Genomic DNA, 54,710 nt, shown 5'->3' with positions numbered 1-54,710 from the left:
GGGACCGAGGAAGGGTCATGATCGTCATCTCCGTCAGCGTCCCGGTATCGCCGCGATCAGGTCGCGCAAGGTGGTGATGGTAGAGGCATCGGCGATGCCGTCGACGCGAGCCTGCCGGAAATGCCGCTGGAACGCGGTGACCACCGCGCGCATCCGGGCGTCGAAGCGGCCGGTCACCGGCAGGTCGTAGCCGTAGAGCGTGAACATCGCCTGCAGCGCCTCGATCGGCTGGCCGGCATCGCCCTCCGCGAAGAACCGCCCATCTCGGATCGGGGCCGGCGCGACGTGGTGGCCGAGGCCTTCGCGGGCGAGCCGATCCCACGGGAAGCGTTCGCCGGGGTCTTCCTTGCGCTCCGGCGCGATGTCGGAATGGGCGAGCACCCGGTGGGGGACGATGCCCCAGCGCGCCACGAGATCGCGGCCGAGGGCGATCACCGCGGCGATCTGGGCGTCGGGATACGGCGGCAGGCCGCCGGCATGGCCGGCATTGACGATCTCGACCCCGAGCGAACGGGAATTGACGTCGCCGATCCCCGCCCAGGTCGCGGCCCCGGCATGCCAGGCGCGCCGCCCTTCCGGCACCATCTGGACCACCCGGCCATCCTCCAGCACCACGTAATGGGCCGACACTTCGGCCACCGGGTTGGCGAGACGCTGGAGCGCCGCGGCGGCGCTGTCCATGCCGGTGTAATGCAGGATCAGCAGGTCGGGCGGCCCGCCCTTGCGCTCGCCGTGGTTGGGCGAGGGCATGACGCTGGTGGCGACGGGACTCTCGGGCGTTGGCTTCATCGACGGACCTCGGGCGAACGCGGTGACGCGCCGGCCCTCCCTAACACCACTCCGCGCGAACGGGTCAGGCGGCCTTGAACGTGCCGCCGGCCGGGGCCGTGCGCTCGGGCACGATGTGGAACGCCTTCGGCCGCTTGAACAGGAAGGCGAGGGGGGTGTGGCGGATCATCCGCTCGAAAGCGAGCGGCACGAGGATCGCCACGATCGTCACGATCAGGCTCGCCACGCCGATATCGGTGATCGCCCCGCTCTTCACGATGAGGGTGCGGGTGAGGGCCATCGGCAGGAAGAACCCGAGATAGATCACGATGGAGCGCTGGCCGCAGGCGCGCAGAGCCGCCGTCACCGGTCCACCGGCCCGGGACAAGAGGGCGCCGATGGCCACGATGGCGAGCGCGCCGGCGCCGCTAAGGATCAAGCTCAGCACCGGGATGTGCGACGGCGTCGGGATCGCGGCGATGCCGGTCGGCGTGAACACCATTACCGCCTCGATCACGGCCCAGAGGGCGAGGCCGATCAGGGCGGTGCGGGCGTGGCGCTGGACCAGTCCGGCGAAGCCGAAGATCCGCTCGGCGAAGAGGTAGCCGACGAGGAACCAGACGTAGCGGTCGCAGAACTCGTCCACCAGTTCGGCGCCGGTGTGGATCGGCAGGATCTGCAGGACCGCCGCTCCCGCCAGCAGCCAGAACGCCGGCACCCGGCGCAGAAGCTTGGTCGTCACCGAGAAGACCGCCAGCAGATAGATGAACCACAGGGTCGAATAGGGCTCGATGACGGCCTCGGCGAGGTGCGCCACGAAGGCGCCGGGTCCCGCACCGTCGACGATCTGCCCGTATTTGGAGGCCGACTGGATCAGAACCCAGAGGACGTAGAAGTAGACGAAGTGCACCACGCGCCGGTCGGCGAACAGGCGCCAGTCCCGATCGATCACCCGGCCGAGGAACAGGCCGGACAGCAGGAAGAAGTCCGGGATGCGGAACGGCCGCGCGAAGGTGACGACGGTGTGGAGGAAGCCCTCCCCCTCCATGGCGATGCCGGTCCCGAGGGTGGAGTGCATCATGACCACGAGGATGATGCAGAGGCCCTTGGCGACGTCGACCCAGGCCAGCCGCACCGCGTCCTCAGGGCTTCCCACTGCGATCTTCGCCGTCTGCGCTCCCGCCGCCATCGTCCTGAAGCTCCCGCTCGACCCTGTGCGATCACTCTCGGGGCGGAGAGGTAAAAACGCCAATACGGCCGCGTACCTCTTCGGGATCATGCCGAATAGGGGGTAAACGCCGCTGTGCTGTGGCCGGTACGGGGCGGTGCGCCGGTAACGCCGCCTGCGCGCCGTGTCGTCATGCCCGTCCGGTCGCCAGGGCCTTGAGATCGTAGCCCGGATCGGCAGCCTCCTCCGGGCGCAGGGGCAGCCCCAGCGCGAGGATACGGCGGGAGGCCATGTGGTCGCCCGGCCTGTCCACGGTCTCGACGCCGCTAAGGTGTCCGTCGCGAAAGCGGAAGACCGAGAGCCCGGATTCCGTGGGCCGGACCACCCGCGCATCGTCCGGCACCGTCAGGCCGGCGATCTGAAGCTTGTGCCGGCCCTGGTCGCTCCAGAACCATGGGACCGCGTCGTAGGCCGCCGGATGCCCCATCAGCCGCGCGGCGAGGCAACGGGCCTGATCCACCGCGTTCTGCACCGATTCGATGCGGGTGGGTGCGCCGCCGGCAAAGCGGCTCGGCACCCGCGCGGCATCGCCGAGCGCCGAGATCGCCGGATCGTCGGTGCGCAGGAACGCGTCGGTAAGAATCCCGTCCCCGACCGCGAGGCCGGCCTCGGCCGCCAAGTCCTGGTTCGGCACCACGCCGATGCCGACGAGGACGAGATCGGCGGCGAGGCGGGTGCCGTCGCCGAGCCAGACCGCCCCTGCGCGCCCCGCCCCGTTCTCGATGGCCGAAACGCCGCTGCCGAAGACGAAGCGCACGCCGGCTTGGCGATGGGCCTCGGAGAAGAAGGCCGCGACCTCGGGTGAGACCGCGCGCGCCATCGGCCGGTCGGCCGCCTCGATCACCGTGACGTCGCGGCCCGCCGCCGCGCAGATGCCGGCGAATTCGAGCCCGATGAAGCCCGCGCCGACGATGGCCACGCGGCTGGCCGTGCCGAGCGCGGCCTTGAGCGCGTCCGCGTCGGCGAGCGAGCGGAGCTGGTAGACCCCGGGCAGGTCCGCCCCCGGCACCGGCAGCGCCCGGTTGCGCGCGCCGGTGGCGAGAACGAGGTGGTCGTAGGCCAGGGTTTCGCCGCCGGCGAGATGGAGGCGCTTCGCCGCCCGGTCGATGGCCGTGGCGCGCGACGAGGTCCGGTGGACGAGACGATGCTCGGCGAGATAGCTCGCCGGGCGGAGGGCGAGGCCCGCCGCATCGGTCTTGCCGGTCAGGTACGCCTTCGACAGGGGCGGGCGCTGATAGGGCAGTTCCGCCTCGTCACCGACGAGGGTGATGGCCTGCGAAAATCCCGCCTCGCGCAACGACGCCGCGACCTGGAACCCCGCCTGCCCGGCACCGACGATGACGATTCCGGCACTTTCGCCCGCCGGGCTGACAGTCTCGATAGTACCGCCCTGCGGGCTCACGCCGTGGGAAACACCGCCTGTCGGGCTCATGCCTCGAACTCCGCCGTGACCGGCGACACGCAAGGGGCCAGGGCGGATTGGGGCAGCCAGCGGCCGCCATCCTTGACAACGTAGTCCCAGAACGCCGCCGCTGCCGGCCCGAGCACCTTGTCGGCCCGGCGCACCGCGTACCAGTCGCGCCGGATCGGCAGGCCCTGGACGTCGAGCAGGACGAGGCGGGCGCTTGCGAGTTCGGCCGCCACGGTGTGGGCCGAGATGAGCGCGATGCCGAGGCCCGCCATCACCGCCTGCTTGATGGTTTCGTTCGAGCCGGCATCGATCCCGAGCCGGGCCCGCTTGATCATGATGCCGTTCATGAATTCCTCGAACACCGTGCGGGTGCCCGAGCCCTCCTCGCGCACCAGGAAGGATTCCTGGGCGAGATCCGCCCGCGTCAGGCCGCTGCGCCCGGCGAAGGGGTGGCTGGGGGCTGCGATGAGCACGATCGGATGCGGCCCGAACAGCTCGGCCTCGATGGCGAAATCGCGCGGGGGCCGGCCCATGATGGCGAAATCGATCTCGTAGTTGCGCAAGGTCTCGACCATGTGGCTCCGGTTGCCCACCGCGAGGTTGATCTCCACCGCCGGATGCCCCGCGAGGAAGCCCGAAATGATTCCGGGGGCGAAGTACTTGGCCGTGGAGACCACGCCCATCGCCACCCGGCCGCCGCTGCCGCCCTTGAGGATTTCGAGGCGATCGGCGCAGGTCTCCAGCACGGTGTTGATGCTGTCGATCGCCCACAGCATTTCGCGTCCCGCATCCGTGGGTTTCAGGCCGGTGGGGGTCCGGTCGAACAACAGCAGCCCGGCCTCCTCCTCCAACTGGCGGATGCGGGCATAGAGGGCCGCCGAGGTGACGTTGAGCTCCTGGGCCGCGCGCGTCATGGTGCCCAGGCGGGCGACGGCGGCGACGGCCTGGAGTTGCTTCAAGGAGAGGTTGCGCATCCGGCTTTTTTAGTTTTTTTGGAAGTGCCCGCAAGTTTTTTCAGAATTCTTTTGCCGGGATGCCGGCGCGCCTCGGGACACTGGCCCAACGGGGCCGTATCGTGCCAATGAGCCTGAAGGTTTGCGGCACGCAGAATTCCGGGGTGTCGCCCGGTACCGGGACAGGCCGAGCCCGGTTCGGCCGGGGTTGAAGCAGAAGGACGGACATCCATGTCGAGCGCGTCTCTGGAGATCGGGTCGAGCCTCGATGCGTGCCTCGCGCAGGCGGTGGCCGCCGACGGTACGCTGGCGGACGTCGCCAAGGTGATCGCGGCCTGCGCCGCCGCCGCCATCGCGGTGAGCGAGGTGATCGGGCGCGGGGCCCTGGCCGGCGATCTCGCGGCGCAGGGCGAGCAGAACAGCGACGGCGACGTCCAGAAATTCCTCGACGTGCTGGCGCACGAGCGCTTCACCGAGGCCCTGCGCGGCGCTCCCGTCGCCGAGGTGGCCTCGGAGGAGGCCGAGGGCGTGATGCTGCTCAATGCCGGCGCGCCGCTGGCCGTGGCGATCGATCCCCTCGACGGCTCGTCGAACATCGGCGTCAACATGGCGGTGGGCACGATCTTCGGTATCCGCCCGACCGCGTCGAGCCCGGAGAACCCGCTCGGCTCGTTCACCGGTCCGGGTACGCTCCAACTCGCCGCCGGCTTCGTCACCTATGGCCCGGCGACCTCCTTCGTCCTGACGCTGGGGGACGGCACCCAGATCTACACCCTCGACCGGGAGCAGCGCAGCTTCCGCCTCACCCATCCGCGTATCGAGGTGGTCGCGGCGGCCAAGGAATACGCCATCAACGCCTCGAACGCCCGCCACTGGGACACCCCCGTGAAGGCGTTCATCGAGGATTGCCTACGCGGCGCGGAAGGTCCTTTGGACAAGGACTTCAACATGCGCTGGCTCGGCTCGCTGGTGGCCGATGCCCAGCGCGTGCTCCTGCGCGGCGGCGTGTTCCTGTATCCGGGCGACAACCGCAAGGGCTACGCCCAAGGTCGCTTGCGCCTGCTCTACGAGGCCGCCCCCATCGCCATGCTGATGGAGCAGGCGGGAGCCGGCGCCATCGACGGCGAACGCCGCATTCTCGATATCGGTGCCACCGGCATTCACGAGCGCGTGCCGCTGATCTTCGGCTCGATGGACGACGTGGCCTGCGTCGCCAAGTATTATGGCGGCCGCAACGCCGCCGCCGGCCGTTCGCCGCTGTTCGGCCAGCGCGGCCTGATGCGCGGCTAGAGCCTCGCCCCGGAAAGCCGACGCCGCCTCTCGAGACGAGGCGGCGTCGAAACAGGACATGAGAGCCTCGGGCCGGATACCGTATCCGGCAGGACGCTCTCGGGAAAAGCGGACTGGAGCCGGTCGGTCACAGCACATGTCGGCGCGTCATCCCATCATCTCGGTCACCGGCTCCTCGGGCGCCGGGACGACCTCCGTCCGCAACACCTTCGAGCAGATCTTTCGCCGGGAGGATGTGAGCGCGGTCTATATCGAGGGCGACGCCTTTCACGCGCTCGATCGCATCGCCATGCGCAAGGCGATGGCGGCCGAGCCGACTCTGAGCCACTTCGCGCCGCGCGCCAACCTGCTCACCGAGCTGGAGGAGGTGTTCCGCACCTATGGCGAGTCGGGCGGCGGGCGGACCCGGCACTACGTCCACGACGCCGCCGAGGCCGAGCGCTTCGGCACCCGGCCGGGCACCTTCACCCCGTGGGAGGATTTTCCGCCCGGGTCCGACCTGCTGTTCTACGAGGGCCTGCACGGCTGCGTCGTCGACGACAGCGTCGACATGGCCCGCTACGCCGATCTCAAGATCGGCGTCGTGCCGGTGATCAACCTCGAATGGATCCAGAAGCTGCACCGGGACCGCTCGTATCGTGGCTATTCCACCGAGGCCGTCACCGACGTGATCCTGCGCCGGATGCCCGACTACGTGCAGACCATCTGCCCGCAATTCACCTGGACCGACATCAACTTCCAGCGGGTGCCGACGGTGGACACCTCGAACCCGTTCATCTCGCGCTGGATTCCGACGGCGGACGAATCGATGGTGGTGATCCGGTTCAAGGACCCCAAGGGCATCGACTTCTCCTACCTGATCTCGATGATCCAGGGCTCGTTCATGAGCCGGGCCAATTCCATCGTGATCCCCGGCGGCAAGCTCGATCTCGCAATGCAGCTCATCCTGACGCCGATCATCATGCAACTCGTCGAACGCAAGCGCCGGATGGCGTGAGCGCCGGGCCATCGCCGCGACCGCTTCCCTCAAGGACTTCACCATGACCGGCCCGATCATCTCGCCCTCGATCCTCTCGGCGGATTTCGCGGCGTTGGGCGAAGAGGTCCGCGCCGTCTCCGAGGCGGGGGCCGACTGGATCCATCTCGACGTGATGGACGGGCATTTCGTGCCCAACATCACCTTCGGCCCCGCCGTGGTGAAGGCGCTGCGGCCGCACACCGCCAAGCACTTCGACGTCCACCTGATGATCGCGCCGGCCGATGCATATCTGGCCGCCTTCGCCGAGGCCGGCGCCGACACGATCTCGGTCCATGTCGAGGCCGGGCCGCACATCCATCGCTCGCTCCAGACCATCCGCTCCCTCGGCAAGCGGGCCGGCATCGCGCTCAACCCCGGCACGCCGGCCAGCGCCATCGAGCCGCTGCTCGACATGGTCGACCTCGTGCTGGTGATGACGGTGAATCCGGGCTTCGGCGGGCAGAGCTTCATCCCCTCGACCCTCGAGACCATCGCCCGCATCGCCACTCTGACGAAGGGCCGGGGCATCGACATCGAGGTCGATGGCGGCATCACCACCGAGACGGTGGGGCTCGCGGCCCGCGCCGGCGCCAACGCCTTCGTGGCCGGCAACGCCGTGTTCAAGGGCGGTCCGGCCGGCTACGCCGAGCGCATCGCGGCGATCCGGCAAGGCGCGATCCAACACGGGGCGATGGGGTCCGGAGCCGGCGGCGCGGTGTCATGCTGAAGGCGCTGATCTTCGACGTCGACGGGACGCTGGCCGAGACCGAGGACCTGCACCGGCAGGCCTTCAACGGGGCCTTCGCCGATCTCGGCCTGCCGTGGATCTGGACCCCGGCCTTCTACTCGGACCTGCTGCGCGTGATGGGCGGCAAGGAGCGCCTCGCCCATTACATCGAGACCTTCCACGCCGAGGAGGCCGCCGCCCTGCGCCCCCGCATGGTGGAGATCCACGACCGCAAGACCCGGCTCTACGGCGAACTCGTGGAGAGCGGCAGACTCAGCCTGCGTCCCGGCATCGGCCGCCTCATCGCCGAGGCGCGTGCGGCGGGGCTCACGCTCGCGGTGGCCACCACCACGAGCCGGCCCAATGTCGACCGGTTGATCGCGGTGAACTTTCCCAAGGGCGACGCGCCCTTCGACGTGATCGCGTCGGGCGACGAGGCCGCGCGGAAGAAGCCGGCGCCGGACGTGTTCGACCTCGCCCTGGCGCGCCTCGGGGTTGCCCCGTCCGAGGCCATCGCATTCGAGGATTCCGTGGCCGGCATCCGCTCGGCGCTCGATGCCGGGCTGCCGGTGCTCGCCACCCGCAGCCTCTACACCGAGAGTCACCGGCTGGAGGGCGCGTTCTCGGCGGTGTCCGATCTCGGCGAGCCGGGCGCCCCGCACGGGCACCTGTCGGGCCATGTCTGGCCCGGCGGTGTCGTCACCCTGGCGGCCCTGCGCGACTGGCACACCACAGCGACCCGCGGCCAGACCTAACGGCGCGGGCGCCGATCCGCGGCCGCCTCGCCCTCGGCGCGGGTGGAAAACAGCATCGTGCCGGCCACCGTTCCGAGAACCGCTGCGAGGCCGAGCCTGAGCCAGCGCGGACCAGCCACTGGTTCGGCGGACGACCGCCGCCGGTACGGCAGGCCCGCATGGGGAGCGATGGATCGGTCGGTCATGGGACCACTGCATCGGTTGGGAGACGGGACGTCGCGAAGGGAAACGCGGCGCGGGCCGGAACGGTCCCGCCGGGGGCCACTCTCCACCTCAGGCCCGCTCCTGTCCGTTGTCATCGCGCGCGCCGCCGGCCTATAAGCCGGCAACCCCCATCCTGCCGGCGCCGTGGACGAGCCCCCCTGGCCGCCGGCTTCTCGCGTCGCGGTCTCGTCTCAAGGTCACGCCATGGCCGGCCATTCCCAGTTCAAGAACATCATGCACCGCAAGGGCCGCGTCGACGCGGTCCGCTCGAAGCTGTTCGGCAAGCTCGCCCGCGAGATCACGGTGGCGGCCAAGCTCGGGCTGCCCGACCCGGCGATGAATGCGCGCCTGCGCGCCGCCATCATCGCGGCCCGCGCCGAGAACGTGCCCAAGGACAACATCGAGCGCGCCGTCAAGAAGGCGTCGGGCGCCGATGCCGAGAGCTACGACGAGATCCGCTACGAGGGCTACGGCCCCGGCGGCGCCGCGCTCATCGTCGAGGCGCAGACCGACAACCGCAACCGCACCGCCTCGGACGTGCGCTCGGCCTTCACCAAGGCCGGCGGGAACCTCGCCGAGACCGGGGCCGTGGCCTTCATGTTCGACCATGTCGGCATCATCGCCTTCGCGTCCGAGGTGGCGGATGCCGACACCATGCTGGAGGCCGCCATCGAGGCCGGCGCCGACGACGTCCGCTCGGATGCCGACGGCCACGAGGTCACCTGCGCCCAGGAGGCCTATGGCGAGGTTTCGAAGGCGCTGGAGGCACGCTTCGGCGATCCGCGCCGCACCGGCCTCCTCTGGAAGGCCCGCGACACCATCGAGGTCGACGATGAGACCGGCGAGAAGCTGCTGCGCCTCGTCGAGGTCATCGAGGACCAGGACGACGTCCAGAACGTCTTCGTCAACTTCGCCCTGTCGGACGCGCTGATGGAGAAGCTCTCGGGCTGAGGGCGGAGATCGGTACAGGACGGGACGGAGAACGAAGTGGCCGCAGAGGTTCAGAAATCCAGCGATCTCAGCGGGTGGACCCTGTCGGTCGCACCGATGATGGATTGGACCGATCGGTATTGCCGGGCGTTCCACCGCACCCTGTCGCGCCGCGCGCGGCTCTATACCGAGATGGTCACCACCGGGGCGGTCATCCATGGCCCGCGCGAGCGGCTGCTCGGGTTCGATGCGAGGGAGCATCCCGTGGCGGTGCAGCTCGGTGGGTCGAACCCGGCCGACCTGGCCGAGGCCGCGCGGATCGCCGAGGGCTACGGCTACGACGAGGTCAACCTCAATGTCGGCTGCCCGTCCGACCGGGTGCAGGACGGCCGCTTCGGCGCCTGCCTGATGCGTGAGCCGGCCGTGGTCGCCGACTGCGTCGCGGCGATAAAGGCGGCCGTTCGCGTGCCCGTCACGGTGAAGTGCCGCATCGGCGTCGACGACCAGGACACCGAGATCGCCCTCGATGCGCTCGCCGGAGCGGTCATCGCCGCGGGTGTCGACGGCCTCGTGGTGCATGCGCGCAAGGCCTGGCTCCAGGGCCTGTCGCCCAAGGAGAACCGCGACGTGCCACCCCTCGATTACGCGCGGGTGGCGCAGCTCAAATCCGCGCATCCCGACCTGCCCATCGCGATCAACGGCGGAATCGGCACCCTCGCGGAGGCCGAGGCCCAGCTCGCCCATGTCGACGGGGTGATGATCGGCCGGGCCGCCTACAGCGATCCGGCCCTCCTCATCGACGTCGATGCGCGGCTGTTCGGCGAGGCGGCCGCCGTTGCCGATCCGTTCGCGGCGTTGGAGGCGTTCGAGCCCGTTCTCGCGGGATTCCTGCAGGACGGCGTGCGCCTCCACGCGGTGACCCGGCACATGCTCGGTTTGTTCAACGGCCGGCCCGGCGCCCGCGCCTACCGGCGCCACCTCTCGACCTTCGCCCTCCGGGAGGAGGCCGGCGTGCACACCCTGCGCGAGGCGGTCGCCCTGGTCTCGCGCGAGATGCCGACCGTCGAGAGCCGCGCCGCCTGAAGCCTGGCTCAGCGTCCGCGTAAGGTCAGCCGGTCGCCGCGGACCTCGAAACTCGCGAGGCGGTCGAGGAAGCTCATTCCGAGCAGGTTTTCGCGCAGCGCCCCGGGCCGACTCACCAGGGCGGGCACGCGACGCTCGACGATGCTGCCGACCTGCAGCGTGTCGAGCAGGATCGGCGCGGCCAGGGTCGAGCCATTGGCGGTGGCGACCCGGACGCCGAATTCCGTCTCCGCCGGCCGGATACCGAGGGCGGCGGCGTCCTCGGCGGTGAGCACCACCGCGCTCGCTCCGGTATCGAACTGGAACCCCAGGGCGCGCCCGTTCACCGTGGCGCGCACGGCGAAATCGCCGCCGGCCCGGCGCGTGATCGCCACGGTGCCGTCGGCACCGGTGACGGCGCTGCCCGGTACGATCGCGCCCATCATGCGGGCCCCGACCTCGCGGGCCTCGTTGCGAAAGGCGTAGCCCGCGACCAAAGCCGCCCCGGAGCGTACCCCAGACCGCCAGGGCCTTCAGGTTTTCGCCGATCCGTCCGCGGAACTGGTGCCAGAACCCAGCCGCGATCAGGGCGAGCAGGCTCGCGCTCATGGCCAACTGCGCGAACTGGTCGGGCTCCAGCCCGGCGATCGGCTGGGTTCCGCCCGAGAGCAGCAGCACCGCGAGCACACCCGCCAGGAACAGGAGGGCGACGACGATCACGGCCGTGTCCGGTCCGGATAGGCGGCGCGCAGGCGGTCCTGGAGCGTGCCCATCACGGCCTGACGCAGGGATTCCGGCATCGAGCCCCACAGGGCGATCTCGTCGCGCGTGCGGCCGCAGCCCTCGCATAGGCCGGTGACGGCATCGAGGACGCAGACCTTGGTGCAGGGGCTCGACGGTTTCGGGGCAAGCAGACTCATGCGCCGGTCCATGCCAGGGCGGAACCGCTTCGATCAAGTCCGATCGATCAACCAAGTCCGATCGGCCGACGCCGTCAGGCGGGAATCGCCGCGACGAGTCCGAGCAGGGCGGCGATCTCCGCTACCTGCTGGCAGGCGCCGATCACGTCGCCGGTCTGGCCGCCGATGCTGGCACGGGCGAGCGCCGTCATCGCCAGGGCGGCAGCGGTGGCCATGCCGAGCATCAGCGCGGCCCCGCCGAATGGCAGGCCGGCGGCGACGCAGACCAGGGCGAGGAGGACGGCGAGGCCGGTGGCGACCAGCAGCGCCGGACGCTCCGGCCGGCCGACGGCGGCACCGGCGCCGCCGGGCCGGGCCGGTGCCAGCAGGACCATCGGCGCCAGGGCCGCGGTGCGCGACAGGATCGCGGCGAGGATCAGCGCCAGGGCGGCGTCCGCCCCGGTGCGGTCGAGCAGGGTGGCGAAGGCGCCGATGCGGAGCGCCAGCGACAGCACCAGGGCGACGCCGCCATAGGCGCCGATCCGGCTGTCGCGCATGATCTCCAGGCGTCGCTCGGGCGTGGTGCCGCCGCCGAACCCGTCGGCGACGTCGGCGAGGCCGTCCTCGTGTAGGGCGCCGGTGATCGCGACGCCGATGGCGATGGCGAGGGTGGCGGCCAGGAAGGGGCCGAGCCCGAGGCCCCAGGCGACGAGCAGCACCAGGGCCCCCGGCACGGCGAGAATCAGCCCAGCCAACGGCAGCATCCGCGGCACGGCGCGGAAGTCCGGCACGGCATGCGGATCGCCCTCGCCGGGCAGCGCCGGCACCGGCAGGCGCGAATAGAAGCGCAGGCAGGCCGCCAGATCGTAGGCGAGGCCCGCGCCGGGGAAGGCCGGCTCGGGATCGCGGCGCCCATCGCGCTCCATGGACAGCTCCGCCTTCACCACCATCGCCGCTCCCGTTATAGCTCCCGCAGCGAGCGGCCCGCCATCCCGGCGCGGGGCCGCCCACGGATTTCGCGCGATGACCGACACCAGCCCCAACGGAGACAGTGCCGCCGGAGCCAGCGCCGCCGGAGACCGCCCGTTCGACGACATCCGCCGCCTGATCGCGTCCCTGCCGGGACCGGACCGGGACGCCGTCGCCATGGTGGCCGAGCGCGACGCCGCCCTGACGAAACCGGCGGGTTCGCTCGGCCGCCTCGAGCACCTCGTGAGCTGGCTCGCCGCCTGGCAGGGCAAGGGCCAGCCGACGCTGGACCGGCCCCTCGTCTGCGTCTTTGCCGGCAGCCACGGGGTCACCGCCCGCGGGGTCTCGGCGTTTCCGGATGCGGTGAACCGCCAGATGCTCGACAATTTTGCCGCCGGCGGCGGGGCGATCAACCAGATCTGCGCCGCCTACGGTCTCGGCTTCAAGGTGTTCGATCTCGCCATCGACCTGCCCACCGGCGACATCTGCTCCGGTCCGGCCTTCGACGAGAAAGCGTGCGTGGCCACCATGGCCTTCGGGATGGAGGCGGTGGCCGCTGGGACCGATTGCGTCGCGCTGGGCGAGATGGGCATCGGCAACACCACCATCGCGGCGGCGCTCTATGCCGCGCTCTATGGCGGCGACCCGGCCCATTGGGTCGGGCGCGGCACGGGCGTCGATGCGGCGGGTCTCGCCCGCAAGGTCGCGGCGGTGGAGGCGGCGCTCGCCTTCCATGCCGGCCATCTCGACAATCCGCTGGAAATCCTCGCCCGGCTCGGCGGCCGCGAGATCGCCGCCATCGCCGGCGCGATCCTGGCCGCCCGCCTGCAGCGGGTGCCGGTGGTCCTCGACGGCTACGTGGCGACCGCTGCGGCCGCCATCCTCCACGCCCTCGATCCGGCGCTCCTCGACCATTGCCTGGCCGGCCACGTCTCGGCGGAAGGCGCCCATGCGGACGTGCTCGAACGCCTCGGGCTCGTGCCGCTCCTCGCCCTCGGCATGCGCCTCGGCGAGGCATCGGGGGCGGGGCTGGCGCTCGGCCTCCTCAAGGGCGCGCTCGCCTGCCACCGTGACATGGCGACTTTCGCCCAGGCCGGGGTGTCGGAACGCTCGGGCAGGTAGGTTTCTGGGCGCAACAGACTCCCTCTCCCGTTCGGGCGAGCGAGCTCGAGCGCAAGGGACCCAAGCGATCAAGCGCACGGTCCGAGAGACCCGCCTCCGCATCTCCGGCCCGCTCGCTGACAGGTTCCAAAGCGGCGACAGCCCTGTCGCGCCCCCGAATTGCGCTTTGCCCACTGCGCAGGCAACCTGCCTATGCATGTTGCAATTCCGCCGGTAATCCGTAACCTGTCCCTGGTATACCAGGGCGGCGCGCCGGAAATCAGGGCAGACGCCCTGCGCGGTCGGCGGCTTTGGCGCTGGATCGAGCGAGCGAGGGGCGCGAGGCGATGTCCGACACCGTCGGCCCGGAACGGCACGCGCGCAACCGATTCGGATTTCGGCCGTTCAGGCCGATCCTGGCCGGGGCCACCCTGCGCGAGCGGCTGATCGGGTGCCTCGGCGCGCTGGCCGGCATCACGCTCACCGGCCTGATCTGCGGCTGGTTCTTCGGTCAGGGACCGCACATCCCGCTCATCATCGCGCCGATGGGCGCCTCGGCGGTTCTGCTGTTCGCCGTGCCCGCGAGCCCGCTCGCCCAACCCTGGTCGATCATCGGCGGCAACACGATCTCGGCGTTCATGGGCGTTCTGGCTGCCCATTTCATCCCGGATCCGGTTCTGGCGATCGGGGTCGGCGTGTCGCTGGCCATCGCGGCGATGTCGCTGGCGCGCTGTCTCCATCCGCCCGGCGGCGCAGCGGCGTTGACGGCGCTCATCGGCGGCCCGTCCGTGACCTCGGCGGGCTTCCTGTTTCCGTTGTTTCCCGTCTGCGTCAACTCGGTGATCCTGGTCGCGCTCGGCATCGCGTTCCACAAGATCTCACGCCGCAGCTATCCGCATGTCGCCGTTGCGATGCCGGCCAACCCGCATGGCACCACAGATCTGCCTGCGTCGATCCGGGTCGGCTTTACGCCCGACGACGTCGACGCCGCGCTTTTGGCGCTCCATGAGACGCTGGACATCGACCGCGCCGATCTCGACCGGCTGCTGCGGCAGGTCGAACGCCACGCCCTCGTGCGGCTGCAGGGCAAGCTCACCTGCGGCGAGGTCATGTCGCGCGACGTGGTCACCATCGGGCTGGACGGCAGCGTCGCGCGGGCACGGGAGCTTCTGCTCGCGCACAACATCCGGACGCTGCCCGTGGTGGACGAAGCCGGGCGGCTTGCGGGCACGCTCGGCCTGCGCGAGCTGACGCTGCGCGGCGCGTTCGGTCTCGCGCAAGCGATGGTGGAGGCCAGCACGGCGAGGCCGGACCAACCGGTGGTCGCGTTGTCCGCTTGCCTCACCGACGGCCATACCCATGCGGTCGTGGTCACGGATGGGGACCGGCGCGTTCTCGGGATCGTCACCCAGACCGACCTGCTCGCGACACTGACCCGGCTACTCCTGGCCAAGGCGTTCGCACCGCCCGTCCCGGACGCGCCATAAGCGGCCCGGCGGTGGGATTTCGGCCCAGACAGACCCTGCGCAAGTGGGTGGAGTGCCGCTCCGGGTCATCGGCTGTCTCGGAATCGGCCCGTCCAAAGCCTCCGGCGAAAGGCATCGGCACCCGATAGGGGAGGGCGATCGTCCAGGGCGCCGTGTCGCCGCTCGGCCCGGTTGTTGCTTGACCCGTCGCTCTCCTAGCACTGCCATGTCCCTGGCACTGCCATGTCCGCAGGATCGCGCCGATGTCCGACGGGACGCTTCCCCTTCACCTGCTGCACGCCGCCCTGATGGCGTCGAGCATGATGCTGACCTGGCAGGTCTATCTGCTGCGTAAGCCGTAGCCCGCTCAGGCCGCCCGGGCGGGCCGCCCGCGCTTGTCGTAGGCTGTCGTCTCCAGGGCCTCGCCCGGCAGGTCGAGGGCCGGCAGGGTGTCCATCACGCGGCTCGCCGGGAAGGTGACGATGACCTCGGTGCCCTCGCGCGGCTTCGACTTCAGCTGGAAGTTGCCGCCGTGGAGGTCGACGAGGCCCTTGACGATGGGCAGGCCCAGGCCTGAGCCCTGCTCGGCGGTCTTGATCGCTAGCGACCCGCGCCCGAACGACGACATCACCGTGCCGAGTTCGTCCTCCGGGATGCCCGGCCCGCTATCCTTGACGCTGACATATTGCCCGCCGGACGAGGTCCAGCCGACCTTGATCGTGATCTCGCCGCCCGGCGGGGTGAACTTGACCGCGTTCGACAGCAGGTTGAGCACGATCTGGCGCAGAGCCCGCTCGTCGGCCCAGAGCCGGGGCAGGGTCTCGTCCACGAACTCGTGGAAGGTCTGGCTTTTGCTCCGCGCCCGCAGGCCGACCATGTGCCGGCACTCGTCGACGGCGTGGCCGAGCTGGATCGCCTCTTCGTTGAGCTCGTAGCGTCCCGCCTCGATCCGCGAGAGATCGAGGATCTCGTTGATGAGATTGAGGAGGTGCAGGCCGCTGTCGTGGATGTCGGCGGCGTATTCCTTGTAGGACGGCGCGATGTGGGCGCCGAACACCTCGTTCTTCATCACCTCGGAGAAGCCCAGGATGGCGTTGAGCGGGGTGCGCAATTCGTGGCTCATGGTGGCCAGGAACCGCGACTTGGCGAGGTTGGCCTCCTCCGCGCGGCGACGGGCCTCGTCGGAATTGGCCTTGGCCTGTTCGAGCTCGCCGAAGATCGCATCCTTCTCGGCCTGCGATTGCAGGGCGCCGACGGTGGAGGCGTAGACGCGCCGGGCCAGCCCCATGAAGAAGACCTGCGCGCCCACCACCATGGTCACGAGCATGATCGTGTCCATGTCGTGCGAGAACGCCAGCAGCGAGAGCGCCGCCACCATGAGCGGCAGCAGGGCGGCCAGGGCCGCCGCCGGCAGGGTCGCGGCCAGCATCGTCGCCACCGCCGCGACGATCACCAGCCCGAACAACACGAAGGTGCGCGCGCCGGCGGCGCCGACCGGGATCATCAGGGCCCAGGCGGTGCTCTGGATGATCTCGGTGGCCATGAAGGCGCGGCGCCACGCCTTCACCGACACGTCTTCGGGTGCCTGCCGCAGGAAGCGCCGGGTCAGCAGCTTCGACAGGCAGACGGAGGCGAGCAGGCACAGGCCCCAGGCCACGGCGATGGGCGGCAGCACCCACAGGGCGGCGATGCCGGCCACCGCGAGCCCGAGGAGCGCCAGCGGGATGATCGCGCCGTCGCGGTACTGGGCGTAGACGCGGATCAGCTCGTAATCGAAGGCGCGCTCGAGCCCGCTCGTCGAGGTGAGCCGCTCGCGAGCCGAGCGCATGTCCCGCGCCACCTCGCGACGCCGCGCCACCTCCTGCGAGGAGGGGCCGCGCCCGCGCTGAATCATCTCCGCAGTCAGATCGGGCATCACCGTCTTGAGGATTACGCGAAAGGGCGTCGCGGACGGCCGAGCGGACCGCGAACGTGTCGGAACACGACAGGCCGGAGAATGCCGGCGATATGTTAAGAACCGCCTGCCGGAATCGGTCGAATGCGCCGCGTTCCGCTGGCGACGTGCCCGCCTGCGCCGGGTCGGACGCTGGCGATAGGCCCTTGATTCGGCGACGAATCGGCATCCGGCCGGGTCGGAATGTGATGCGGTGATCGACGCTCACGCGGGAGTGCCAGGAGCGGCAGGGTGCGTTGGCGCACGCGTGGGACTGGCGTCGGACGATTAGCATCGTTCCAGAATGCGACCCGGGAGGCATGGGATGCTGAAACTGACCGTCGACGGCGTTGCCCACGAGGTCGATGCCGACCCCGACATGCCGCTGCTCTGGGTCCTGCGCGACCGTCTCGACCAGACCGGCACCAAGTATGGTTGCGGTATCGCCCAGTGCGGCGCCTGCACGGTCCATCTCGACGGACAGCCGGTGCGCGCCTGCCAGACCCGGATCGGCGATATCGGCACCGCCCAGATCACCACCATCGCGGGTGTCTCGGGCCGTGTGGCGGACGCGGTGCGCACCGCGTGGCGCGGCCTCGACGTGGTCCAGTGCGGCTATTGCCAGTCCGGCCAGATGATGTCGGCGATCGGGCTCCTGTCCGGCACTCCCAAGCCCACGGATGCCGACATCGACGGCGCCATGGACGGCAACGTCTGCCGCTGCGGCACCTATCAGCGCATCCGGGCGGCGATCCACGAGGCGGCCCGCACCCTCGCCTGAGCGCGCGTGCGAGCCCCGATTCCCCTTCCCGCCTCGTCACGCCTGAACTGGAGCACCCCATGCTGAAGGTCGCTCGGACCCCGGACGCCGCCCCCTCCCGCCGCGCCTTCCTGGGAGGCGCCGCAATAGCCTCGGGCGCGATCGTGATCGGGTTCACGCTGGCGCCGGCGCGCCAGGCCCGCGCCGCCGGCCCCGACCTGTCGGGCGGGGCGGCCCAACCCAATGCCTTCGTGCGCATCGCCGCCGACGACACCGTCACGGTGATGATCAAGCACCTCGACATGGGCCAGGGCAACACCACGGGGCTCGCCACCATCCTGGCCGATGAGCTCGACGCCGACTGGGCCACCGTGCGGACCGCCTTCGCCCCGGCCGATGCCGCGCTCTACAACAACCTGCTGATGGGACCGGTGCAGGGCACCGGTGGCTCCACCGCCATCGCCAATTCCTGGTATCAGCTGCGCAAGGCGGGAGCCGCCGCCCGCGCCATGCTGGTGACCGCCGCCGCCGAGCGCTGGAAGGTCCCGGCCTCCGAGATCACGGTGGCGGAGGGCGTCGTCCGCCATGCCGCCTCGAACCGGCAGGCGCGCTTCGGCGAACTCGCCGAGGCGGCGGCCGCCCTGCCGGTGCCGCAGGAGCCGCGCCTGAAGGACCCGAGCCAGTGGCGCCTGATCGGCAAGCCCGGCAAGCGGCTCGATTCCAACGCGAAGACCGACGGCAGCGCGATCTATTCGATGGACATTCGCCGGCCCGGCCAGGTCACCGCGATGGTCGCCCATGCCCCGCGCTTCGGCGGCGTGGTGAAGCGCGTCGACGACAAGGCGGCCCGCGCCGTGAAGGGCGTCCTCGACGTGGTGACGATCCCCACCGGCGTCGCGGTCATCGCCACCGACACCTGGTCGGCGATGAAGGGCCGCGAGGCCCTGAGCGTGACGTGGGACGACAGCGCCGCCGAGATGCGCTCGTCCGATGCGATCCTCGCCGAGTACCGCGAGCGGGTGAAGACGCCCGGCCTCGTGGCCTCGAAGGCCGGCGATGCCGCCGCCGCCATCGCCGGCTCGGCCAAGGTGCTGGAGGCCGAGTTCACCTTCCCGTACCTCGCCCATGCGGCGATGGAGCCCCTCAACGCTACCATCGAGCGGGCCTCGGACGGCACCTACGACGTCTTCGCCGGCTGCCAGATCCAGACCATCGAGCAGGCGGTGGTGGCTGCGACCCTGGGGGTGACCACCGACAAGGTCCGCCTGCACACGCAATGGGCCGGCGGCTCGTTCGGCCGCCGCGCGACCCCGGGTGCCGACTATTTCGCCGAGACGGCCTCCATCGTGAAGGCGACGGGCGGCAAGGCGCCGGTCCATCTGGTGTGGACCCGCGAGGACGACATGGCCGGCGGGTTCTACCGGCCGATGGTGGTCCACAAGCTTCGGGCCGGCCTCGATGCCAAGGGGGCGATCACCGGGTGGGAACACCGGATGATCGGCAAGTCGATCATGATCGGCACCGCCTTCGAGACCATGCTGGTGAAGGACGGCATCGACTCGACCTCGGTGGAGGGCGCCTCCGATACGCCGTACGCGCTGCCGGCCTACCGCTTCGAGGTCCACAACGCCCGCGAAGGCGTGCCGGTGCTGTGGTGGCGCTCGGTCGGCCACACCCACACCGCCCAGGCGATGGAGGTGTTCGTCGACGAGCTGGCCCATGCGGCCGGCGCCGATCCGGTGGCCTACCGCCTCGGCATGCTGACCGCCGCCCCGCGCCTGTCGGGTGTGCTCAAGCTCGCCGCCGAGAAGGCCGGCTGGGGCAAGGGCGCGTCGGACAAGAACCGCGGCCTCGGCGTCGCGGCGCACGAATCCTTCGGATCGTACGTCGCCATGGTGGCCGACGTGACGGCGGAGGATGCCAAGGTGAAGGTCAACCGCATCGTCGCGGCGGTGGATGTCGGTATCGCGGTGAATCCCGACATCATCCGTGCCCAGGTCGAGGGTGCGGTGGGCTTCGCCCTGTCCTCGGTCTTGCGCAACCGGATCACGCTCAAGGACGGCGTCGTGCAGGAAAAGAACTTCGACACCTACGAGCCGACCCGGATGAGCGAGATGCCGGTGGTGGAAGTCCACATCGTGGCCTCGTCGGCCGCGCCCACCGGCATCGGCGAGCCCGGCGTGCCGGTGATCGCCCCGGCGATCTCCAACGCCATCTTCGCCGCCACCGGCCAGCGCCTGCGCTCGCTGCCGCTGGATCTGAGCGGGCTGAAGGGCGCCTGACTCGGGCTGGCGCTTGGTTGGAACGCCGAGCCCCGCCCACCGCCTCATCCTGAGGCGCCGCAGCGAAGCGGAGGCCTCGAAGGAGGGCTCCAGGGATCACGGAGCGCACTGGAGGTCTCCTTCGAGGCCGCTGACGCGGCGCCTCAGGATGAGGTCACGGGTGGGACCTGTTCGATCCAGTCGAGCGGGAAACCATAGGGGAGCATCGGCCCGGGTCGCGATCGGCTCGATGCCCTTCGGTTTTAGCCGCGCAGGAACGCGATCAGGTCGCCGGTCAGCTCCGCCGCATGGGTGAACGGGATCGCGTGCGGGGCGCCTTCGTATTCGGTGAAGAGCGCATCGGGGATCGCGGCGGCGCTGGCGCGACCGGTGACGGCGATGGGCGCGGTCTGGTCGGCATCGCCGTGAATGATCAGGGTCGGTATCGTGAAATGCGCCATGTCGCGGCGGAAATCGGTGGCCCCGAAGGCGCGCACGCACTCGACACTGGCCTTGGGCGAACCGCGCAAAGCGAGGTCGCAGGTCCAGTGCATGAGTTCGGTGGAGGCCGGCGAGGAGAACACCCCGGCGCCGAAGAAGGTTTTTGCGAAATTCGCCAGGAAGTGCGGCCGGTCGGCCTTGAGGCCGTCGATCATCCCTTCGAACACGTGGGCATCGACGCCGTCGGGATGGTCCGGCGTCTTGAGCATCATCGGCGTCACCGCCGAGACGAGGACCGCCTTGGCGATCCGGTCGGACCCATGGCGCGACAGATAGCGGGCGATCTCGCCGCCGCCCATCGAGAAGCCGACCAGGGTGACACCGTGTAGGTCGAGCTGGTCGAGCACCGCCTGTAGATCGTCGGCGAAGGTGTCGTATTCGTAGCCGCTCCACGGCTGGTCCGAGCGGCCGAAGCCGCGTCGGTCGTATGCGATGGTGCGAAAGCCCGCCTCGGTCACCGCCGGCATCTGGTACTCCCACATGTCGGCATCGAGCGGCCAGCCATGGAGGAACACCACCGGGCTGCCGCTGCCCCAATCCTTGTAGAACAGCCGCGTGCCATCCCGGGTCTCGATGAAGGGCATGGGGTACTCCGGTCAGGGCGGGGAAGCAGGGTGGGGAGGGCGCGTGGTCGCGTCTCCGAGACCTTAAGGTCGCAAGCGCGCCTGCGTTCCCGCGCGACCCTCGCCACCGGCGATGGCGCGGCCTATCTGCGCCTGCATCATGCCGCTCCAGACCGATTTCGACGCCACCGCCGCAGCGGTGCGGGCCTGCCGCATCTGCCGCGATGCCCCGGCCTACGGCGCCCCCCTGCCGCAGGAGCCGCGCCCGATTATCCAGGGCCTGGCGACGGCGCGGCTGTGCGTAGCCAGTCAGGCGCCGGGCAACAAGGCCGACAAGAGCGGCATCCCGTTCATGGACCCGTCGGGAATACGCCTGCGCGACTGGCTCGGCCTGGACATGGCGGCCTTCTACGATGCGTCGCGCCTCGCCATCATCCCCATGGGCGCCTGCTTTCCCGGCTACGATGCGAAGGGCGGCGACAAGCCGCCCCGGCGTGAATGTGCCGAGCGCTGGCGGGAGGAACTGTTCGCCGGATTGCCGAAGCTCGACCTCATCCTGGTCATCGGCCAATACGCCCAGGGCTGGCATCTCGGCCGCGCCGAGGGCGGCCTCACCGGCACGGTGCGGCGCTGGCGCGCGATCCTCGAGACGCCACGGCGACCGCGGGTGCTGCCCCTACCGCATCCGTCCTGGCGCAACAGCGGCTGGCTCAAGGCGAACCCCTGGTTCGAGGCCGAATTGCTTCCCGTCCTCAAGCTCGAGGTCGCCCGGACCATGGCCCCACGTTGACAGCGGCGGCGCCCCGCGTGATCGGTTTCGGCACTGACCATGGAGATGCCGATGCCCGCCAGCCCCGACCCGCGCGACCGCCTGATCGTCGCCCTCGACGTCCACACCGTGGCCGAGGCCGAAGCGCTGGTTGACCGGATCGGCGACGCGGCGACCTTCTACAAGATCGGCTACCGGCTGGCCTATGAGGGCGGTCTCGCTCTGGTGCCGCGCCTCGCCGCCGCCGGGCTCAAGGTCTTCCTCGACCTCAAGCTGCACGATATCGGCAACACCGTGGAGGACGGTGTGCGGGCGCTCGCCGATCTCGGGCCCGCCCTGATCACGGTTCATGCCTACCCCCAGACCATGCGGGCCGCCGTGCGGGCGCGCGGCACCACGGGGCCGAAGATCCTCGCGGTGACGGTGCTCACCTCCTACGACGATGCCGATGCGGCGGAGGCCGGCTACGCCCTGCCGGTGGCCGAGCTCGTGGCCCGGCGTGCCGCCCAGGCGGCGGAGATCGGCATCGACGGAATCGTCTGCAGCGCCGCCGAGGCGGCCGGCGTGCGTCGGGCGATCGGGTCCGATCGCCTCATCGTCACGCCGGGCATCCGCCCTGCGGGAAGTGCGGCGGGCGACCAGAAGCGGGTGATGACACCGGGAGAGGCCATGGCCGCCGGCATCGACCACGTCGTGGTCGGCCGCCCGATCCTCCAGGCCGCCGATCCGCGCGCCATGGCGCAGGCTATCGTCGCCGAAATGCGCTGATCGGTCCGGTTTGCGGTGGTCTGCACTCGGTCAGATCGGAGCGTTTGCACTCACCATCTCATCCCGAAGCGTCGCGTCAGGGACTTCGAAGGCGGGCTCCAGTACGCTCCGCGATCTCTGAAGCCCTCCTTCGAGGCCTCCGCTGCGCTGCGGCGCCTCAGGATGAGGGAGAGGCTGGGAGGAGGGTGATCCCAGCCGTCACCTTGCAATAAAGGGCGATGGGGCCGAGGGCGATCCCACCCTCCACCTCATCCTGAGGCGCCGCGTCAGCGGCCTCGAAGGAGGGCTCCAGTGCTCACAGCAATCCCTGGGTCTCTCCTTCGAGGCCTCCGCTGCGCTGCGGCGCCTCAGGATGAGGGGAGGCTGGGAGGAGGGTGATCCCACCCGTCACCTTGCAGTGAAGGGCGATGGGGCCGAGGGCGATCCCACCCTCCACCTCATCCTGAGGCGCCGCGTCAGCGGCCTCGAAGGAGGTCTCCAGTACGCTCCGCGATCCCTGGATCTCTCCTTTGAGGCCATCGCCGCGCAGCGGAGCCTCAGGATACGTGGAGCGATCGGGAAGAAAGTTCACGACCGCGAGCGCAGCCCACTGATCAGAAAGTCGATCATCGCCGCCACCGGAGGTGCCCCGGCATCGGGGTAATGGCTCACCAGCGCCGGATGGCAATAGCGCAGAATCGCGGTGTGGATGCACGCCGCCGCCAGGATCGGATTGGCGACGGTGAACTCGCCGCTTTCGACGCCCTCGGTCACCATCGTGGCGAATACCGATCCGACCCGGTCGATGTGCCGACGGCAGACATCCCAACTCTCGGTGATCGCCGCTTCGATCATTTCGTGCATGCGCGGATTGGCATTGCAGCGCTCGACGCACGTCTCATGCAGCAGCGTGATCACGCTGGTGATCCGGTCCGATGCCGTCCGGCCGGGGGCGATGGCCGCCAGGGCGACGCGCTGTTCTGTCTCGTCCATCAGGCGCTTGAGCACGGCCTCGTGGATGGCTTTCTTCGACTCGAAGAAGCGGTACACGTTGGCTGGGCTCATCCGCAGAATCTTGGCGATATCGGCGACCGTCGTCTTTTGGTAGCCGACCTCCCGAAACGCCTGCTCCGCCGTCGCGAGGATGCGGCACCGGGTGGTGGGGGCGATGTCGTCGATGATGTCGCGGACTGGTGCCGCTGCGATGTTCATGGCGCGAAACTAAGCGGCCGGCATCCCGGCGTCAAAACACGATACGCGGGGCCGGGGCCAGTCTAGGAGCCGAATTGCGAGCCGAGCTGCTCCAGATATTCGGCGAGATCGACGCCGCCGATGCGCTTTCCGTAATCGAAGCGCATGCCCTGGCGGATATCGACGCTGCTTCTCTTCGTGGTCAGGGTGAAGGGCTTCACGCAGATCCACGCACCATCGCGCCGATGCTCGAAGAAGTTCAGGATTTCGTGCTTGGCCATGGATGCGTCCCCCGCCGTCTGACCAGACAACGGGCGTAGGCCTCAACGGTTCACCGCCAGTCCTCCTTTTTGCAAAGGCAATACAAGCGTGGCCGTAACGCCGGCGATACTGTGCGCTGCAAACGGTTTTTCTGCGCTGCATTGCGCGGTCTGCAGCGGGAGGCACCCGCCGGATCGAATCGGCTCTACCGCAATCTCCACCGCGAGAGACTGAGACGACGGCGTCAATGGAGGGTTCGGTGGGCGCAGCGCGCTCCCCGAACCCTCCGTCGATGCATTTGGGCCGCCGTTACGCCGCGCTCTTGAGCGCCCCGGTCTTCTCGTGGAAATCCGGGCCGTTGATGGTCTTCGTCACGTAGCCGTCGCGGATCAGGTAGTCGCCGAAGCGCTCGCCCGGTGTCTTGCCCTTGGCGTAGGCCGCGAAGAGCGGGTCGAGGAGCGTCTTGATCTCGGAGGCGTTCACGTCCTCGGCGTAGAGCTTGCCGAGGCGCGAGCCGTCGAAGGCGGCGCCGAGATAGAGGTGGTAGCGCTCGGGGCCGCGGCCGACGAAGCCGATCTCGGCGATGTAGGGCCGGGCGCAGCCATTGGGGCAGCCGGTCATCCGGATGGTGATCTCGTCGTCCTGCAGGCCATGAGAGGCGAGGCTGGCTTCGAGCTCGGTCATCAGGTCGGGCAGGTAGCGCTCGCTCTCGGCCAGAGCGAGGCCGCAGGTCGGCAGCGCGACGCAGGCCATGGAGTTGCGGCGGAGCGCGCTGGCGCCCTTGGTCATCCCGTACTGGTCGACCAGCGCCTCGATCTCGGCCCGCTTCTCGGAGGGCACGTTGGCGATGATGACGTTCTGGTTGCCGGTGAGGCGGAAATCGCCCTCGTGGATCTCGGCGATGCGGCGCAGGCCGGTGAGGAGCTGCGCGCCACCATCCGGATAATCCTTGATCCGGCCCGAGGCGACGTAGAGCGTCAGGTGGTGGCGGCCGTCATCGCCTTCGGTCCAGCCGTAGCGGTCGCCGTTGCCGGTGAAGCTGAAGGGCTTGGGGTCGGGGAAGGCGTGGCCGACGCGCGTCTCGACCTCGGCCCGGAAGGCGGCCAGGCCGTAGCGCTCGATGGTGTATTTCAGGCGCGCGTTCTTGCGGACCTTGCGGTTGCCCCAGTCGCGCTGGACCGTCATCACGGCCTCGGCGACCTTGATCGCCTCCTCGGGCTCGCAGAACAGCATCACGTCGGCGGTGCGCGGGAAGGTGTCGGTCTCGCCATGGGTCATGCCCATGCCGCCGCCCACCGTTACGTTCCAGCCGGTGACTTGGCCCGCCGCGTCCAGGATGGCGATGAAGCCGAGATCGTGCGCGAAAATGTCGACCTCGTTGGAGGGCGGCACCGCGATCACGGTCTTGAACTTCCGCGGCAGGTAGGTCCGGCCATAGACCGGCTCGATCTCGGCCGCGTCCTCGCCGCCGACCACGCGCTCGCCGTCGAGCCAGATCTCGCGCCAGGCGTTGGTCTTCGGCAGGAGCGAATCCGAGATGTCCTTGGCGAGCTCGTAGGCGACCTTGTGGGCGCCGCTCTGGGCCGGGTTGGTGGCCGCCATGACGTTGCGGTTGACGTCGCCGCAGGCGGCGATGGTGTCGAGCAGGGTCGCGTCGATGGCGGCCATCGTGCGCTTCAGGTTCGACTTGATGACGCCGTGGTACTGGAAGGTCTGGCGCGTGGTCGCGCGCAGGGCCGAGCCCGCATAGGTCGTGGCGATGTCGTCGAGCGCCAGCCATTGCTTCGGGGTGACGACGCCGCCGGCGATGCGCAGGCGGATCATGAAGCTGAAGGCCTTTTCGAGCTTCTTCTTGGTGCGCTCGGCGCGGATGTCGCGATCGTCCTGCAGGTACATCCCGTGGAACTTCACGAGCTGGCCGTCATCCTCGGAGATCGCCCCGGTGGCATGCGCCAGAAGTCCGTCGGCGAGGGTGCCGCGCAGGTAGCCGCTGGCGATCTTGATGTGCTCGTTATGGGCGAGCCCGGCGGACCGGGCGGCTTCCGCCTCGGTGATCGGGCGCTCGGCCGGCGGGGTCTCGTAGGTGCGGGGAGGGGTCTGATCGGCCATGGCGGGATTCCGGTCGTTCGAGTTTGTCTGGTGCCGTCGGTGCGTGCCCGTCTCGCCTTGCGCGAGAGGGGAGCACGCGATCCGGAGAGGTCTCCCCCTCTCCCGGTCGCTCCGCGACCACCCTCCCCCGCAGCGGGGGGAGGGGTTTTGGCTCACGTCCTAATAGACGTCTTGCTGGTAGCGGTGGGCGCGCTCCAGCGCCGCAACCGCCGCTTCAGCCTCCGCCGCGCCGAGGGATTTCACCGTGGCGTAGGCGCGCACGACGGCGTTGCGCACGTCCTTGGCCATTTTGGTCGCGTCGCCGCAGACGTAGAGGCTGGCACCGCCGTCGAGCCATTCCACCAGTTCCCTGGCGTGCTGGTCGATCCGGTCCTGCACGTAGACCTTCTCCGGCTGATCGCGCGAGAAGGCGACGTCGATCTTGGTGAGCGAGCCGTCCTCCAGAGCCTCCTGCCATTCGAGCTGGTAGAGGAAGTCGTGGGTGAACTGCCGGTCACCGAAGAACAGCCAGGAGCGGCCGGGCGCCGCGACGGCGCGGCGCTCCTGCACGAAGGCGCGGAACGGCGCGACGCCGGTGCCGGGGCCGACCATGATGATGTCGGTGGCCGGGTCCTGCGGCAGGCGGAAATGCCGGTTGGGCTTCAGCTTCACCCGGAGCTTGGCGCCGTTCTTCATCCGGTCGGCCACATGCGTCGAGGCGACGCCGGAGCGCGCCCGGCCGTGGGTGGCGTAGCGCACCGCCGCGATCACGAGATGGACCTCGTCGCCGACTTCCTTTCGCGATGACGCGATCGAATAGGCGCGCGGCGGCAGCGGGCGGGTGATGGTCCCGAGATGCTCGGCGGTGATCGCGGCCGGGAACGTCTCGATCAGGTCGATGAGATGGCGGCCTTCGATCCAGGCCTTGGCCTCGCCGCTGTCGATGAGCTTCTGCGCGTCCGCATGGCCCGTCGCCTTGGCGAAGCGCTCAACCGTGGTGGCCGACAGGGTGGTGATGTCCCGCTCGGACAGCAGCATCCGGCGCAAGGCCTCGTCGCCCGAGAGGTTCGTGGCTGTCAGGATCTCGTCCACGAGCTGGGGATCGTTCTCGGGGTAGATCTCCAAAGAATCGCCCGGCTCGTAGGCCGGCGCACCGTCCTCGAATTCGAGGGCGAGGTGGATCGTCTCCTTGTCGGAGCGCGAGGAGTTGAGGTTCACGTGGTCGACGACCTCGACCACCTTGGGCTCGCGGCTCGGCTCGACATCTTCGTCGTCCTCGACCGCGCGGGCGGCGAAATCGACGGCGACGACGTTGTCGGCGCTCGGCGGCGGGGTCAGCGCCTTCAGCGTATCCTTGATCCAGGCGGCGGCCGGTGTCTCGAAATCGAGGTCGAGGTCGGCGCGGGCCTGGGCGCGCGTGGCGCCGAGCGCCTCGAACCGCGCGTCGAGCGCCTTCCCGGTGGCGCAGAACTCCGCATAGGAGGTGTCGCCGAGCGCCAGGACACCGAACTCCACGCCGTCGAGGCGCGGGGCGCCGTCGCCCATCAGCTCGCCATAGGCCCGCATGGCGCGGGCCGGGGGCTCGCCTTCTCCCCAGGTGGCCGCAATGGCGACGATGCGCTTCTCCTGCGCCAGGCTCGCCACGTCGAGATCGAAGAAGTCCACCACCTTCGGCTTGAAGCCGTTCTTGCGGGCGAGCTTGGCCATGGTGTTGGCGAGCGTCTCGCAATTCCCCGATTCGCTCGCATAGAGGATCAGCAGCGGCTCGGCCGCCTTGGGCGGGGCCGCCGGCACCGCAGCCGTCTGGCCGCCGGCGGCGTCGAGGCCGGCGAGGAAGCCCGCGAGCCAGGCGCGCTGGACCGGCGTCGCCGGGCCGAGCACCGCGTCGAGGCTGGCGCGCTCGGACTCACCGAAGGGCGCCGTACGGGGGAGGATTGCGTGTCGTGCCATATCCGAAGCCATGTCGTGCTGAGCGGCCGGGCTGTCAACGGAGTTGTCCGTTTTACAGAACGACGTCGGGGTAGAAGGAGCTGTTTGCGGTTGCGGTGCAAAACAGAATTTTATTCTCTTCGCCTATTCCCCGGCCACCACCGAGAGCGTCGGCGTGAACCGCCCGTTCGGTGGCGCCGACGGAAGGGGCAGGGCGGTGGTCGACTTCACTTTTTCCATCGCGAAGCGCGACGTGACGTTCTTCAACGGCAACGTCGCGATGAGGTGCTTATAGAAGGTATCGTAAGCGCGCATATCGGCCACGACGACGCGCAGCATATAGTCCACGTCCCCGGCCATGCGGTAGAATTCGAGCACTTCCGGCATCGCCGAGACCGTTTCGGCGAAGCGTTCGAGCCATTCCCGGGAGTGATCGGCCGTCTCGATCGAGACGAAGACCGTCAGGCCGAGGCCAAGCTTCACCGGATCGAGCACGGCGACCCTCCGGTCGATCACCCCGTCCGCCTCCAGGCGCTGGATGCGCTTCCAGCACGGCGTCTGCGACAGCCCGACCCGCTCGCCGATGGTGGCGATCGAGAGCGTCGCATCGTTCTGCAGGAGCCCGAGGATCTTCAGGTCAATCGAATCCAAGGCGGCCTCACGGGGTTTGCGGGCGGTGGCATGGTGTGCGTGAGCGCACGGCCTGCCGGTGCTGTTGAGAAGGATCTTTCCCAGTCAGGCAACCGATCCGGGAAGCTGACCGTTGCCGGACCGCAGTGATCGCAGCACGGCAATGCCCTGTTGTGATGGCCGCCATGCCTTGACAGCGTTCGTTATAGCGAACATTTCAGGCGTCAGACAAGCAGGCATCGCGAAGTCGGTCATGACCTTTCAACTGGAACAGGCGGCACAGGATCTCAGCCGCGGCATGGCCGGGCTCGACCTGACGGGCCGCATCCGCCTGATCGAAGCCTCGATCCCCGGCCGGCTGGTCTTCACCACCAGCCTCGGCATCGAGGATCAGGCGCTCACCCATGCGCTCGCCATGGCCAAGGGGCGCACCGAGATCGTCACCCTCGATACCGGCCGGCTCTACCCCGAGACCTACGACACCTGGGCGGAGACCGAATCGGCCTATGGCATCCGGATCGGGGCCTACGCGCCCGAGCGGGAGGCCGAGGAGGACTTCGTGCGGAGCGAGGGCATCAACGGGTTTCGCCATTCGGTAGCCGCGCGGCAGGCCTGCTGCGGCTTTCGCAAGGTCGAGCCGCTCGGGCGGGCGCTCGACGGCGCCGCCGGATGGCTCACCGGCCTGCGTGCCGGGCAATCGGCCAACCGGGCCGATACGCCGCTCGCCGAAGCCGACCCGGCCCGCGGCCTGGTGAAGATCAATCCGCTCGCCGACTGGACCCGGGCCGACGTCGATCGGTTCGTGTCCGACAATTATATTCCCTACAACGTCCTGCATGATCGCGGCTTCCCCTCCATCGGTTGCGCGCCCTGCACCCGCGCCATCCGGGTGGGTGAGAGCGAGCGCGCCGGCCGCTGGTGGTGGGAGCAAGAATCCAAGAAGGAATGTGGTCTACATATCCATCGGCCGGAGGCGGACGTCGCCCCCGGTCGGGAGCCGGCCGCGTTCGAGACACCCACCCGCAACACTTCTCCGGAGATGGCCCGATGAGCGCCTCCCCCGCCGCCGCGATCGCGGCACACCGGCTCGAGCGCCTCACCCATCTGCAGCGTCTGGAGGCCGAGAGCATCCACATCATGCGGGAGACGGTCGCCGAGGCCGAGAACCCGGTGATGCTCTATTCCATCGGCAAGGATTCGTCGGTGCTTCTGCATCTGGCGCTGAAGGCGTTCGCCCCGGGGCGTCTGCCGTTCCCGCTGATGCACATCGACACGACCTGGAAGTTCAAGGAGATGATCGCGTTTCGCGATCAGCGCGCCAAGGAGCTCGGCCTCGACCTCATCGTCCACATCAACCAGGACGGTCTTGCCCGCGGCATCGGCCCGGTCACGCATGGGTCGGAAGTCCATACCGACGTGATGAAGACGCAAGGTCTGCGGCAGGCGCTCGACAAGCATAAGTTCGATGCGGCCTTCGGCGGCGCGCGTCGCGACGAGGAGGCGTCCCGCGCCAAGGAGCGCATCGTGTCGCTTCGCACCGCCCAGCATCGCTGGGACCCCAAGCGCCAGCGCGCCGAGCCCTGGCACGTCTACAACATGAAGAAGAAGCGCGGCGAATCCCTGCGGGTGTTCCCGCTCTCGAATTGGACCGAACTCGATATCTGGCTCTACATCGAGCAGGAGCAGATTCCGATCGTGCCGCTCTACTTCGCCAAGCCCCGGCCCGTGGTCGAACGCGAAGGCCAACTGATCCTGGTGGACGACGCGCGCCTGCCCCTGAATCCCGGCGAGATTCCCCAGACCCTGTCGGTGCGATTCCGGACGCTGGGCGACTATCCGCTCACCGGCGCGGTGGAGAGCGGTGCTGCGACCCTGCCCGAGATCATCGGCGAGACGCTGGCAGCCCGCACCTCGGAGCGGCAGGGCCGGGTGATCGACAAGGACGGCGCCGGCGCCATGGAGCGCAAGAAGCAGGAGGGCTATTTCTAAGATGACCATCCACCAATCGCCCGAGGCTTTCGGCTACGACACCTTCCTGGCGGCGCATCAGCGCAAGGAAGTCTTGCGCTTCATCACCTGCGGCTCCGTCGACGACGGCAAGTCGACGCTCATCGGCCGGCTACTGCACGACACCAAGCAGATCTTCGACGATCAGGTCACTGCCCTGCAGCGCGATTCGCGCAAGCACGGGACGCAAGGGGCGGAGATCGACCTCGCGCTCCTCGTCGACGGCCTCCAGGCCGAGCGCGAGCAGGGCATCACCATCGATGTCGCCTACCGGTTCTTCTCCACCGACAAGCGCTCGTTCATCGTCGCCGACACGCCCGGCCACGAGCAATACACCCGCAACATGGCGACCGGCGCCTCCACCGCCGACGTCGCCGTGATCCTGGTGGATGCCCGTCAGGGGCTGACCCGTCAGACCCGCCGCCATGCGCTCCTGGTGTCGCTGCTCGGCATCAAGCGCGTCGCGCTCGCCATCAACAAGATGGATCTGGTGGGCTGGTCGCAGACGAAGTTCGAGGCGATCACGCGCGATTTCCACGCCTTCGCCGCGCCGCTCGGCTTCGCCGAGGTCCGTGCGATCCCGCTCTCGGCCAAGAACGGCGACAACGTCGTGCTGCCCGGCGCGGCGGTGCCCTGGTACGACGGCACGCCGCTGCTTCAGTACCTCGAAGAGGTGCCGGTGCGCGTCGAGGAGCAGGCCGCTCCGTTCCGCATGGCCGTGCAATGGGTCAACCGGCCCAATTCCGAATTCCGCGGCTTTTCCGGCCTCATCGCCAGTGGCCGGGTCGCCCCCGGCGATGCCGTCGTCGTCGCTCCCTCCGGCCGCACCTCGACCATCGCCCGGATCTACACCGCCGACGGCGACCTGCCCCACGCGGTGGAGGGTCAATCGGTCACCCTGGTACTCGCCGACGAGGTCGATGCCTCGCGCGGGTCGGTGATCGCGGCGGCCGATGCGCCGATGCGGGTCACCGACACCCTCGACGCCCGCCTGTTCTGGGCCGCCGAGACCGAGCTGGCTCAGGGCACGACGCTGCTCGCCAAGATCGGCACCGTCACCGTCAACGCGGTGGTGAGCGCCATCCGCACCCGGATCGATCCGGAGACCGGCAAGGCCGAGCCGGTGGAACGGCTCGTGGCCAACGACATCGGCGACGTGGTGCTGACCCTCGACCGGGCGGTGCCGGTGGATGCCTACATCGCCAACCGCGATACGGGTGGCTTTATCCTGATCGACCGCGAGACCACCGACACGGCGGCGTTGGGCCTCGTCCAGGCGGTCCAGGCCACACCGGAGCCGACCGTCGCGGCACCTGCCGATTCCGAGCTGCCCAAGGCCGGCCTGCTCTCGGGGCTGAAGCGCCTCTTCGGCGGCTGAAGTCCGGCACCGACCTTCTCATCGATCCACGCCGCCGCACTCTCACGGGAGCGGCGGCGTTTTTACGCGGGGTGGTGACGCTGCCCGGTCCGCCGTGTCATCAGGCGCCCGCAGCGCGATCGGGCCGCATGCCGGGCGGCCCGTCGTATTCGGCGCAGAAGGGGTGATGTCGACGCCATGGCGAAATTTCACTTCGTCGAGGATTACGAGCGCTACGTCGCCGACCTGATCCGCGACCATCCCATCGACACCGCCATGAGCCTCGCGGTCGGCGGCTCCTACGACGCCGTCGGGGCGATCGAATGTGCGATCTTGCGCCATGCCGGCTTGATGCCCGGGCAGGCGGTGGTCGATCTCGGCTGCGGCAGCGGACGCCTCGCCGTCGCGCTGGCACGGGACCTCGACGTGTCCTATCTCGGCCTCGACGTGGTGCCGGCGCTCCTCGACTACGCCCGCACCAAGGCGCCGAAATCCTACAAGTTCGTGCTCAATCGCTCCCTGTCGCTGCCCCTCGAGGCGCGGTCGGTGGATGTGCTGTGCGCATTCAGCGTCTTCACCCACCTGCTGCACGCCGAGACCTACCTCTATCTCGAGGAGGCGCATCGCTGCCTGCGGCCCGGCGGCCGGGTGGTGATGTCGTTCCTCGAATTCGCGATGCCGCAGCATTGGCGCGTCTTCGAACAGACCGTGGCGACCCAGCGCGCCAGCACGGTTCCCCACCTCAACCAGTTCATCGAACGCAACCAGATCGTCGTCTGGGCCGAGCGCCTCGGTTACACGGGCGTCGACTTCATCGATGGCCACCTCGCCCCGTGGACGTCTGGCGAGCCGCTGGGGCAATCCCTCGCGATCCTGCGCAAGGACTGAGGCGGTCTCTTGCCCGGGTCCCGCACCGCGACTACGGTCCGCGCCGTCTCAAGAAATACCAAGCAACGGAGTATTCGAAATGGGCTTTCTGTCCGACGCCCTGTCCCGCGTGAAGCCGTCCGCGACCATCGCGATGACGCAGAAGGCGCGCGAGCTCAAAGCGCAGGGAATGGACGTCATCAGCCTCTCCGTCGGAGAGCCCGATTTCGATACGCCCGATCACATCAAGCAGGCCGCCGTCGAGGCGATCGCCCGCGGCGAGACCAAGTATCCGCCCGTCTCCGGCATCGTTCCCCTGCGCGAGGCCATCGCGAAGAAGTTCAAGCGCGAGAACGGCCTCGACTACAAGCCGAGCCAGACCATCGTCGGCACCGGCGGCAAGCAGGTGATCTACAACGCCCTGCTCGCCACCCTGAACCCCGGCGACGAGGTCGTGATCCCGCGTCCCTACTGGGTCTCCTACCCCGAGATGGTGATCCTGTGCGGCGGCACGCCGGTCTTCTGCGAGACCGACATGGAGCACGATTTCAAGCTGCAGCCGGAGGAGCTGGAGCGCGTCATCACGCCCAAGACCAAGTGGATCATCCTGAACTCGCCCTCGAACCCGTCGGGGGCGGCCTATGCGCGGGATGAGCTCAAGAAGATCACCGACGTGCTGATGCGCCATCCGCATGTCTGGGTGCTCACCGACGACATGTACGAGCACCTCTGCTACGGCGACTTCGAGTTCGTGACCCCGGCCCAGATCGAGCCCGGCCTCTACGAGCGCACGCTCACCATGAACGGCGTCTCCAAGGCCTACGCCATGACCGGCTGGCGCATCGGCTACGCCGCCGGCCCGGAGCACCTCATCAAGGCGATGGACTTCGTCCAGGGGCAGCAGACCTCCGGCGCTTCGACGATCTCGCAATGGGCGGCGGTGGCCGCCCTCGAGGGGACGCAGGCGCATCTGGCCCAGTTCCGCACGGCGTTCCACGAGCGCCGCGACCTCGTGGTCTCGATGCTGAACCAGACCAAGGGCCTCAAGTGCCCGACCCCCGAGGGCGCGTTCTACGTCTATCCGTCCTGCGCCGAGACCATCGGGCGCAAGACTCCCACCGGCAAGGTCATCGAGACCGACGAGGATTTCGTGCTGGAACTGCTGCAGGCGGAAGGCGTCGCCGCCGTCCACGGGTCGGCCTTCGGCCTCGGTCCGAACCTGCGCATCTCCTACGCCACCTCGAACACCGCCCTCGAGGAGGCCTGCAACCGCATCCAGCGCTTCTGCGGCTCGCTGACCTGAGACCCAGCCGGCGAGCCCGACAGGCTCGCCACTTTGCCTCTCGCCACTCGCCTCGCCCCATTGCATCATGACGACCGCGTCGCCGGCCTCCCGAAGCCGCGGCGCGGTCGTTCTGGTTTCGAGAGGGAGCAGGTCCCGTGACGACGATCGCCATCCTTGCCGCCGGCGCCATGGGCAGCGCCATCGCGGCGCGCCTCACCGAACACGGCGCACGGGTTCTCACCACACTGGAGGGCCGCAGCCCGGCGACCCGTGCCCGCGCCGTCGCGGCCGGCATGGAGGACGCGGACGACGCGGCCGTTGCGCATGCCGACCTCATCCTCTCCATCGTTCCGCCGGCCGATGCCGCGGATTTGGCCCGGCGCCTGGCCCCGGCCCTGACGGCGGCCATGCGCAAGCCGGTCTATGTCGATTGCAATGCGGTCAACGTCGAGACCGTGCGGGAGATCGCGGCCCTGATCGCCCCGACGGGCGCGGCCTTCCTCGACGCCGCGATCATCGGCCCGCCGCCCAAGTCCGGTGCCGCCGGCCCGCATCTCCACGTCTCGGGCGATGCCCCGGAGGCGATGCTGCCGCTGCGCGATCTCGGCCTCGACATCCGCACCATGACGGGCGGCATCGGTGCCGCCTCCGCGCTCAAGATGTCCTATGCGGGGATCAACAAGGGGCTCACCGCGCTGGCCGCCCTGATGGTGCTGGCCGCCGACCGGGCCGGGGCCGGCCCCGCCCTGCTGGCGGAACTCGCGGAGAAGGAGCCCGAACTTTTGGCACGCTTCGGCCGGGTTCTGCCCGATATGGTGCCGAAGGCCTATCGCTGGGTCGCCGAGATGGGGGAGATCGCCGGCTTCCTCGGCGACGACGCGGCCGGTCGGCAGGTTTTTGCCGGGGCCGCCGACCTTTTCGCCCGTCTCGCGTCGGACGGTGGTGCGGACGAGATCGCCGCCTTGCGGGCCTTCGCCACTGCGAGCGGCGCGTCGCTGCGGCGATGACGCGGCCCAAGCCCGTTGCCGGCTCACGCGCGGGCGCCTACATCGGCGGTCCCCGGCGCCGATGCGTTCGATGGTTTCGCGAACCCGCTCGGGCTTTGCATGGCGATGGGGTCTGTCGTGACGGGACGGTGCGGACCAGTTCTCTGCGCCGGTCCTGTGAGGCCTAGTGGGCCGGGTCGCGACAGGTGTGTCACGCGCGCGGGGAACAGGAACCGTCGCCGTGGCGCAAGGCCCACTTGAATAGGATCGCCCCGAGGCCGCGCGCGGTTCGGCCGCGCGCCGCGTCGTTCCGGGACGCAGCTTCGGGGCGTCCCGTTTCGCTTCGTTAAGGACATTGGCCGAGGATGCCACGAGGCCGGGGAACCGGTCGCGTTCCAGCGCATAGTCTCGGGCCTGACCATCATGCGACGCCTTCTCACGGGCGGGATCAAGGCGATCCTCGCCATCGCCGCACTCTCCACCGCTGCCCATTGGGCGATGCGCGTCCAGCGCGAGCCGTCCACCCTGGAACGCGTCGCAGCCACGCATTCCGATCCCGTCACCACGGGGTCGATCGAGCCGCGCAAGCCGAGCCTCGCCGTCGAAGACGTCACCCGCGGCCTCGACCAGCGCCGGTTGTCGGAGCTGATGGCCGGCGCCGTCCCCGAGAAGCCGAAGGTCCAGAAGGCGGTCGCCAAGCGCTGAGGTCTTCGATCGCGGAGACAGCCCGAGAGTCCATTGTCATGGGTTGGTCGCCGGCTTCTGGTTCGGTCGCAACGACCGACCACCGGAGAACCGGCCATGACCGACCAACCGATCCTGAATCGCCGTGAGACCCTCGCCGGCGCCGCCGCCCTCGCCCTGGCGGGGTCGCCGGCCTCGGCGCAACCCGCCGCCGCCGAGCAGGCCGTCGGCCTCGTCTACGAGACGACGGATGCGGGCGCGCGGCGCGGCATTCCCGACATCCTGGTCTCGAACGGCCGCGAGGTGGCGCGCACCGACGCCCAAGGGCGCTACGGCCTGCCGGTGGCCGACGGCGACGCCGTCTTCGTGATCAAACCGACTGGCTATGCCCTGCCGCGCGACGCCGACAACATCCCGCGTTTCTCCTACATCCACCAGCCGAACGGCACGCCGCCGGAACTCGGGCTGCGCTATCGCGGCCTCGATCCCACCGGCACATTGCCGGCCTCCCTCGATTTCCACCTGATTGCGGCGCCGGAACCCGACGCCTTCGACGTGATCCTGTTCACCGACACCCAGCCGGAGAGCCCGGTCGAGCTCGGCCATGTCCGCGACACCGCCGTCACGCGGGTTCTGGGCACCGGCGCCGCCTTCGGGATGACCACCGGCGACATCCTGTTCGACGACCTGTCGTTCTACGGCCGCTACAACCGCATCATCGGCCGGGTCGGGGTGCCGTGGTTCCATCTCGGCGGCAACCACGATCTCAATTTCGAGGGACCCGACGCGCGCTACAGCCGCGAGACCTTCAAGCGGATCTACGGCGCGCCGTACTATGCCTTCCATCATGGACGCGCCCTGTTCCTGATGCTCGACAACGTCCACTATCTCGGTGCCGCCTCGGGCACGGGCGGCATCGGCCGCTACGAAGGCCGCATCGGCCCGCGCCAGCTCGACTTCGTGAAGGCGGTGCTGGCGCAGACCCCGCGCGACCGGCTCGTGGTCGTGGCGATGCACATCCCGCTCGTCACCGACATCGATTCCAACGATCCGCGCCAGAACACCACCGACCGCGACGCGCTGATCGCCCTCCTCGACGGCCGCCGCGTCCTGAGTCTGGCCGGGCACACCCACACCACCGAGCACCATTACCTGCGCGGCGCGGGTTCAGGCGAAGGCGAGGGTGAAGAGCGCCACCATCATCACGTGCTGACCGCCGTGTCGGGCTCGTGGTGGAGCGGGCCGGGCGTCCGCACCGGGATCCCGAGCGCCGACAGCCGCGACGGGACGCCCAACGGCTTCCACGTCCTGTCCATCGACGGTGACCGCTACACGACCCGGTATCGCTCGGCGCAAGGCGAGCCGGACGAGGGCATGCGGATCATGCTGGAGAGCCAGTTCCGCGGCGGCGCCGGCGAGGTTCTGCGCGAGGTCCGGCCGATGCAGACGCTGCGGTCACCGGTCCCTCAGGACAGCATCGGCGCCACCGACCTCGTGGTGAACGTGTTCGATGGCGGACCGAGGACGCGCGTGCGGTATCGGATCGATGGCGGCGACGCGGTCGCGATGACGCGGACGCGCCGCACCGATCCCTTCGTCGCCGAACTGTTCCTGCGCTATCCGGAGACGAAGAAGCCCTGGGTCAAGGCCGAGCCGTCGAGCCACATCTGGACCGCGCGCCTGAGCCGGACCATCGGCGCCGGCACGCACCGGATCAGCGTGGAGGTGCAGGACGAATACGGGCGCCCGCTGCAGTCCGATCTCGTCCTGGAAGTCACCGCCTGACGGCGCACGCCGAGGCGGGACACCCGCAGCCGTCCCGGAACTCCTCCGGTGGCGTGCGGGTTGGGTCGACATATCCCGCCATGACGGAGAGTCAGAATGGCCAGTCCCGGCCTACCGATCCCTGAACCATTGCCCGGCGGAATCCCGGGCGATCTGCCGATGCCGCCGCCGCCCGACGAATCCCCGGATATCGGTCCGACCGGTCCGCGCACGCCCTATCCGGTGAACGACCCCGGTATCGGCGAACCCGCCGGTCCCGGCTCCGAGCCGGACTATCTGCCCGGTGGTCCCACCGATCCGGGCGTCCGGATGTGAATCCGGCTCAGTGATCGCCGTGCGACGCGCGGATATCACGGGGCGCCCCCAGGATTTCGGAGAGGCTCGTCACCACGTGGCGGGCCTCTTCGTCCGTCAGGCGCAACTGGAACGGCGGCAGCGCGCCCGCCTGGAGCGCGACCACCGCCTGCCCCTGCTCGTCGGTCCCGACCTCGATTGCCGAGGACGTGACGTCGAGCATCGCGATGTCCTCGGCGCCGATGTCTTCCGGGAGGTCGGGGTCGTCGGGTTCGTCGATGGCGGTGAGCAATTGCCCGACGGCGCGCACCAGAGCGCGGGCGGCGCGCGCGTCCATCACGACCGCCGTCGCCTGGTCGTCCTTCTGGAACGAGAGTTGAATATTCGCGCCTTCGAGGGAAACCGAGATGCCCGCCATGAATCGCCTAACTGCCTGGAACCGAACCCTTATATGGAAGGCTGAGCAGGTTGAACACAGGGGCGTTCGGCATTCGGGAGACGGGCGCCACCGCGTCGTTCGGCCCCAACGCCTTGTTGCCGCCGCATGATGACGCTACATGACAGTCAGCGGGTATCGGTAAGACGAGAGCTTGTTTGAACGAGCGCCTCACGTACCGCTGATTCCGTCAGGCCCACCGAAGAGGATCCGCTGCCTGCATCGTGAAGATGTAAGTTGTTGATCGACGAACGATACGAGGATCTATTTCGTGAATACCGGCACTGTTAAGTGGTTCAACGAGACCAAGGGCTACGGCTTCATCCAGCCTGACGACGGCGGCAAGGACGTGTTCGTCCACATCTCCGCGGTCGAGCGCGCTGGCATGCGCAATCTCATCGAAGGTCAGAAGGTCTCTTACGAGATCCAGACCGACAAGCGCAGCGGCAAGGACTCGGCTGGTAACCTCCAGGCGGCCTGATGCTCCCGGCGCCAGCCTCCGGGCTGGCGTCACCAAACGGTCGTCTGACCGTCCAACGTGATCGAACGACGTCCTTCCGGGAGGAATGGACCGCGTACAATCACACTCCTGCAACACATATCGACGATACCGGACCCACAGGGTCCCGCACATCCAAGACATCGAAAGCTTAAAAGAAAAATATGTTGTTCGAATACACCCGGCGCCGCGGCGTCCGGTCGCCCGTCACTGACGCGACGACCTTCAAGGTGGACCGTCTCAAGAAGGCCGCGACGCGCGGCGACAAGACCGTCGACCTCAGCCATCTCATCGACACCTCCTACAATTATCACTCGCCCCGCGAACTCCGCTGGCATCTGGCCGACCGTTTCGGTGTGGCCCTGTCCGCCGTGGACCTGCGCGAGCACGCCTGATCGAAGGCTTGAGGCCGCGTCGCCATGACGATGGCCGGCGCTGAGGCCCGGAGCGGGCTCGATCCTTCTTGATCAGATCGAAACGGTCCCATCCAACACCTCAGGACGAGGTGGAGGTATCCGGCGCATTTCGACCCGATCGGGCGCAAAGCGTATGATCCCGTCTCCGCTCGATTCCTTCGGTCATTGGCAACCACGGGTCCCCTCTCCTGGAAGGAGAGGGATAGGGAGAGGTGTGTGACCTCTTCGGAGAATTCACGACCCTCACCCCAACCCTCTCCCAAACGGGAGAGGGAGGCTGTGGCGCCTGGGCCAATCGAGGTCATCAACCGGAATCCGTATGATCCCGTCTTCGCCTGATCTCTTCGAGTTTTTGTAAGCGAAGGCTCCCTCTTCTTTATGGAGAGGGAGCAGGGCGCGATTCTGAAACCCGATCAAAGCTTCCAAAAATCAGCCGCGCGCCAGTGCGTCCACCACCTCAGTCCTGAGCCCGTTCGACATCGCGATCAGCGCGCCGTGGACGGGGTCCGGGCGGTTGTAGGTCGTGGGCTGTCCCGACGGATCGCTCACCGAGCCTCCGGCTTCGCGCAGGATCAGGTCGGCGCCGGCGAGATCCCAGTCCCGCGCATCCGACGACACCAGCCCGACATCGATCGTGCCATCCGCCACGCGGGCGACCCGTAGGGCCAGCGATGGTACGCGCGGGACGGCGACGAAGCCCGGCTGCACGCGGTCGCGCGCTCCCCCACGGGCGAGCGTGTCCATCATCGGCTTGGGGCCGGTCACCCGCGCCCCGTCCAGGCCGGCCTGCGCCGAGACCGTGATCGCCTGCCCGTCGCGGGTGGCGCCGAAGCCCGCCACAGCCTCGTAGAAATGCCCGCTCACCGGCGCGTAGACGAAGCCGATCAACGGCTGATCGCGCCACAGCAGCGCCACCGCGATCGACCAGTCGGGATGACCCGAGAGGAACGCCCGCGTGCCGTCGATGGGATCGACGATCCAGACCAGATCGGCCCCGAGCCGCACCGCGTCGTCGCTCGTCTCTTCAGAAAGCCAGGCGGCGGCCGGCAGCAGGGCGCTGAGGCGGATCTTCAGGAAGGTGTCCACGGCGACGTCGGCTTCCGTCACGGGCGATCCGCCGGCCTTCGACCAGATCCGCGCCTTTGTCGGCTCGCCCGCACGAAACAACGGCAAGGCGAGGGAGGCGGCCTCGCGAATCGCCTCGCGCAGGGCGGGAACGAGGGCGTGTGCGGCTTCCGGTGACATCGTGTCGGACATGCGTCTCCAAGCGGATCTGGCGGTGTGTGTGCGTGAAAGGCCTGGGGGCAGGAAAGGCCTTCGGGGGTAGGAAAGGCCTGGGGGCAGGGCGCGGCGAGGCGACGATGCGATGGCCTGTCCGTTGTAGGGTGCCGACCTGACCATCACAAGGATTCGCTACGCAGAGGTCGATACGCGGGAATGTCGAGGATCGCCGCAAGGAAGTGTTGAGCATTCCGCAGGCTTACCCCGCGTCCATATTTGCTTAACGCTCACTCTTAAGGTCGCTTGAGGAGATTAGACGCAATTCTGCTTGTCATAGACGGACGGTCCGACAGAGGCCGTTGCCTCCCACAGGGTGCCCAGGCGATGAACACTTTCGCAAACATGAATGGTCTTCACGATGAGGCGGCCGCACCGCGCTTCGTCGCCGCCCGCCTGCCCGTCATCGGTCGCTCCGCTGCCGTTCCGCCGGCCGGGATCGCGCTGTCGTTCTCGGAAGACGATTCCGACCGAAGCGGCGAGGACCGGTTCGATCTCCTCCTGGTGGATGCCGACGGTGCGGTGATCACCCGTCTCGGTCCGTTCTGCGAAGACGAGGTCGTCGCTCTGTGGCGGGACGTCTCCGCCAAGTCCGGCCTGCCGCGGATGATCGTCAAGGAGGACGGCGTGCTCGCCCCGGTGTCGCGCCAGTTGGGTCCGGTGGCCCTGGGCCTCACCCGCACCCGCCGCCGTCACGGCCTCCTGAGCGGCCGCCGGCCACGCTTCCTCGTGCGTCGCAAGACCGGCACCCTGCCGGTGCGTCCGCTGATCCATCGCGGCGAGAACGAGATCGCCTGCGGCGGCGTGTGCTGAGCCGTCATTAACGCAGGAAATGTTGCACGCTTGCGTCAAGCGTCAGACCCGCAAACAGGATCAGACCCGCATCCCGGTTCGACCGGAACAGGCCCAGCGCCCCGCGCCCGTCCCGCGTCTCCAGCCGGACAACCTGCCGCCCGAGATGGCCGGCAAAGAGCGCCACGCCGAAGGCCCCCACCACGCCAGCCCCTGCCTTCCAGGCGGCAAGCGCCACCAGGATCGCCGATGCCGCGTAGCAGAGCCCGACGGCGGCCTTGAGGCCACGTCCGAAGGTTCGTGCCGACGAGCGAATGCCGGCGATTTCGTCGTCCTCGATATCCTGCACCGCGTAGATCGTGTCGTAGCCGACCACCCAGGCGATGGTGCCCGCATAGAGCAGGTAGGCCGGCGCATCGAGCCGTCCGAACACCGCGACCCACCCCATCAAGGCGCCCCAGGCGAAGGCGAGGCCGAGCACCGCCTGCGGCATCGGCATGATTCGCTTCATGAACGGGTAGATCGCCACCGGCACCAGCGAGGCGATACCGACCAGGATGGCGGTTCCGTTGAATTGCAGCAGCACGCAGAGGCCGACGCCGGTCTGCGCCAGCAGGAACAGCGCGGCGTGCCGCGCGCGCACCTGCCCCGAAGGCAGGGGACGGGAGCGCGTGCGCTCCACCTGCGCGTCGAGGTCGCGGTCGGCGATATCGTTGTAGGTCGAGCCGGCACCGCGCATCGCCACCGCGCCGATCAGGAACAGCACCAGGTGAAGCGGGTTGGGGAACGCCGCATCGGTGGCGATGGCCGCGAGCGCCGCCGACCACCAGCACGGCAGCAGCAGCAGCCACCATCCGATCGGGCGATCGATCCGCGCGAGGCGCAGGTAGGGTCGCGCCCATCGGGGCGCGAGGGTGTCGACCCAATGCCCGGCCACCGCATCGGCGACGCGGCGATCCTCGGGTGCGGGCGTGCTCACGCCCGGCACGGAACGCGGATGATCGTCGTGAGTCTCAAGCCACCGAGTCGCAAGAGATCAGAGCGCGCCCTGGGGCATCTTGAGGCTGCCGGTGAGGCCGGGGCCGCCGAGCAGGCCACCGCCACCGCCGCCGTTCTGCGCCTGGGACTTGGCCTGGGCTTCCATCTTCGAGGCCTGGGCGGCGATCCCGCAGATCTTGGTGCGGATGCCCGAGACCTTGTTGTGATCGGCCTTGAAGCCTTCGGCGAACGAATCGGGGATCGAGCACCATTCCTTGTTGGCGGTGATCCACTTGATGCCCTCGACGCCGTTGCTCTGGAGCTTACCGAACAGCGCGCAGGCTTCCTGCGGAGTCATCTTCTTCTTGGAGTTCGAGGCCGAGTTCGCCTTGGCCACGAGGTCCTTGCGCGATTGCAGGGTCTTCTGGATCTCGCCGCACTCGGCGCTCTGGGCAAAGGCCGGAGCCGCCACGAGGGTGGCGCCGGCGAAGGCGACGGCCGCCGCTGCGATGGTCTTGAACGACATGCCTTGAGACTCCCTTTCCCCGGCCCCGCTCCGGGGACCGCGCCGACCCAGCGTCGTCGGCTGGCCGGCCGATTCGGTCGCAGGGTGACCCGTGACCGACGACCCTCGCCGCTACCGAACTGCGCGAAACGTTGCTCGGGCAGGTTTCGCCATAGGAATGTGGCGTCTTTCGAGCCGCAAACCGTTCTGGCCGATCGCAAGTGGGTAATCTGTCCAATGTCGGTGGCCGTTGCACGCTAGCAACACTGGCCGGGCGGCGACGGTTGACAGGATTTCGAGGCCACGCGACCACCGCGCATGGCCGCCTACGATTTCATCGCTCCCCGTCTCTTCGTCGAACCCGACCTGTCTGCCGGCGGGACGCTGCCCCTCGATCGGGCGCAGGCGAACTATCTGCTCAACGTGCTGCGGCGTGGGCCAGCCGACCCAGTCCTGGTGTTCAACGGACGCGACGGCGAGTGGCGGGCCGAGATCGTACAGAGCGGCCGCAAGAGCGCCGACCTCGTTGTGCGCGAGCGCACACGACCGCAGCCGCTGCGCTCCGACCTGCATTACCTGTTCGCGCCATTGAAGAGTGCGCGGCTCGACTACATGGCGCAGAAGGCCGTGGAGATGGGCGCCGGCACCCTCCGTCCGGTCTTCACGCGGTACACCCAGGGCGATCGCATCAACGCGGATCGCCTGCGCGCCAATGCCATCGAGGCGGCCGAGCAATGCGGCATCCTTACCATCCCCGAGACGCCCGAAGCCACACGTCTGCCGGCGGCGCTCGCCGATCTCAACCCTTTGCGCCTGCTCGTCTTCTGCGACGAGGATGCTGCCGTGTCCGACCCTGTCGCGGCCCTGCGCGGGGCGGCCGATCCGGCCACTCCGCCGCCGCTCGCTGTGCTCGTGGGACCGGAGGGCGGGTTCTCTGCGGAGGAGCGGGCGATGATCGCGGCGAGGCCGAACACGGTGGCCCTGTCGCTCGGTCCGCGCATCCTGCGGGCCGACACCGCCGCCGTCGCGGTGCTCACTTTGGTCCAGGCGGTGCTCGGCGACGCACGCTGAGGCGAGGCGCCACGTCCGTTGTTCGCCCTTGCCTGCTGGCTTAAGGAGGCGACTTCCCGACAGGGGCTCCACCATCGCGGTCCGGTGCGCCTCTCATCCGAACGACTTTCACGACGAGGCCAGCGCATGGCGCGCGATACGTCCGACACGACGCCGCTCACGACGCGGGACGAGCTCATCGCGTGGTTCGCGGAGGGCGAGAAACCGCGTTCGCGCTTCGCGATCGGCACCGAACACGAGAAGGTGCCGTTCTACCGGGACGGCAACCGTCCGGTCCCCTATGTGGGTGAGGCCGGTATCCGCGCCCTGCTCGAGGGTCTCGCCCGCGAGACGGGCTGGGAAGCGATCGAGGATGCCGGTCATCTCATCGGGCTCGCTGGCGCCGAGGGCGGGGCGATTTCGCTGGAGCCCGGTGGACAGTTCGAGCTGTCGGGCGCGCCGCTCGCCGACGTGCATGGGACCGCCGCCGAGTTGAAAACCCATCTCGCGGCGACGGCCCGGGCCGCCGATCCCCTCGGTATCGGCTTCCTCGATCTCGGCATGAGTCCGAAATGGACGCGGGAAGAGACACCCGTGATGCCGAAGAGCCGCTACAAGATCATGGCCGGTTACATGCCGAAGGTCGGGACGCTGGGCCTTGACATGATGCTGCGCACCGCCACCGTCCAGGTGAACCTCGACTTCTCGTCCGAGGCCGACATGGTGGCCAAGATGCGCGTCGCCCTGGCGCTGCAGCCAGTCGCCACCGCCCTCTTCGCCAACTCGCCCTTCACCGACGGACGCCCCAATGGTTTCCTGTCGCGCCGTTCCGAGATCTGGCGCGACACCGATCCCGACCGTACCGGCATGCTGCCGCGCGCGTTCGAACCGGGCTTTGGCTACGAATCTTACGTCGACTGGCTCCTTGATATGCCGATGTATTTCGTCAAGCGCGGCGAGACCTATCACGACGTCTCCGGTGCCTCGTTCCGCGACCTCATGGACGGCAGACTCGCGGCGTTGCCGGGCGAGCGCGCCACGGTGTCGGATTGGGTCAACCACGCCTCCACCGCCTTTCCGGAAGTACGGCTCAAGCGCTTCCTCGAAATGCGCGGCGCCGATGTCGGCGGCCCGGCAATGATCGCGGCACAAGCCGCGTTCTGGGTCGGCCTGCTCTATGACGACGCGTCGCTCGCCGCTGCCTGGGACATCGCCAAGGCTTGGAACGCCTGCGACCGAGAGGCCCTGCGCGCCACGGTTCCTCGTCTCGGGCTCGCCGCGCGTATCGCCGGGCGTCCTCTCGGCGCGGTGGCAGCCGAGGCGCTCGCCGTGTCGCGGGCCGGTCTTGCGGCGCGTGGGCGCCGGGATGGGCACGGGCGCGACGAGACCCAGTATCTCCAGCCCTTGGAGGCCATCGTCGCCGCTGGCCGATCGCATGCCGAGGACCGTCTCGCCGATTACGAGGGAGCCTGGCAGCGTTCGGTGGAGCCCGCCTTCTCACGGTGCGTCTTCTGAGGCGGGTGGAGGATTACGCAAGATCGCACAGCCGTGCTTGAGCGCACTTGGCCTCCGTGCTTGACTGTTGCGTTCTCGGAACGGTTCGCCAACTTTGCCGTTCCTAAGGGTCTACGCCCTTCTTGATGGAGAACGCTCGCATGTCGCGCATCCTGACTCTCGCCCTTGCCGGCACCACCGCCATCGGCCTGACGGCCGGTTCGTTCACGGCCGCGCAAGCCGCGCCGATGCCGGCCCTCAACGCTGTGCAGGTCGGCGGCGGACATGCTGCCGTGGAGAACGTCCGGTATCGCGGCGGCTACGGGGGTGGCTACGGCTACCGTCGATATGGCGGCGGCTACGGCCGCGGCTATTACGGCGGTTACCGCCGCGGCCCGGGTGTCGGTGGTGCGCTTGCCGCTGGTGCGGCCCTCGGCATCATCGGAGGTGCCATCGCCGCCAGCCAAGCTCCGCGCTACGGCTACTATGATCGCGGCTATGCCGGCGCCGGATATGGCGCCTATGGGTACGCCCCGTCCTACGGTTACGCCGCTCCGGCATATGGCTACGCGCCGGCCTACGGTTACGGCTACCCGGCCTACGGCTACTGAGCGGACGTAACACGCGGGTGCTCACTGGGAGCACCCGGCAATTTGAAAGAAATCCCGCCTATGGCCACGTGCCATGCGCGGGATTTTTTTGTGAACGGGCCGGCTTCGAGAGGGACATCACTTTTGGATGCAGCCGAAAAACCCGTCGAACTCGACCTAACCGGCCTGAAATGCCCGCTGCCGGTCCTGCGGACGCGAAAGGCCTTGCGGAGGCTCGACCCGGGAGAGCTCCTCGTGGTGGTGTGCACCGATCCGCTTGCGGCCATCGATATCCCACATCTCGTCCGAGAGGAGGGTGATGCTCTGGTCGCTCAGGACCGAGCGGGCACCGCCATGCGTTTCACGATCCGCCGCTCCAGACTGCGCTGAGCGCATCCGTCCGCCTCATTGATGCACCACCCCCCTGCTAGGGCGCATCCGGTCTCGGCCGGTCGTCTTGGATCGGTCCACTGGGGAGAACAGTATGGCGCCGATCATTCGCGGCACCCGAATCCTGCACGATGGCTGGAGCCGCTTCCTCGTCGCCGAGGTGACGATGCCGGACGGAACGCGTCTCGCGCGCGAGATCGAGGATCACGGACGGGCCGTCGCGGTGCTGCCCTACGATCCGGTGCGCCGGGTCGCACTCCTGGTCGAGCAGTTCCGGCCGCCGGCCTTCTATGCGGCCGGAGCCTTGTCGCTCCTCGAAGCGCCGGCCGGCTTGCTCGACGAAGCCGATCCGGAGGAGGGCGCGCGTCGCGAAGCCTACGAGGAAACCGGCGTCAAGCTCGGTATCCTGGAGCGCGTCACCTGTGGCTGGAGCATGCCGGGGATTTCCACCGAGCAGATGGATCTGTTTCTCGCGCCCTACGCCGAAGCTGATCGATCCGGCCCGGGTGGCGGTGTCGCCGCCGAGCACGAGGACATCACCGTGCGCGAGATCCCTCTAGCCGAACTTGCCGCATCGAGCGAGAGCGGCGACCTCACCGACATGAAGACCTTGCTCCTGGTCTTCGCCCTTCGGCTGCGCCATCCGGAACTGTTCGACCGGGGGTAACTGGGGTCCGATCAGGATTTCTGCTGCACGCGCTCGATGGTCGGGTGCACGTCGCGCGTGACGCGCCGTGTACCGCGCGGCGATTGCTTCGCCACGAGCCAAAGGAACTTCCACGACCGGACGAAGTAGCGGTGGAACAGGCGCCGCGGTGCGTGCGCGAAGCGGAAGAGCCATTCGAATCCGATGCGCTGCATCAGCACCGGGGCGCGCGGTGCCAATCCAGCCGCGACGTTGACCGCGTCGCCGACGGCCAGGACGATGGGCGCCCCGAGGGCGGGACCTAGCCGGTCGACCCAGATTTCCGATCGCGGCGCTCCCACGCCAAGGACGAGAAGCGTCGTCTCGTGCGCCCGCACCTGCGCGGCAAGGGCGCGGCCATAGACCTCGTCTTGCTCAAAGCCGATGGGCGGGACGGTGGTGGCGACGGCCGAGGCCGGAAACCCGCCGGCGACGACCCGTGCGGTGAGGGCCTCGGCGATCTCCTCGGTGGCGCAGATGAAATAGACCCTGCGCGCCGCGCTCCATGGCTCGCACAGTGCGGTGGCCAGAAGATCGTGCCCGGTGACGCGCCGTGCTCCGCGTTCCCCGCGCAGCCATGCGAGCCAGAGCAACGGCATCCCGTCGAGGGTGCGTGCCGCGGCCCCGTCATAGGCTTTCCGGAACGCCGGATTTTCGGACAGCGTGATGACGTGGTCCATGTTGGCGGTGACCACGAGGCGCGGACCCGTGGCGGGATGCGCTCGAGCCGCTGCCAGGATGTCGGCGGCACTTCCCCGCGTGAACGAGACGTCGAACAGGCGGATGCTGGTGCGCGGGATGGAACGCTGGCGCTCTCCCTCTTGGTCGGGTGGCATGGGTAGAGGACGTTGCGTCATGGCATCCTGCCTCTCATCCGAATGATCGTCCGTCGTCCGAGCGTTCCTCCGGAGATCAAGCATCGACGGCTCGGAAGCTGCGCGCACCGGAGGCGGTCCCGGTCACGGACAAGCTCCTGCGCCGGTCGCGGCCTGCCCCGAGCAACAGGGCAAGTCCTGCGCCCAACGCAAGCCCGAGGGCAAGCGCGAGAGGCAGCACGACCTTGGGAGAGGGCGGCCATGTGCGCAGCCGGGCCGGGGTCGCAGACGAAATGACGCGGACGTTGGAGCTGTTGAGCCGCTCCTGCTCGCTGGTCTCGCGCGAGCGGCGCAGGAACGTCTCGTAGACCGACCGCCGGGCCTCGAGTTCGCGATCGAGTTCCCGCAGTCCGACATTGGCGCGATCGTTGCCGGCCGTCTCGACCTTGGCCCGATCGAGGCTGCGACGCACCGCGGCTTCGCTCGCGGCGGCCCGATCGAAATCCTTCTGCGAGGTGTCGATGATCCGCTCCTTTTCACGCTGGATCAGGCGCTGGAGGTCGCGCTGCTGGGCATATTGCTCGGCCATGGCCGGGTGGCGCTCGCCGAGGCGCGCCGCCAGTTCGGCGGTGTTGCGCGACAGGGTGGCGTATTGCTGGCGCAGGCCCTGCATTTCGAGGGATTGCAGCATCTCGGGGAGCGCCGTCCCGGCCTCGCCGAGGCGCATCCGCCGGGCCTGTTCGAGACGCGACTTCGCCTCGGCGGTCCGGATGTTGGCGGTCACGAGTTGCTGGTTGAGGTCGCTCAGCTGCTGGTCGCTGAGGAGTCGGCCGCTTGTGGTGACGAGCTTGTTGGTCTCGCGGTAATTCACGACCTTGCGTTCGGCCTCTTCCACGCCCTGGCGCAGGGTGGCGAGGCGACCGGTGAGGGCGTCGGAGGCGCGCCGAGCGGCATCGGTGCGCGCACGGGCTTCCTCTGCGAAATACGCGTCCCCGATGGCATTGGCGATGCGCGCCGATTTCTCCGCGTCCTCGGTCTGAACGTAGACGTCGATCACGAAGGTCCGCTCGGCCCGGCGCACGCCTAGCTTCATGCGCAACGCGTCGAGGGCGATGTTGACGGGATCGCGGTTTCCGCCCGGCGCTTCGAGGCCAAGGGTCTTCCTCAGCGTGATCATGATCGGATTGGTCGAGGGCGGCCGGACGAATTCGTCGTCCTGCATGAGGTCGAGCCGCTCGACGACCCGGCGCAGCACGCTGTCCGATTGCACAACGCGCGCCTGGCTCTCGGCGATGGACACGCCGCTATCCGCCTGTGGGCTGCGGTTGCTGAGGTCGTTGGCGATGACCGGCAGGTCGGCGGGATCGACGAGGATCTGGATGCTCGAGGTGTAGGTCGGCTTCAGCAGGTTGAGCACGACGATGGCGAGCCCCACGCTGATCAAGCCGCCCAGGATGATGAAGGCGCTGCCGCGCCACAGGCGGCGCAGGACGATGCCCGCATCCATGGAAGGCTTCGCATGGCCCGCGATCATCACCGGTTCGCCATGGACCGGGCTCCCGAAGTCGAACATCTGTCTCGTCCCCAGACCTACTTGCCGCCAAGGCGATGTCGCCCCGTCATCGTCCCGTTCTGCAACGGCACCTGTGCCGATCCGGCACGGTTCGCCCCGTCGACGTCACGAACAGCAGACCATCTGCAGCCGGCGTGCCATCCAAAGTCGACCATCTCACGCATCAGTCTTCATCGATACTTAAGCATAGAGGCGACTTTTTCGATCGACTATGTACCGTAGCAAGAGAGTACTTTCGACCCGACGCTTTCCTGCGGTGTCTATCGAAAAATATCTGTGCAGAACCGGCGCTAGAGTCGGGGCAGCGTCGCTGGCCGCCGTCGTGGCAGGCGAGCCGGCTCCACGTCGTCCAATGGGTCCTAAGGAGCGATTACAGCTTCGGGGTCATCCGCATAGGCGGCAGGTCCATCGCTGAGGAAGCGGCGGAAGCGTGCTGCATCCTGTGCCGCGAGGCCATTCCAGCGCGCGACGTTGGCCCGGGAAGCCTGCGACGCGGGTCCGAGCCGCCCGCATCCGACGAAGGCGATCAGGTCCGCTGCCGCCGCCTCGGGCGCCTCGGGCGTGATGAACAGGGCGGATTGCCCCAGCACCTCCGCGAAGACCGGTCCGATGGGGGCCACCACCGGCAGCCCGCCATGCTGCACCTCGAGGAGAGGCAGGCCGAGTCCTTCCGCTTTGGAGGTCGACAACAGGAGATGGCAGCGGCCGACCAGAGCGCGCAGGCCGGAATCGTCGACATAGCCGTGTAGGGTCAGGAAGGATGGCGGCGCGGCCAGAAAGTCGTGCCGACCCCAGCCGACCCGGCCGACCACGTGCAGTTCGGCCGGAACCCCCGCGGCATTGAGCGCTGCCACGAGGGCGATGGCCGCCGGGTAATCCTTGCGCGGCTCGATGGTCCCGATGGACAACAGCCGTAGCGGCTCCCCCGGCATGTAGGTCGCTGGCTCTGGGAGGTCCGCAAGACCGAACACATCGCGCACCGCAGGGCGCAGGAGCGCAACTAGCGCGGACGACGCGCAGACGGCCCGGACGGCCTCGCCGGTGGTGCGAGAATTGACGAGGAATCGCTGCCCGAATCGCATGGCGAAGGCGAAGCTCGGAGCCATGTAGAGCCGGCTCTTCCAGCTCAGGTCCGCCGGCCGCGTCAGCAGGAAGGTGTCGTGGACGTAGATGAGGCACCGCTGTCCAAGCGCAACGGAGAGCGGCCCCGGCGGGAAGCCCGGAAACACGAACAAGGCCGACGGATCGGCGAGCGCACGGGTGGGCAGCCCGAGATGCTGGGCCGCGATCATGTGTGGCACGCTCCTGCTGCGCAGGGGGCGGACCGTATGAGGTCGCAACGCTTCGGGGGCGAACAGATCGAGAGCGACCCGCTCGATGCCGGTGATGTGGCCGCGCAGATGGGTATGGTCGACGTAGATCCGGCGCGGCGTCCGAGGGGGCGTGCTCATCGGCGCATCCCCTTCACGCGCCCGGTGATACGGATCGCCACGTAAAGGACGCGGCGCAGCCAGAGCGGTTGGCCCCGTCCGAGCGCAGCCTGCTTGGCGCGCCGCACCAGCCGCACCAGGGACGGCGACGGTGCCGGTACGGTGCCGGTGCGACCGGGATGGCGCTCCTTGGCGAAAGCGAAGCGCGCAAGCATCTCCGGGAGGAACCGGATGCGGTCTTGGGCCGGAACGAGGCCGCGTGCGGCGAGCACGTCCTGCATCCGCATCGCCGCCGCCGCGTGGCTGAATCGGCTCTCGAGGGCGATCCGGCCCCAGGCTCCGAGGGCGCGCCGACGCTCCGGATCGGCGATCAGGGCCGCGAGCGCGTCGGCCAGAGTGTCCGGCCCGATGGGAACGAGAACGCCCGACACACCGTCGATCACCGCGTTGGTCAGACCGGAAGCGCGGTAGGCGACAGTCGGCGTCCCGCACAGGCCGGCCTCGACGGGGGTCTGGCCGAGGGTCTCGTTGCGGCTGGCGGTAATGTAGAGGTCGCAGGCGCCGTACCATTGCGCCAGGGTCGCTTCGTCACCCACCGGTCCGGCGCAGATCAGGTTCGACAGCCCGGTGGCCGCCGGGTCGTCGAGGCGACCGACGGCGACGAAGGTGATGCCCGGCCGCGCGACCCGCTTCAGCGTCGCTACCAGATCCGCGAAACCCTTGCCGGGGGCGTCGGCGATCACCGCAGCGAACATCACCAGCACGTCACGCGCCGGCAATCCGAGGCGATTTCGCAAGTCCGCCCTATCACCTGGGCGAAACACGCCCGTGGGGAAGGCGAGGTCGATCCGCTCGATCGCCGTGCCGGGCGGGGCGAGCCGTCGCGCGAAGTCTGCGGTCCAGGCGGAATTGGCCAGCAGCAGTGGCGCGCCGGGACCGGCCAGGAGCGCTTGCTTGGCGGTGTAGGCGGCGGCGATCCGGTTGGGCGCGAGCTGCGGGTACTGCGTCGGGGAGGGGCAGCGGGCGTCACAGCCGGTGGCGATGACGGCGCACTCCGCGGGAAAGGCGCAGCGCCCGGTAACGGGGAAGAAATCGTGCAACACCGCCGCCACAGGTGCGTAGCGGCCGAGCTGTGCCAAGACCTCCGTTCGCCGGGTGACCCCGTGGATGTTCCCCGCCAGTACCAAGCCGTAGGCGCCGTCGCGAACCGCGTCTCGGGTCCGCGGGAAGTCATCGGTCCATTCGGCCGCTGCCGGTATGGCTTCTGCGTCCAGACGCAGATCGGTGATCGCGTGGCCGGCGAGCGCAAGCGCGTCGGCGAGGCGGCGATGTGCGATGCCGGCTCCACCGCCATAGCCCCGGTCCGTCACTGCCGCCACCGTGAGGCCGCCCGCGATCGGGCCTGGATCGGCTCCCGGCGCCCTCTGCAGAAGGACGGGCCGTCCGATCCGCGCAAGACGGGCGCCCGTAGCGGCGAGATGCGGCCAAGCCGCCGCGACCGCGTGTTCGCCCGGGTCTTCGAGGCCGCCGGCGTCGACCAGACTCGTGCGCGCAATCAGGATTTCGCCGCCGGTGAAGGGGGCCAATGTCCCCCCGGATGGGACCGAACCCGCTATCTTTCCGGGCGCCTGCCCGATGGCATCGAGGCCGATCACGTGTCGGTCGAACACCACGCGCAGCCCGGCCACGAGATCGGCGCCACTCATCACCGCCTCCAGGCAGAGAGCCGCGAGTGCGCCCGGCGCCAGGAGGTCGCCGGCGCGCAGGACAATGAGGTAATCGAGCGTCGGATCGGCCAATACGGTCGTGACGATCTCCTGTCGGATCGCCTGACCAGCCGCCCCAGATGGCAGCGCTGCGTATCGCGATTCCGGATATCCCTGGGCTGCCACCGATGCCGCGCTGGTAGAGAGATTGGCGTCGTCCCCGCCGGGGACGATCAGCACCAGAACCTGCGGCCAGGGACGGCCGTCCGGAAGGGCGTCGGGGCGCATATCGGCAGGCCAAGCCTGCGTAGCGAACGGCCAAGCGGCGACGCCGTGAGCGTCCTCGCTATCGTCGGTTCCTGCATCGGGTGGCGGACCGGACGCTATGCGCCTGTCGATCATTCCGGGCTGTCCATCTGGAATCCATGCGGCGGACCGGGCCGGAGGACGGGACGCCGACACACTTGCACCCGCACCATCGCGCGCGAGTGTTGATGCTTCCGTAAGCAGGCGACCTAGTACGGGCCGCGCATGGCGGTGCCGGCAGCAGACTTGTACGGTCGAGGCACGTCGATGCGGGATGTAGCTCAGTTCCGGCGGTCTATTCGGACATCGAACGGAACCGGCGAGCACGAGCGTCGCGGCGGCCCGAGACGTCGCGACGACGAGGCCCGCTCCCGTCCCTGTCGGCTACGATTCGCTGAATATCCAGCGTGGCGCGTCGACGGATGCAGCCGGCGATCGATCGGACGAGGCTCCGCTGTTCTTGATGGCGCCGTCGATCTTGTCACCTAGCTCCGCCTTCGACGCCTCGGCCGTGGCAAATTCCAGGGTGTCCGTCTGCCCGCAGGTCGGGCACTTCACGGTGCGATCTCCCACATCCGCTTCGACGATCTCGGCCTCGATGCTGTGCGACCCGCATTGGATGGTGCGATCCGGCTGATGTCCCATCCGTCGACTCTCCTCAAGCGTCTCAAACGTGTCGTTCATCGACCTTAGCAATGAATGGACCGACCCGAACGATGCGCGCGCAGGACTGGGAATGCGCTGACGCCCGCCACCGGTGCTTGGGTGGGCACCTTCGGTTTGTTCGCGGTGCCAGCCGCTATCGGCACTGTTCGCGATGCTGTTGGCGTCCGCTCTCGCTATGACCCTGTGTTCCGAACCCACGGCCGCGACAAGCGCGGGAGAAAGTTCGCCCATTCAGAATTTGAACCTCGGACGCGGGAGAGGTCCTGTCGCGAAGCGGACCGGCCAACGGCGGGCCATCCGTGAATCGCCGAAATTTTCGGTAGGGGACAGTCACCATGGCATTTGAATCGCCGATCACATGATCGAGAGCCTCGATTGCCTCTGTGTTCGATCCAGTCCGGTCAGATAGCAAAGCCCCGCCACCGAAACCCAACGATGAGAAGACCGAAGACGAGCACGAACAGGATGTAATACTTCAGACCGAAGATCCGCCTCGTCCACCAGATACCCCTCGGGGTCATCATGAAACCTTTCCTGCTTTCGAGCCCGGAAAAGCCGGCCCGTATCATCAAGAGAAATCTATCACGGGTCGCGAATTCTGACGCGCTCCCGTTCCGGCAAAACAGGCTGTCATGCCGTTGCTAAGCTCCAGCGCCATTCGACCGATACACGGACATGCGATTGGGATTGGAGGCCCTGCTACCGCAAGCGATGCCAGGGGGCGAACGCCACCGTCGTGCCGAGCGCCAGCGCCGTTAGAAGCCAGGGATGATCATACGCGATGGCGTAGACGACCAAGCCGACGAAGCCGGCGGCGATGGCGCACATCAGGGCGAGGACGGAGAGGTTCACGAACGGTCAGCCCCTGTCGGGTCGCGCCTGCAGGATTGCGGCACGGACGAAGGGGCGTTTGAGCAGCGGGCCGGCACCGCTTCGATTGACGAACTCATTGGCACCGGGGTGTCGCCTGATGGCCTTGCCGAGATTGAGCCGATAGCCCTCCTTGAAGACGAACGGCAACGCCATCGGATCGGCCATGAAGGCTTCGATCGCCGCGTTCACCTCGACGTCGGAGATGAGGTTCAATTCGCACAAGGCGAGGATCGTCAGCTTTTCGGTCATGCCCGATGGATAGGCCGGTCTGGCGTCGTTTCGCAACGGGGCCATGATTCCCAGGCTTGCCGCACCGGCATCCAAGGCGACCGTTTCGCCTCCCCATGTCCCTTGAGCCGCGGGGTCGGCCGGTGACGATAAAAGCCTCGCGGATGTGCTCTGAACGCGAAAGAGCCCGGCCTTTCGGCCGGGCTCTCTGGGTGTCGCGGTCTCGAACATCTGGCCCGATGGCGCCCGGTATGGGGCGCCGGTCGGGTCCTAGTACGTGCCGAACTTGTAGTTCAGGCCGGCGCGGACGACGGCGAACTC

General features: G+C 68.7%; 58 protein-coding genes (1 of these 58 running past the window's edge). 29 read left to right on the top strand and 29 right to left on the bottom strand.

The window, feature by feature from the left end; genetic code table 11:
- The 5 genes from G3T14_RS15140 to G3T14_RS15120 form a co-directional block, all read right to left on the bottom strand.
- Positions 1-19, bottom strand: partial view of a hypothetical protein gene (locus G3T14_RS15140; protein WP_163643370.1) — the 5' end (the start) only. Its footprint begins 701 nt before the window's first position; 19 of the gene's 720 nt are visible here — the first part of the coding sequence; the start codon lies at positions 17-19; its stop codon lies off the left edge, out of view.
- A 14-nt stretch (positions 20-33) separates the two neighbouring features.
- Positions 34-789, bottom strand: coding sequence for an N-acetylmuramoyl-L-alanine amidase (locus G3T14_RS15135; protein ID WP_163643369.1), 756 nt, complete (start codon positions 787-789; stop codon positions 34-36).
- A gap of 64 nt (positions 790-853) precedes the next feature.
- On the bottom strand, positions 854-1,957 hold the full coding sequence (locus G3T14_RS15130) for an acyltransferase family protein (protein WP_163643368.1): 1,104 nt from the start codon (positions 1,955-1,957) through the stop codon (positions 854-856).
- 169 nt (positions 1,958-2,126) lie between these two features.
- Positions 2,127-3,428, bottom strand: a complete 1,302-nt coding sequence (locus G3T14_RS15125) for an FAD-dependent oxidoreductase (RefSeq protein ID WP_163643367.1) — start codon at positions 3,426-3,428, stop codon at positions 2,127-2,129.
- Positions 3,425-4,381, bottom strand: coding sequence for a LysR family transcriptional regulator (locus G3T14_RS15120; protein ID WP_163643366.1), 957 nt, complete (start codon positions 4,379-4,381; stop codon positions 3,425-3,427). The genes G3T14_RS15125 and G3T14_RS15120 overlap by 4 nt, the downstream gene beginning before the upstream one ends.
- 210 nt (positions 4,382-4,591) lie before the next feature.
- Between G3T14_RS15120 and G3T14_RS15115 the strand changes: the two genes are divergently transcribed.
- The 4 genes from G3T14_RS15115 (at position 4,592) to G3T14_RS15100 (ending at position 8,150) form a co-directional block, all read left to right on the top strand.
- On the top strand, positions 4,592-5,650 hold the full coding sequence (locus G3T14_RS15115; protein ID WP_163643365.1) for a class 1 fructose-bisphosphatase: 1,059 nt from the start codon (positions 4,592-4,594) through the stop codon (positions 5,648-5,650).
- Between the two features lie 136 nt (positions 5,651-5,786).
- Positions 5,787-6,647, top strand: coding sequence for a phosphoribulokinase (locus tag G3T14_RS15110; protein ID WP_163643364.1), 861 nt, complete (start codon positions 5,787-5,789; stop codon positions 6,645-6,647).
- Positions 6,648-6,690: 43 nt separating this feature from the next.
- Positions 6,691-7,395 carry a ribulose-phosphate 3-epimerase gene (rpe, locus tag G3T14_RS15105; RefSeq protein WP_163643363.1) on the top strand — a complete coding sequence of 235 codons (705 nt, stop codon included), beginning with the start codon at positions 6,691-6,693 and terminating at the stop codon, positions 7,393-7,395.
- Complete coding sequence (locus G3T14_RS15100; protein WP_163643362.1) at positions 7,389-8,150, top strand: HAD-IA family hydrolase; 762 nt, start codon at positions 7,389-7,391, stop codon at positions 8,148-8,150. The genes rpe and G3T14_RS15100 overlap by 7 nt, the downstream gene beginning before the upstream one ends.
- Here the strand turns inward: G3T14_RS15100 and G3T14_RS24735 are convergent.
- Positions 8,147-8,335 (bottom strand): hypothetical protein, encoded by a 189-nt coding sequence (locus tag G3T14_RS24735; RefSeq protein WP_204262876.1) that lies wholly within the window; start codon positions 8,333-8,335, stop codon positions 8,147-8,149. The two genes, G3T14_RS15100 and G3T14_RS24735, sit on opposite strands and share 4 nt — an antisense overlap.
- A 223-nt stretch (positions 8,336-8,558) precedes the next feature.
- On the opposite strand from G3T14_RS24735, the gene G3T14_RS15090 reads away from it, so the two are divergent.
- Entirely contained in the window at positions 8,559-9,305 is a 747-nt protein-coding gene (locus G3T14_RS15090; protein WP_163643361.1) for a YebC/PmpR family DNA-binding transcriptional regulator, read from the top strand.
- Positions 9,306-9,341: 36 nt separating this feature from the next.
- Positions 9,342-10,367 (top strand): tRNA dihydrouridine(20/20a) synthase DusA, encoded by a 1,026-nt coding sequence (gene dusA, locus G3T14_RS15085; RefSeq protein ID WP_163643360.1) that lies wholly within the window; start codon positions 9,342-9,344, stop codon positions 10,365-10,367.
- 8 nt (positions 10,368-10,375) lie between these two features.
- Here dusA and G3T14_RS15080 read toward each other — a convergent pair whose 3' ends face one another.
- The 3 genes from G3T14_RS15080 to cobS all read right to left on the bottom strand — a co-directional run bounded on the left by G3T14_RS15080 (position 10,376) and on the right by cobS (position 12,171).
- Positions 10,376-10,792, bottom strand: coding sequence for a TIGR02281 family clan AA aspartic protease (locus tag G3T14_RS15080; protein ID WP_246733357.1), 417 nt, complete (start codon positions 10,790-10,792; stop codon positions 10,376-10,378).
- 270 nt (positions 10,793-11,062) lie between these two features.
- Positions 11,063-11,266: a DUF1289 domain-containing protein gene (locus G3T14_RS15075; RefSeq protein WP_163643359.1), complete on the bottom strand. Its 204-nt coding sequence runs from the start codon at positions 11,264-11,266 to the stop codon at positions 11,063-11,065.
- A gap of 74 nt (positions 11,267-11,340) precedes the next feature.
- Positions 11,341-12,171, bottom strand: a complete 831-nt coding sequence (gene cobS, locus G3T14_RS15070; protein WP_163643384.1) for an adenosylcobinamide-GDP ribazoletransferase — start codon at positions 12,169-12,171, stop codon at positions 11,341-11,343.
- 97 nt (positions 12,172-12,268) lie between these two features.
- Here cobS and cobT point away from each other — a divergent pair, with 97 nt between their 5' ends.
- Together cobT and G3T14_RS15060 are read left to right on the top strand one after the other, a co-directional pair.
- A complete protein-coding gene (gene cobT, locus G3T14_RS15065) occupies positions 12,269-13,336 on the top strand; it encodes a nicotinate-nucleotide--dimethylbenzimidazole phosphoribosyltransferase (protein WP_163643358.1) in 1,068 nt (355 codons plus the stop codon).
- A 326-nt stretch (positions 13,337-13,662) separates the two neighbouring features.
- Entirely contained in the window at positions 13,663-14,802 is a 1,140-nt protein-coding gene (locus tag G3T14_RS15060) for an HPP family protein (RefSeq protein ID WP_163643357.1), read from the top strand.
- Positions 14,803-15,148: 346 nt separating this feature from the next.
- On the opposite strand, the gene G3T14_RS15055 is transcribed toward G3T14_RS15060, so the two are convergent.
- Positions 15,149-16,696, bottom strand: coding sequence for an ATP-binding protein (locus G3T14_RS15055; RefSeq protein ID WP_163643356.1), 1,548 nt, complete (start codon positions 16,694-16,696; stop codon positions 15,149-15,151).
- 343 nt (positions 16,697-17,039) lie between these two features.
- Here G3T14_RS15055 and G3T14_RS15050 point away from each other — a divergent pair, with 343 nt between their 5' ends.
- Both G3T14_RS15050 and G3T14_RS15045 read left to right on the top strand, forming a co-directional pair.
- Positions 17,040-17,495: a (2Fe-2S)-binding protein gene (locus tag G3T14_RS15050; protein WP_163643355.1), complete on the top strand. Its 456-nt coding sequence runs from the start codon at positions 17,040-17,042 to the stop codon at positions 17,493-17,495.
- 59 nt (positions 17,496-17,554) lie between these two features.
- Entirely contained in the window at positions 17,555-19,756 is a 2,202-nt protein-coding gene (locus G3T14_RS15045) for a xanthine dehydrogenase family protein molybdopterin-binding subunit (RefSeq protein WP_163643354.1), read from the top strand.
- Between the two features lie 242 nt (positions 19,757-19,998).
- Here the strand turns inward: G3T14_RS15045 and G3T14_RS15040 are convergent, their stop codons facing one another.
- On the bottom strand, positions 19,999-20,820 hold the full coding sequence (locus G3T14_RS15040; protein WP_163643353.1) for an alpha/beta hydrolase: 822 nt from the start codon (positions 20,818-20,820) through the stop codon (positions 19,999-20,001).
- Between the two features lie 139 nt (positions 20,821-20,959).
- On the opposite strand from G3T14_RS15040, the gene G3T14_RS15035 reads away from it, so the two are divergent.
- Both G3T14_RS15035 and pyrF read left to right on the top strand, forming a co-directional pair.
- On the top strand, positions 20,960-21,589 hold the full coding sequence (locus tag G3T14_RS15035; RefSeq protein ID WP_163643383.1) for a uracil-DNA glycosylase family protein: 630 nt from the start codon (positions 20,960-20,962) through the stop codon (positions 21,587-21,589).
- A gap of 51 nt (positions 21,590-21,640) precedes the next feature.
- Positions 21,641-22,336, top strand: a complete 696-nt coding sequence (pyrF, locus tag G3T14_RS15030; protein WP_163643352.1) for an orotidine-5'-phosphate decarboxylase — start codon at positions 21,641-21,643, stop codon at positions 22,334-22,336.
- A 295-nt stretch (positions 22,337-22,631) separates the two neighbouring features.
- Here pyrF and G3T14_RS15025 read toward each other — a convergent pair whose 3' ends face one another.
- From G3T14_RS15025 to G3T14_RS15000, 6 genes are all read right to left on the bottom strand, one after another.
- Entirely contained in the window at positions 22,632-22,907 is a 276-nt protein-coding gene (locus G3T14_RS15025; protein ID WP_163643351.1) for a hypothetical protein, read from the bottom strand.
- Positions 22,904-23,527: a TetR/AcrR family transcriptional regulator gene (locus G3T14_RS15020; protein ID WP_163643350.1), complete on the bottom strand. Its 624-nt coding sequence runs from the start codon at positions 23,525-23,527 to the stop codon at positions 22,904-22,906. Before G3T14_RS15020 ends, G3T14_RS15025 begins: the two co-directional genes overlap by 4 nt.
- 62 nt (positions 23,528-23,589) lie before the next feature.
- Positions 23,590-23,787 (bottom strand): hypothetical protein, encoded by a 198-nt coding sequence (locus G3T14_RS15015; protein ID WP_163643349.1) that lies wholly within the window; start codon positions 23,785-23,787, stop codon positions 23,590-23,592.
- A gap of 289 nt (positions 23,788-24,076) precedes the next feature.
- Positions 24,077-25,876 (bottom strand): NADPH-dependent assimilatory sulfite reductase hemoprotein subunit, encoded by a 1,800-nt coding sequence (locus G3T14_RS15010; protein ID WP_163643348.1) that lies wholly within the window; start codon positions 25,874-25,876, stop codon positions 24,077-24,079.
- Between the two features lie 159 nt (positions 25,877-26,035).
- The gene (locus G3T14_RS15005; RefSeq protein WP_163643347.1) at positions 26,036-27,805 is read right to left on the bottom strand and encodes a flavodoxin domain-containing protein; all 1,770 of its coding nucleotides are present in this window, start codon (positions 27,803-27,805) and stop codon (positions 26,036-26,038) included.
- A gap of 123 nt (positions 27,806-27,928) precedes the next feature.
- A complete protein-coding gene (locus G3T14_RS15000) occupies positions 27,929-28,435 on the bottom strand; it encodes an Lrp/AsnC family transcriptional regulator (protein ID WP_163643346.1) in 507 nt (168 codons plus the stop codon).
- A gap of 232 nt (positions 28,436-28,667) precedes the next feature.
- Between G3T14_RS15000 and G3T14_RS14995 the strand changes: the two genes are divergently transcribed.
- From G3T14_RS14995 to G3T14_RS14955, 9 genes are all read left to right on the top strand, one after another.
- Positions 28,668-29,465, top strand: coding sequence for a phosphoadenylyl-sulfate reductase (locus tag G3T14_RS14995; protein ID WP_163643345.1), 798 nt, complete (start codon positions 28,668-28,670; stop codon positions 29,463-29,465).
- Positions 29,462-30,403, top strand: a complete 942-nt coding sequence (gene cysD, locus G3T14_RS14990) for a sulfate adenylyltransferase subunit CysD (RefSeq protein WP_163643344.1) — start codon at positions 29,462-29,464, stop codon at positions 30,401-30,403. Before G3T14_RS14995 ends, cysD begins: the two co-directional genes overlap by 4 nt.
- 1 nt (position 30,404) lies before the next feature.
- A complete protein-coding gene (gene cysN / locus G3T14_RS14985; RefSeq protein ID WP_163643343.1) occupies positions 30,405-31,799 on the top strand; it encodes a sulfate adenylyltransferase subunit CysN in 1,395 nt (464 codons plus the stop codon).
- A gap of 177 nt (positions 31,800-31,976) precedes the next feature.
- Positions 31,977-32,666 (top strand): class I SAM-dependent methyltransferase, encoded by a 690-nt coding sequence (locus G3T14_RS14980; protein WP_163643342.1) that lies wholly within the window; start codon positions 31,977-31,979, stop codon positions 32,664-32,666.
- 79 nt (positions 32,667-32,745) lie between these two features.
- Positions 32,746-33,948, top strand: a complete 1,203-nt coding sequence (locus G3T14_RS14975) for a pyridoxal phosphate-dependent aminotransferase (protein ID WP_163643341.1) — start codon at positions 32,746-32,748, stop codon at positions 33,946-33,948.
- A 137-nt stretch (positions 33,949-34,085) separates the two neighbouring features.
- A complete protein-coding gene (locus tag G3T14_RS14970) occupies positions 34,086-34,937 on the top strand; it encodes an NAD(P)-dependent oxidoreductase (RefSeq protein ID WP_163643340.1) in 852 nt (283 codons plus the stop codon).
- A gap of 402 nt (positions 34,938-35,339) precedes the next feature.
- The gene (locus tag G3T14_RS14965) at positions 35,340-35,621 is read left to right on the top strand and encodes a hypothetical protein (protein ID WP_163643339.1); all 282 of its coding nucleotides are present in this window, start codon (positions 35,340-35,342) and stop codon (positions 35,619-35,621) included.
- 96 nt (positions 35,622-35,717) lie between these two features.
- On the top strand, positions 35,718-37,385 hold the full coding sequence (locus G3T14_RS14960) for a calcineurin-like phosphoesterase family protein (protein WP_163643338.1): 1,668 nt from the start codon (positions 35,718-35,720) through the stop codon (positions 37,383-37,385).
- Between the two features lie 96 nt (positions 37,386-37,481).
- The gene (locus G3T14_RS14955; RefSeq protein WP_163643337.1) at positions 37,482-37,700 is read left to right on the top strand and encodes a hypothetical protein; all 219 of its coding nucleotides are present in this window, start codon (positions 37,482-37,484) and stop codon (positions 37,698-37,700) included.
- 7 nt (positions 37,701-37,707) lie between these two features.
- On the opposite strand, the gene G3T14_RS14950 is transcribed toward G3T14_RS14955, so the two are convergent.
- Entirely contained in the window at positions 37,708-38,097 is a 390-nt protein-coding gene (locus tag G3T14_RS14950; protein ID WP_163643336.1) for a hypothetical protein, read from the bottom strand.
- A gap of 289 nt (positions 38,098-38,386) precedes the next feature.
- On the opposite strand from G3T14_RS14950, the gene G3T14_RS14945 reads away from it, so the two are divergent.
- Together G3T14_RS14945 and G3T14_RS14940 are read left to right on the top strand one after the other, a co-directional pair.
- Entirely contained in the window at positions 38,387-38,596 is a 210-nt protein-coding gene (locus G3T14_RS14945) for a cold-shock protein (protein ID WP_026175704.1), read from the top strand.
- 182 nt (positions 38,597-38,778) lie between these two features.
- Positions 38,779-39,009, top strand: coding sequence for an AsnC family transcriptional regulator (locus tag G3T14_RS14940; protein WP_163643335.1), 231 nt, complete (start codon positions 38,779-38,781; stop codon positions 39,007-39,009).
- A 450-nt stretch (positions 39,010-39,459) separates the two neighbouring features.
- On the opposite strand, the gene G3T14_RS14935 is transcribed toward G3T14_RS14940, so the two are convergent.
- A complete protein-coding gene (locus G3T14_RS14935; RefSeq protein WP_163643334.1) occupies positions 39,460-40,287 on the bottom strand; it encodes a 3'(2'),5'-bisphosphate nucleotidase CysQ in 828 nt (275 codons plus the stop codon).
- A 366-nt stretch (positions 40,288-40,653) separates the two neighbouring features.
- Here G3T14_RS14935 and G3T14_RS14930 point away from each other — a divergent pair, with 366 nt between their 5' ends.
- On the top strand, positions 40,654-41,121 hold the full coding sequence (locus tag G3T14_RS14930) for a DUF6101 family protein (RefSeq protein WP_163643382.1): 468 nt from the start codon (positions 40,654-40,656) through the stop codon (positions 41,119-41,121).
- Between the two features lie 7 nt (positions 41,122-41,128).
- On the opposite strand, the gene ubiA is transcribed toward G3T14_RS14930, so the two are convergent.
- Positions 41,129-42,079, bottom strand: a complete 951-nt coding sequence (gene ubiA, locus G3T14_RS14925; RefSeq protein WP_163643333.1) for a 4-hydroxybenzoate octaprenyltransferase — start codon at positions 42,077-42,079, stop codon at positions 41,129-41,131.
- 57 nt (positions 42,080-42,136) lie between these two features.
- Positions 42,137-42,604 carry a hypothetical protein gene (locus tag G3T14_RS14920; RefSeq protein ID WP_163643332.1) on the bottom strand — a complete coding sequence of 156 codons (468 nt, stop codon included), beginning with the start codon at positions 42,602-42,604 and terminating at the stop codon, positions 42,137-42,139.
- Positions 42,605-42,901: 297 nt separating this feature from the next.
- Here G3T14_RS14920 and G3T14_RS14915 point away from each other — a divergent pair, with 297 nt between their 5' ends.
- The 5 genes from G3T14_RS14915 (at position 42,902) to G3T14_RS14895 (ending at position 46,774) form a co-directional block, all read left to right on the top strand.
- Complete coding sequence (locus G3T14_RS14915) at positions 42,902-43,654, top strand: 16S rRNA (uracil(1498)-N(3))-methyltransferase (protein ID WP_163643331.1); 753 nt, start codon at positions 42,902-42,904, stop codon at positions 43,652-43,654.
- A gap of 126 nt (positions 43,655-43,780) precedes the next feature.
- Positions 43,781-45,148: a glutamate--cysteine ligase gene (locus G3T14_RS14910; protein ID WP_163643330.1), complete on the top strand. Its 1,368-nt coding sequence runs from the start codon at positions 43,781-43,783 to the stop codon at positions 45,146-45,148.
- Between the two features lie 140 nt (positions 45,149-45,288).
- A complete protein-coding gene (locus G3T14_RS14905) occupies positions 45,289-45,738 on the top strand; it encodes a hypothetical protein (RefSeq protein ID WP_163643329.1) in 450 nt (149 codons plus the stop codon).
- Between the two features lie 60 nt (positions 45,739-45,798).
- The gene (locus tag G3T14_RS14900) at positions 45,799-46,107 is read left to right on the top strand and encodes a sulfurtransferase TusA family protein (RefSeq protein WP_163643381.1); all 309 of its coding nucleotides are present in this window, start codon (positions 45,799-45,801) and stop codon (positions 46,105-46,107) included.
- A 94-nt stretch (positions 46,108-46,201) separates the two neighbouring features.
- Positions 46,202-46,774 carry an NUDIX hydrolase gene (locus G3T14_RS14895; protein WP_163643328.1) on the top strand — a complete coding sequence of 191 codons (573 nt, stop codon included), beginning with the start codon at positions 46,202-46,204 and terminating at the stop codon, positions 46,772-46,774.
- An 11-nt stretch (positions 46,775-46,785) separates the two neighbouring features.
- On the opposite strand, the gene G3T14_RS14890 is transcribed toward G3T14_RS14895, so the two are convergent.
- From G3T14_RS14890 to G3T14_RS25085, 8 genes are all read right to left on the bottom strand, one after another.
- A complete protein-coding gene (locus G3T14_RS14890; RefSeq protein ID WP_163643327.1) occupies positions 46,786-47,649 on the bottom strand; it encodes a WecB/TagA/CpsF family glycosyltransferase in 864 nt (287 codons plus the stop codon).
- A gap of 55 nt (positions 47,650-47,704) precedes the next feature.
- A complete protein-coding gene (locus tag G3T14_RS14885) occupies positions 47,705-49,180 on the bottom strand; it encodes a GumC family protein (protein WP_163643326.1) in 1,476 nt (491 codons plus the stop codon).
- A gap of 359 nt (positions 49,181-49,539) precedes the next feature.
- Entirely contained in the window at positions 49,540-50,631 is a 1,092-nt protein-coding gene (locus G3T14_RS14880) for a glycosyltransferase (RefSeq protein ID WP_163643325.1), read from the bottom strand.
- Positions 50,628-52,718 carry a glycosyltransferase gene (locus tag G3T14_RS14875; RefSeq protein ID WP_163643324.1) on the bottom strand — a complete coding sequence of 697 codons (2,091 nt, stop codon included), beginning with the start codon at positions 52,716-52,718 and terminating at the stop codon, positions 50,628-50,630. The genes G3T14_RS14880 and G3T14_RS14875 overlap by 4 nt, the downstream gene beginning before the upstream one ends.
- 288 nt (positions 52,719-53,006) lie before the next feature.
- The gene (locus G3T14_RS14870; protein WP_163643323.1) at positions 53,007-53,519 is read right to left on the bottom strand and encodes a hypothetical protein; all 513 of its coding nucleotides are present in this window, start codon (positions 53,517-53,519) and stop codon (positions 53,007-53,009) included.
- A 170-nt stretch (positions 53,520-53,689) separates the two neighbouring features.
- A complete protein-coding gene (locus G3T14_RS25420) occupies positions 53,690-53,812 on the bottom strand; it encodes a hypothetical protein (RefSeq protein WP_281409816.1) in 123 nt (40 codons plus the stop codon).
- A gap of 175 nt (positions 53,813-53,987) precedes the next feature.
- A complete protein-coding gene (locus G3T14_RS14865; protein WP_163643322.1) occupies positions 53,988-54,140 on the bottom strand; it encodes a hypothetical protein in 153 nt (50 codons plus the stop codon).
- Positions 54,141-54,146: 6 nt separating this feature from the next.
- Entirely contained in the window at positions 54,147-54,620 is a 474-nt protein-coding gene (locus G3T14_RS25085; RefSeq protein WP_246733356.1) for a hypothetical protein, read from the bottom strand.
- Positions 54,621-54,710: the final 90 nt, after the last annotated feature.

Source organism: Methylobacterium sp. BTF04, assembly GCF_010692745.1.
Classification (GTDB): Bacteria; Pseudomonadota; Alphaproteobacteria; order Rhizobiales; family Beijerinckiaceae; genus Methylobacterium.
This window is presented reverse-complemented; position numbering and strand designations above follow the sequence as displayed.

What these genes read in the sequence shown, in the direction of transcription:
- G3T14_RS14975 (WP_163643341.1), top strand. Translation starts at nt 32,746, where the DNA reads ATGGGCTTTCTGTCCGACGCCCTGTCCCGCGTGAAGCCGTCCGCGACC.
- G3T14_RS15080 (WP_246733357.1), bottom strand. Translation starts at nt 10,792, where the DNA reads ATGATGGGCGCGATCGTACCGGGCAGCGCCGTCACCGGTGCCGACGGC.
- G3T14_RS15135 (WP_163643369.1), bottom strand. Translation starts at nt 789, where the DNA reads ATGAAGCCAACGCCCGAGAGTCCCGTCGCCACCAGCGTCATGCCCTCG.
- cobS (WP_163643384.1), bottom strand. Translation starts at nt 12,171, where the DNA reads ATGGAGCGCGATGGGCGCCGCGATCCCGAGCCGGCCTTCCCCGGCGCG.
- G3T14_RS25420 (WP_281409816.1), bottom strand. Translation starts at nt 53,812, where the DNA reads ATGATGACCCCGAGGGGTATCTGGTGGACGAGGCGGATCTTCGGTCTG.
- G3T14_RS14950 (WP_163643336.1), bottom strand. Translation starts at nt 38,097, where the DNA reads ATGGCGGGCATCTCGGTTTCCCTCGAAGGCGCGAATATTCAACTCTCG.
- G3T14_RS15020 (WP_163643350.1), bottom strand. Translation starts at nt 23,527, where the DNA reads ATGAACATCGCAGCGGCACCAGTCCGCGACATCATCGACGACATCGCC.
- G3T14_RS14955 (WP_163643337.1), top strand. Translation starts at nt 37,482, where the DNA reads ATGGCCAGTCCCGGCCTACCGATCCCTGAACCATTGCCCGGCGGAATC.
- G3T14_RS14915 (WP_163643331.1), top strand. Translation starts at nt 42,902, where the DNA reads ATGGCCGCCTACGATTTCATCGCTCCCCGTCTCTTCGTCGAACCCGAC.
- G3T14_RS15115 (WP_163643365.1), top strand. Translation starts at nt 4,592, where the DNA reads ATGTCGAGCGCGTCTCTGGAGATCGGGTCGAGCCTCGATGCGTGCCTC.
- G3T14_RS14980 (WP_163643342.1), top strand. Translation starts at nt 31,977, where the DNA reads ATGGCGAAATTTCACTTCGTCGAGGATTACGAGCGCTACGTCGCCGAC.
- G3T14_RS15090 (WP_163643361.1), top strand. Translation starts at nt 8,559, where the DNA reads ATGGCCGGCCATTCCCAGTTCAAGAACATCATGCACCGCAAGGGCCGC.
- pyrF (WP_163643352.1), top strand. Translation starts at nt 21,641, where the DNA reads ATGCCCGCCAGCCCCGACCCGCGCGACCGCCTGATCGTCGCCCTCGAC.
- G3T14_RS14995 (WP_163643345.1), top strand. Translation starts at nt 28,668, where the DNA reads ATGACCTTTCAACTGGAACAGGCGGCACAGGATCTCAGCCGCGGCATG.
- G3T14_RS14880 (WP_163643325.1), bottom strand. Translation starts at nt 50,631, where the DNA reads ATGAGCACGCCCCCTCGGACGCCGCGCCGGATCTACGTCGACCATACC.
- G3T14_RS15015 (WP_163643349.1), bottom strand. Translation starts at nt 23,787, where the DNA reads ATGGCCAAGCACGAAATCCTGAACTTCTTCGAGCATCGGCGCGATGGT.
- G3T14_RS15045 (WP_163643354.1), top strand. Translation starts at nt 17,555, where the DNA reads ATGCTGAAGGTCGCTCGGACCCCGGACGCCGCCCCCTCCCGCCGCGCC.
- G3T14_RS14890 (WP_163643327.1), bottom strand. Translation starts at nt 47,649, where the DNA reads ATGACGCAACGTCCTCTACCCATGCCACCCGACCAAGAGGGAGAGCGC.
- cysD (WP_163643344.1), top strand. Translation starts at nt 29,462, where the DNA reads ATGAGCGCCTCCCCCGCCGCCGCGATCGCGGCACACCGGCTCGAGCGC.
- G3T14_RS14910 (WP_163643330.1), top strand. Translation starts at nt 43,781, where the DNA reads ATGGCGCGCGATACGTCCGACACGACGCCGCTCACGACGCGGGACGAG.
- G3T14_RS15005 (WP_163643347.1), bottom strand. Translation starts at nt 27,805, where the DNA reads ATGGCACGACACGCAATCCTCCCCCGTACGGCGCCCTTCGGTGAGTCC.
- rpe (WP_163643363.1), top strand. Translation starts at nt 6,691, where the DNA reads ATGACCGGCCCGATCATCTCGCCCTCGATCCTCTCGGCGGATTTCGCG.
- G3T14_RS14875 (WP_163643324.1), bottom strand. Translation starts at nt 52,718, where the DNA reads ATGATCGACAGGCGCATAGCGTCCGGTCCGCCACCCGATGCAGGAACC.
- G3T14_RS15055 (WP_163643356.1), bottom strand. Translation starts at nt 16,696, where the DNA reads ATGCCCGATCTGACTGCGGAGATGATTCAGCGCGGGCGCGGCCCCTCC.
- G3T14_RS14935 (WP_163643334.1), bottom strand. Translation starts at nt 40,287, where the DNA reads ATGTCCGACACGATGTCACCGGAAGCCGCACACGCCCTCGTTCCCGCC.
- G3T14_RS14900 (WP_163643381.1), top strand. Translation starts at nt 45,799, where the DNA reads ATGGCCACGTGCCATGCGCGGGATTTTTTTGTGAACGGGCCGGCTTCG.
- G3T14_RS15120 (WP_163643366.1), bottom strand. Translation starts at nt 4,381, where the DNA reads ATGCGCAACCTCTCCTTGAAGCAACTCCAGGCCGTCGCCGCCGTCGCC.
- G3T14_RS15110 (WP_163643364.1), top strand. Translation starts at nt 5,787, where the DNA reads ATGTCGGCGCGTCATCCCATCATCTCGGTCACCGGCTCCTCGGGCGCC.
- G3T14_RS14965 (WP_163643339.1), top strand. Translation starts at nt 35,340, where the DNA reads ATGCGACGCCTTCTCACGGGCGGGATCAAGGCGATCCTCGCCATCGCC.
- G3T14_RS15075 (WP_163643359.1), bottom strand. Translation starts at nt 11,266, where the DNA reads ATGAGTCTGCTTGCCCCGAAACCGTCGAGCCCCTGCACCAAGGTCTGC.
- G3T14_RS24735 (WP_204262876.1), bottom strand. Translation starts at nt 8,335, where the DNA reads ATGACCGACCGATCCATCGCTCCCCATGCGGGCCTGCCGTACCGGCGG.
- G3T14_RS15010 (WP_163643348.1), bottom strand. Translation starts at nt 25,876, where the DNA reads ATGGCCGATCAGACCCCTCCCCGCACCTACGAGACCCCGCCGGCCGAG.
- G3T14_RS15035 (WP_163643383.1), top strand. Translation starts at nt 20,960, where the DNA reads ATGCCGCTCCAGACCGATTTCGACGCCACCGCCGCAGCGGTGCGGGCC.
- G3T14_RS25085 (WP_246733356.1), bottom strand. Translation starts at nt 54,620, where the DNA reads ATGTTCGAGACCGCGACACCCAGAGAGCCCGGCCGAAAGGCCGGGCTC.
- G3T14_RS14905 (WP_163643329.1), top strand. Translation starts at nt 45,289, where the DNA reads ATGTCGCGCATCCTGACTCTCGCCCTTGCCGGCACCACCGCCATCGGC.
- G3T14_RS15130 (WP_163643368.1), bottom strand. Translation starts at nt 1,957, where the DNA reads ATGGCGGCGGGAGCGCAGACGGCGAAGATCGCAGTGGGAAGCCCTGAG.
- cobT (WP_163643358.1), top strand. Translation starts at nt 12,269, where the DNA reads ATGACCGACACCAGCCCCAACGGAGACAGTGCCGCCGGAGCCAGCGCC.
- G3T14_RS14885 (WP_163643326.1), bottom strand. Translation starts at nt 49,180, where the DNA reads ATGTTCGACTTCGGGAGCCCGGTCCATGGCGAACCGGTGATGATCGCG.
- G3T14_RS14920 (WP_163643332.1), bottom strand. Translation starts at nt 42,604, where the DNA reads ATGTCGTTCAAGACCATCGCAGCGGCGGCCGTCGCCTTCGCCGGCGCC.
- G3T14_RS14895 (WP_163643328.1), top strand. Translation starts at nt 46,202, where the DNA reads ATGGCGCCGATCATTCGCGGCACCCGAATCCTGCACGATGGCTGGAGC.
- G3T14_RS15125 (WP_163643367.1), bottom strand. Translation starts at nt 3,428, where the DNA reads ATGAGCCCGACAGGCGGTGTTTCCCACGGCGTGAGCCCGCAGGGCGGT.
- G3T14_RS14930 (WP_163643382.1), top strand. Translation starts at nt 40,654, where the DNA reads ATGAATGGTCTTCACGATGAGGCGGCCGCACCGCGCTTCGTCGCCGCC.
- G3T14_RS15050 (WP_163643355.1), top strand. Translation starts at nt 17,040, where the DNA reads ATGCTGAAACTGACCGTCGACGGCGTTGCCCACGAGGTCGATGCCGAC.
- cysN (WP_163643343.1), top strand. Translation starts at nt 30,405, where the DNA reads ATGACCATCCACCAATCGCCCGAGGCTTTCGGCTACGACACCTTCCTG.
- G3T14_RS15100 (WP_163643362.1), top strand. Translation starts at nt 7,389, where the DNA reads ATGCTGAAGGCGCTGATCTTCGACGTCGACGGGACGCTGGCCGAGACC.
- G3T14_RS14960 (WP_163643338.1), top strand. Translation starts at nt 35,718, where the DNA reads ATGACCGACCAACCGATCCTGAATCGCCGTGAGACCCTCGCCGGCGCC.
- G3T14_RS14940 (WP_163643335.1), top strand. Translation starts at nt 38,779, where the DNA reads ATGTTGTTCGAATACACCCGGCGCCGCGGCGTCCGGTCGCCCGTCACT.
- G3T14_RS14870 (WP_163643323.1), bottom strand. Translation starts at nt 53,519, where the DNA reads ATGGGCGAACTTTCTCCCGCGCTTGTCGCGGCCGTGGGTTCGGAACAC.
- G3T14_RS15040 (WP_163643353.1), bottom strand. Translation starts at nt 20,820, where the DNA reads ATGCCCTTCATCGAGACCCGGGATGGCACGCGGCTGTTCTACAAGGAT.
- G3T14_RS15060 (WP_163643357.1), top strand. Translation starts at nt 13,663, where the DNA reads ATGTCCGACACCGTCGGCCCGGAACGGCACGCGCGCAACCGATTCGGA.